The sequence below is a fragment of the Tannerella forsythia genome, assembly GCF_003860135.1.
In the GTDB taxonomy this organism is placed as follows: Bacteria; Bacteroidota; Bacteroidia; order Bacteroidales; family Tannerellaceae; genus Tannerella; species Tannerella forsythia_A.
On the sequence record NZ_RQYN01000021.1, the window covers coordinates 1 to 56,124 of the forward strand.

65 protein-coding genes (1 of these 65 only partly in view) are annotated in these 56,124 nt (G+C 48.3%); 51 read left to right on the forward strand and 14 right to left on the reverse strand.

Annotation, left to right across the window (positions count from 1 at the left end; genetic code table 11):
- Nucleotides 1-610: 610 nt before the first annotated feature.
- From EII41_RS06730 to EII41_RS06750, 5 genes are read right to left on the reverse strand one after another with little or no spacing between them, the layout of a single operon-like run.
- Nucleotides 611-1,909 (reverse strand): APC family permease, encoded by a 1,299-nt coding sequence (locus EII41_RS06730; protein WP_124789953.1) that lies wholly within the window; start codon nt 1,907-1,909, stop codon nt 611-613.
- 9 nt (nt 1,910-1,918) lie between these two features.
- Entirely contained in the window at nt 1,919-2,791 is an 873-nt protein-coding gene (locus tag EII41_RS06735) for a hypothetical protein (RefSeq protein WP_260425509.1), read from the reverse strand.
- Nucleotides 2,792-2,825: 34 nt separating this feature from the next.
- The gene (locus EII41_RS06740) at nt 2,826-4,382 is read right to left on the reverse strand and encodes a DUF6850 family outer membrane beta-barrel protein (RefSeq protein WP_124789954.1); all 1,557 of its coding nucleotides are present in this window, start codon (nt 4,380-4,382) and stop codon (nt 2,826-2,828) included.
- A 28-nt stretch (nt 4,383-4,410) separates the two neighbouring features.
- The gene (locus EII41_RS06745) at nt 4,411-5,646 is read right to left on the reverse strand and encodes a DUF4876 domain-containing protein (protein ID WP_124789955.1); all 1,236 of its coding nucleotides are present in this window, start codon (nt 5,644-5,646) and stop codon (nt 4,411-4,413) included.
- 13 nt (nt 5,647-5,659) lie between these two features.
- Entirely contained in the window at nt 5,660-8,446 is a 2,787-nt protein-coding gene (locus EII41_RS06750) for a TonB-dependent receptor (RefSeq protein WP_260425510.1), read from the reverse strand.
- Nucleotides 8,447-8,791: 345 nt separating this feature from the next.
- On the opposite strand from EII41_RS06750, the gene EII41_RS06755 reads away from it, so the two are divergent.
- The 4 genes from EII41_RS06755 (at nt 8,792) to EII41_RS06770 (ending at nt 12,954) form a co-directional block, all read left to right on the forward strand.
- A complete protein-coding gene (locus EII41_RS06755; RefSeq protein WP_411292588.1) occupies nt 8,792-9,628 on the forward strand; it encodes a patatin-like phospholipase family protein in 837 nt (278 codons plus the stop codon).
- 9 nt (nt 9,629-9,637) lie between these two features.
- Complete coding sequence (locus EII41_RS06760; RefSeq protein WP_124789956.1) at nt 9,638-11,341, forward strand: alpha-amylase family glycosyl hydrolase; 1,704 nt, start codon at nt 9,638-9,640, stop codon at nt 11,339-11,341.
- Nucleotides 11,342-11,442: 101 nt separating this feature from the next.
- Entirely contained in the window at nt 11,443-12,387 is a 945-nt protein-coding gene (locus tag EII41_RS06765) for a ribose-phosphate pyrophosphokinase (protein ID WP_124789957.1), read from the forward strand.
- A 225-nt stretch (nt 12,388-12,612) separates the two neighbouring features.
- Nucleotides 12,613-12,954, forward strand: coding sequence for a cupin domain-containing protein (locus EII41_RS06770; protein ID WP_124789958.1), 342 nt, complete (start codon nt 12,613-12,615; stop codon nt 12,952-12,954).
- Between the two features lie 20 nt (nt 12,955-12,974).
- Here the strand turns inward: EII41_RS06770 and mnmA are convergent, their stop codons facing one another.
- The gene (mnmA, locus tag EII41_RS06775) at nt 12,975-14,039 is read right to left on the reverse strand and encodes a tRNA 2-thiouridine(34) synthase MnmA (protein ID WP_124789959.1); all 1,065 of its coding nucleotides are present in this window, start codon (nt 14,037-14,039) and stop codon (nt 12,975-12,977) included.
- A 143-nt stretch (nt 14,040-14,182) separates the two neighbouring features.
- Between mnmA and EII41_RS06780 the strand changes: the two genes are divergently transcribed.
- The 3 genes from EII41_RS06780 to EII41_RS06790 all read left to right on the forward strand — a co-directional run bounded on the left by EII41_RS06780 (nt 14,183) and on the right by EII41_RS06790 (nt 17,390).
- On the forward strand, nt 14,183-15,136 hold the full coding sequence (locus EII41_RS06780; RefSeq protein WP_124789960.1) for a ketopantoate reductase family protein: 954 nt from the start codon (nt 14,183-14,185) through the stop codon (nt 15,134-15,136).
- Between the two features lie 231 nt (nt 15,137-15,367).
- The gene (locus EII41_RS06785; protein WP_124789961.1) at nt 15,368-16,888 is read left to right on the forward strand and encodes a DUF4419 domain-containing protein; all 1,521 of its coding nucleotides are present in this window, start codon (nt 15,368-15,370) and stop codon (nt 16,886-16,888) included.
- Between the two features lie 250 nt (nt 16,889-17,138).
- A complete protein-coding gene (locus EII41_RS06790; RefSeq protein ID WP_124789962.1) occupies nt 17,139-17,390 on the forward strand; it encodes a hypothetical protein in 252 nt (83 codons plus the stop codon).
- Nucleotides 17,391-18,156: 766 nt separating this feature from the next.
- Here EII41_RS06790 and EII41_RS06795 read toward each other — a convergent pair.
- Entirely contained in the window at nt 18,157-18,882 is a 726-nt protein-coding gene (locus EII41_RS06795) for a helix-turn-helix transcriptional regulator (RefSeq protein ID WP_124789963.1), read from the reverse strand.
- Nucleotides 18,883-18,988: 106 nt separating this feature from the next.
- Between EII41_RS06795 and EII41_RS06800 the strand changes: the two genes are divergently transcribed.
- The 25 genes from EII41_RS06800 (at nt 18,989) to EII41_RS06925 (ending at nt 32,763) form a co-directional block, all read left to right on the forward strand.
- Nucleotides 18,989-19,180 (forward strand): hypothetical protein, encoded by a 192-nt coding sequence (locus EII41_RS06800; RefSeq protein ID WP_124789964.1) that lies wholly within the window; start codon nt 18,989-18,991, stop codon nt 19,178-19,180.
- 7 nt (nt 19,181-19,187) lie between these two features.
- Nucleotides 19,188-19,370, forward strand: a complete 183-nt coding sequence (locus EII41_RS06805; RefSeq protein ID WP_124789965.1) for a hypothetical protein — start codon at nt 19,188-19,190, stop codon at nt 19,368-19,370.
- Nucleotides 19,367-19,600, forward strand: coding sequence for a hypothetical protein (locus tag EII41_RS06810; protein WP_124789966.1), 234 nt, complete (start codon nt 19,367-19,369; stop codon nt 19,598-19,600). The genes EII41_RS06805 and EII41_RS06810 overlap by 4 nt, the downstream gene beginning before the upstream one ends.
- Nucleotides 19,597-19,821, forward strand: coding sequence for a hypothetical protein (locus EII41_RS06815; RefSeq protein WP_124789967.1), 225 nt, complete (start codon nt 19,597-19,599; stop codon nt 19,819-19,821). The genes EII41_RS06810 and EII41_RS06815 overlap by 4 nt, the downstream gene beginning before the upstream one ends.
- Nucleotides 19,822-19,838: 17 nt before the next feature.
- Nucleotides 19,839-20,399, forward strand: a complete 561-nt coding sequence (locus tag EII41_RS06820; RefSeq protein WP_124789968.1) for a hypothetical protein — start codon at nt 19,839-19,841, stop codon at nt 20,397-20,399.
- Nucleotides 20,400-20,464: 65 nt separating this feature from the next.
- Nucleotides 20,465-22,450, forward strand: coding sequence for a kinase (locus EII41_RS06825; RefSeq protein ID WP_124789969.1), 1,986 nt, complete (start codon nt 20,465-20,467; stop codon nt 22,448-22,450).
- 20 nt (nt 22,451-22,470) lie between these two features.
- On the forward strand, nt 22,471-22,929 hold the full coding sequence (locus tag EII41_RS06830; protein WP_124789970.1) for a hypothetical protein: 459 nt from the start codon (nt 22,471-22,473) through the stop codon (nt 22,927-22,929).
- Between the two features lie 42 nt (nt 22,930-22,971).
- Nucleotides 22,972-23,832, forward strand: a complete 861-nt coding sequence (locus tag EII41_RS06835) for an ATP-binding protein (RefSeq protein ID WP_260425511.1) — start codon at nt 22,972-22,974, stop codon at nt 23,830-23,832.
- Nucleotides 23,829-24,443: an ATP-binding protein gene (locus tag EII41_RS06840; RefSeq protein ID WP_124789971.1), complete on the forward strand. Its 615-nt coding sequence runs from the start codon at nt 23,829-23,831 to the stop codon at nt 24,441-24,443. Before EII41_RS06835 ends, EII41_RS06840 begins: the two co-directional genes overlap by 4 nt.
- 24 nt (nt 24,444-24,467) lie before the next feature.
- On the forward strand, nt 24,468-24,932 hold the full coding sequence (locus EII41_RS06845) for a hypothetical protein (RefSeq protein WP_124789972.1): 465 nt from the start codon (nt 24,468-24,470) through the stop codon (nt 24,930-24,932).
- A 10-nt stretch (nt 24,933-24,942) separates the two neighbouring features.
- Nucleotides 24,943-25,146 carry a hypothetical protein gene (locus tag EII41_RS06850; RefSeq protein ID WP_124789973.1) on the forward strand — a complete coding sequence of 68 codons (204 nt, stop codon included), beginning with the start codon at nt 24,943-24,945 and terminating at the stop codon, nt 25,144-25,146.
- A 402-nt stretch (nt 25,147-25,548) separates the two neighbouring features.
- Nucleotides 25,549-26,196 carry a DUF3164 family protein gene (locus EII41_RS06860; RefSeq protein ID WP_124789975.1) on the forward strand — a complete coding sequence of 216 codons (648 nt, stop codon included), beginning with the start codon at nt 25,549-25,551 and terminating at the stop codon, nt 26,194-26,196.
- 25 nt (nt 26,197-26,221) lie between these two features.
- Nucleotides 26,222-26,629, forward strand: coding sequence for a DUF4494 family protein (locus EII41_RS06865; protein ID WP_124789976.1), 408 nt, complete (start codon nt 26,222-26,224; stop codon nt 26,627-26,629).
- A complete protein-coding gene (locus EII41_RS06870) occupies nt 26,626-26,940 on the forward strand; it encodes a helix-turn-helix domain-containing protein (RefSeq protein WP_124789977.1) in 315 nt (104 codons plus the stop codon). Before EII41_RS06865 ends, EII41_RS06870 begins: the two co-directional genes overlap by 4 nt.
- Nucleotides 26,941-26,966: 26 nt before the next feature.
- On the forward strand, nt 26,967-27,170 hold the full coding sequence (locus EII41_RS06875) for a hypothetical protein (protein ID WP_124789978.1): 204 nt from the start codon (nt 26,967-26,969) through the stop codon (nt 27,168-27,170).
- An 11-nt stretch (nt 27,171-27,181) separates the two neighbouring features.
- Nucleotides 27,182-27,631 (forward strand): hypothetical protein, encoded by a 450-nt coding sequence (locus tag EII41_RS06880; protein ID WP_124789979.1) that lies wholly within the window; start codon nt 27,182-27,184, stop codon nt 27,629-27,631.
- Nucleotides 27,628-28,005 carry an HAD hydrolase family protein gene (locus EII41_RS06885; RefSeq protein ID WP_260425512.1) on the forward strand — a complete coding sequence of 126 codons (378 nt, stop codon included), beginning with the start codon at nt 27,628-27,630 and terminating at the stop codon, nt 28,003-28,005. The genes EII41_RS06880 and EII41_RS06885 overlap by 4 nt, the downstream gene beginning before the upstream one ends.
- A gap of 10 nt (nt 28,006-28,015) precedes the next feature.
- Nucleotides 28,016-28,888: a phosphoadenosine phosphosulfate reductase family protein gene (locus EII41_RS06890; protein WP_124789980.1), complete on the forward strand. Its 873-nt coding sequence runs from the start codon at nt 28,016-28,018 to the stop codon at nt 28,886-28,888.
- A 9-nt stretch (nt 28,889-28,897) separates the two neighbouring features.
- A complete protein-coding gene (locus EII41_RS06895; protein WP_124789981.1) occupies nt 28,898-29,113 on the forward strand; it encodes a hypothetical protein in 216 nt (71 codons plus the stop codon).
- Nucleotides 29,110-29,739, forward strand: a complete 630-nt coding sequence (locus tag EII41_RS06900; RefSeq protein WP_124789982.1) for a DNA cytosine methyltransferase — start codon at nt 29,110-29,112, stop codon at nt 29,737-29,739. The genes EII41_RS06895 and EII41_RS06900 overlap by 4 nt, the downstream gene beginning before the upstream one ends.
- Nucleotides 29,740-29,846: 107 nt before the next feature.
- The gene (locus EII41_RS06905) at nt 29,847-30,155 is read left to right on the forward strand and encodes a hypothetical protein (protein WP_124789983.1); all 309 of its coding nucleotides are present in this window, start codon (nt 29,847-29,849) and stop codon (nt 30,153-30,155) included.
- A 501-nt stretch (nt 30,156-30,656) separates the two neighbouring features.
- Complete coding sequence (locus EII41_RS06910; protein WP_124789984.1) at nt 30,657-31,367, forward strand: BRO family protein; 711 nt, start codon at nt 30,657-30,659, stop codon at nt 31,365-31,367.
- Nucleotides 31,364-31,993, forward strand: coding sequence for a KilA-N domain-containing protein (locus EII41_RS06915; protein WP_124789985.1), 630 nt, complete (start codon nt 31,364-31,366; stop codon nt 31,991-31,993). The genes EII41_RS06910 and EII41_RS06915 overlap by 4 nt, the downstream gene beginning before the upstream one ends.
- Entirely contained in the window at nt 31,990-32,331 is a 342-nt protein-coding gene (locus EII41_RS06920; protein ID WP_124789986.1) for a hypothetical protein, read from the forward strand. The genes EII41_RS06915 and EII41_RS06920 overlap by 4 nt, the downstream gene beginning before the upstream one ends.
- 159 nt (nt 32,332-32,490) lie before the next feature.
- The gene (locus tag EII41_RS06925; protein WP_221620703.1) at nt 32,491-32,763 is read left to right on the forward strand and encodes a hypothetical protein; all 273 of its coding nucleotides are present in this window, start codon (nt 32,491-32,493) and stop codon (nt 32,761-32,763) included.
- A 37-nt stretch (nt 32,764-32,800) separates the two neighbouring features.
- Here EII41_RS06925 and EII41_RS06930 read toward each other — a convergent pair whose 3' ends face one another.
- The 7 genes from EII41_RS06930 to EII41_RS06960 form a co-directional block, all read right to left on the reverse strand.
- Nucleotides 32,801-33,256 (reverse strand): phage virion morphogenesis protein, encoded by a 456-nt coding sequence (locus tag EII41_RS06930; protein ID WP_124789988.1) that lies wholly within the window; start codon nt 33,254-33,256, stop codon nt 32,801-32,803.
- A gap of 105 nt (nt 33,257-33,361) precedes the next feature.
- Nucleotides 33,362-34,612: a hypothetical protein gene (locus tag EII41_RS06935; RefSeq protein WP_124789989.1), complete on the reverse strand. Its 1,251-nt coding sequence runs from the start codon at nt 34,610-34,612 to the stop codon at nt 33,362-33,364.
- Nucleotides 34,613-34,695: 83 nt separating this feature from the next.
- The gene (locus tag EII41_RS06940; RefSeq protein ID WP_124789990.1) at nt 34,696-36,045 is read right to left on the reverse strand and encodes a DUF935 family protein; all 1,350 of its coding nucleotides are present in this window, start codon (nt 36,043-36,045) and stop codon (nt 34,696-34,698) included.
- A gap of 15 nt (nt 36,046-36,060) precedes the next feature.
- A complete protein-coding gene (locus EII41_RS06945) occupies nt 36,061-36,480 on the reverse strand; it encodes a phage protein Gp36 family protein (RefSeq protein ID WP_124789991.1) in 420 nt (139 codons plus the stop codon).
- A 1-nt stretch (nt 36,481) separates the two neighbouring features.
- A complete protein-coding gene (locus EII41_RS06950; protein WP_124789992.1) occupies nt 36,482-36,721 on the reverse strand; it encodes a hypothetical protein in 240 nt (79 codons plus the stop codon).
- 82 nt (nt 36,722-36,803) lie between these two features.
- On the reverse strand, nt 36,804-38,366 hold the full coding sequence (locus EII41_RS06955) for a hypothetical protein (RefSeq protein WP_124789993.1): 1,563 nt from the start codon (nt 38,364-38,366) through the stop codon (nt 36,804-36,806).
- Between the two features lies 1 nt (nt 38,367).
- On the reverse strand, nt 38,368-38,835 hold the full coding sequence (locus EII41_RS06960) for a terminase gpP N-terminus-related DNA-binding protein (RefSeq protein ID WP_124789994.1): 468 nt from the start codon (nt 38,833-38,835) through the stop codon (nt 38,368-38,370).
- Nucleotides 38,836-38,999: 164 nt separating this feature from the next.
- On the opposite strand from EII41_RS06960, the gene EII41_RS06965 reads away from it, so the two are divergent.
- From EII41_RS06965 to EII41_RS07050, 19 genes are all read left to right on the forward strand, one after another.
- On the forward strand, nt 39,000-39,962 hold the full coding sequence (locus EII41_RS06965) for an HK97 family phage prohead protease (protein ID WP_124789995.1): 963 nt from the start codon (nt 39,000-39,002) through the stop codon (nt 39,960-39,962).
- Nucleotides 39,963-40,009: 47 nt separating this feature from the next.
- Nucleotides 40,010-41,059, forward strand: coding sequence for a hypothetical protein (locus tag EII41_RS06970; RefSeq protein ID WP_260425513.1), 1,050 nt, complete (start codon nt 40,010-40,012; stop codon nt 41,057-41,059).
- Nucleotides 41,060-41,135: 76 nt separating this feature from the next.
- Nucleotides 41,136-41,429 (forward strand): hypothetical protein, encoded by a 294-nt coding sequence (locus tag EII41_RS06975; protein WP_124789996.1) that lies wholly within the window; start codon nt 41,136-41,138, stop codon nt 41,427-41,429.
- The gene (locus EII41_RS06980; protein ID WP_260425514.1) at nt 41,392-41,826 is read left to right on the forward strand and encodes a structural protein P5; all 435 of its coding nucleotides are present in this window, start codon (nt 41,392-41,394) and stop codon (nt 41,824-41,826) included. Before EII41_RS06975 ends, EII41_RS06980 begins: the two co-directional genes overlap by 38 nt.
- A gap of 29 nt (nt 41,827-41,855) precedes the next feature.
- On the forward strand, nt 41,856-42,227 hold the full coding sequence (locus EII41_RS06985; RefSeq protein WP_124789998.1) for a hypothetical protein: 372 nt from the start codon (nt 41,856-41,858) through the stop codon (nt 42,225-42,227).
- Nucleotides 42,184-42,564: a hypothetical protein gene (locus EII41_RS06990; protein WP_124789999.1), complete on the forward strand. Its 381-nt coding sequence runs from the start codon at nt 42,184-42,186 to the stop codon at nt 42,562-42,564. Before EII41_RS06985 ends, EII41_RS06990 begins: the two co-directional genes overlap by 44 nt.
- Nucleotides 42,565-42,597: 33 nt before the next feature.
- Complete coding sequence (locus EII41_RS06995; RefSeq protein ID WP_124790000.1) at nt 42,598-43,035, forward strand: phage tail tube protein; 438 nt, start codon at nt 42,598-42,600, stop codon at nt 43,033-43,035.
- 34 nt (nt 43,036-43,069) lie between these two features.
- Nucleotides 43,070-43,366 carry a hypothetical protein gene (locus tag EII41_RS07000; protein WP_124790001.1) on the forward strand — a complete coding sequence of 99 codons (297 nt, stop codon included), beginning with the start codon at nt 43,070-43,072 and terminating at the stop codon, nt 43,364-43,366.
- A complete protein-coding gene (locus EII41_RS07005) occupies nt 43,363-43,692 on the forward strand; it encodes a hypothetical protein (protein ID WP_124790002.1) in 330 nt (109 codons plus the stop codon). Before EII41_RS07000 ends, EII41_RS07005 begins: the two co-directional genes overlap by 4 nt.
- A 157-nt stretch (nt 43,693-43,849) precedes the next feature.
- Nucleotides 43,850-46,120, forward strand: coding sequence for a hypothetical protein (locus EII41_RS07010; protein WP_124790003.1), 2,271 nt, complete (start codon nt 43,850-43,852; stop codon nt 46,118-46,120).
- A 30-nt stretch (nt 46,121-46,150) separates the two neighbouring features.
- The gene (locus tag EII41_RS07015; RefSeq protein ID WP_124790004.1) at nt 46,151-48,277 is read left to right on the forward strand and encodes a hypothetical protein; all 2,127 of its coding nucleotides are present in this window, start codon (nt 46,151-46,153) and stop codon (nt 48,275-48,277) included.
- A 2-nt stretch (nt 48,278-48,279) separates the two neighbouring features.
- Entirely contained in the window at nt 48,280-50,799 is a 2,520-nt protein-coding gene (locus EII41_RS07020; protein ID WP_124790005.1) for a hypothetical protein, read from the forward strand.
- A gap of 32 nt (nt 50,800-50,831) precedes the next feature.
- Complete coding sequence (locus EII41_RS07025) at nt 50,832-51,107, forward strand: hypothetical protein (RefSeq protein WP_124790006.1); 276 nt, start codon at nt 50,832-50,834, stop codon at nt 51,105-51,107.
- A 35-nt stretch (nt 51,108-51,142) separates the two neighbouring features.
- Nucleotides 51,143-51,478 carry a hypothetical protein gene (locus tag EII41_RS07030; RefSeq protein ID WP_124790007.1) on the forward strand — a complete coding sequence of 112 codons (336 nt, stop codon included), beginning with the start codon at nt 51,143-51,145 and terminating at the stop codon, nt 51,476-51,478.
- Nucleotides 51,479-51,490: 12 nt separating this feature from the next.
- Complete coding sequence (locus tag EII41_RS07035) at nt 51,491-52,684, forward strand: hypothetical protein (protein ID WP_124790008.1); 1,194 nt, start codon at nt 51,491-51,493, stop codon at nt 52,682-52,684.
- 192 nt (nt 52,685-52,876) lie between these two features.
- Entirely contained in the window at nt 52,877-53,701 is an 825-nt protein-coding gene (locus tag EII41_RS07040) for a DNA adenine methylase (protein WP_124790009.1), read from the forward strand.
- A gap of 89 nt (nt 53,702-53,790) precedes the next feature.
- Complete coding sequence (locus EII41_RS14130) at nt 53,791-53,949, forward strand: hypothetical protein (protein ID WP_185711857.1); 159 nt, start codon at nt 53,791-53,793, stop codon at nt 53,947-53,949.
- 90 nt (nt 53,950-54,039) lie between these two features.
- Complete coding sequence (locus EII41_RS07045; RefSeq protein ID WP_185711858.1) at nt 54,040-55,338, forward strand: serine hydrolase domain-containing protein; 1,299 nt, start codon at nt 54,040-54,042, stop codon at nt 55,336-55,338.
- Nucleotides 55,339-55,628: 290 nt separating this feature from the next.
- On the forward strand, nt 55,629-56,124 hold the 5' portion of the coding sequence (locus EII41_RS07050) for a TetR/AcrR family transcriptional regulator (RefSeq protein ID WP_124790010.1). The gene runs 122 nt beyond the window's last position; the window shows 496 of its 618 coding nt (coding positions 1-496); it begins with the start codon at nt 55,629-55,631; its stop codon lies beyond the right edge, outside the window.

A 56,124-nucleotide genomic window follows, 5' to 3' on the forward strand; every position in this document is an offset into this window, starting at 1 on the left:
CTTTTTTCTCTATCGCTACGCGTTAGAAATTGTAAAATGCAAAGATAAGATTTTTTCTATCGCGGAATCTGGGTTGAAGGGATGACATCCCCCTTCGCTCCGCTCTTCCCTCCTTTGAAGGGGGGGAAGGGGGGATGTTCACCGGCCAACAACTCAACACCCGAAGAGCATACAAGGGCTGAAGGCCTGAATGAAATTCATGCTTGTTTGTTCTATTGCGGAATCTGGGATAAACCTGATGAGACGAAAAGAGGAATTGGGTAAACATGTACTTTCGCAAGAAAAAAGAACGAAAACGTAGGGAGTGGACGTACACTTTCATCGTGAATATCTCGTACAGACAGAGGAAAGTATGAAGTATACCAGTTGTCGATTACCGGAAGGATTCGGAAAAGAAGGCCGTAGAACGTCCGTTGCGAACTGGTCGGATACGATTCACTTCACTGGGAAAGCGCCTTTCCTGCTATTGGGAAAGCACCTTTCCTAATACTGGGAAAGTACCCTTCCTGCTACTGGGAAGGCATCTTTCCCGCCACTGGGAAAGCCCCCCCTTCCTAATACTGGGAAAACACCCTTCCCAATACCGGGAAAGCACCTTTCCCAATAGGCCTTAATCGTAACTTGTCATTCGTAATTGTTTAATGTATGTCAGGTAGCCGATCAGCAAGTTAATCAGCCCGAGCATGCATTCTTTCGTATGATTGACAAAAGCGAAGGTGATCATCCATAACGAAGCGGCGATAAAGATGATCTGGAAAAGAGGAAAAGCGGGACTTCTGAAACTTTCTACGTTGTCAGGGTGCTCTTTCTTCCTGTATCGGACGAGGATGACACCGATCACGACGAGCAGGGTAGAGATGCTTAACAACACTCCGCAGTAGATCATGATTTGTTCGAAGGTACCGCTCAGCAGCAGGACGGTACTGATCGCGAACTGTAGCCATAAGGCTCTCCGCGGCACATCATGGTCACGTGCCTTGAAAAAACGCCAAAGCGGATATTCACGGGCGATGCTTGCCGTTACCCTCGGGCCGATCCAAATCATGGCGCTGATGCCTGAGACGAGCAGCGCCGAGAATCCCCATCCGAAAAGCGCGGCCGCTCGTTCGCCGAGCATCGAACGAATACCGGGTGTGGCAATGTTTAATTGCCCGACCAGTTCGTGCAAAGGAGTATGTTTCAGAAAGACGTATTGCAGCAGCGTATACAGTGCGGTTACGATGCATGTTCCGTAGATCAGCGATCGGGGAATCGCCTTCCTCGGATGCTTAAACTCTTCCGTGATATAGGTTGCCGCGTTCCATCCCGAGTAGGAATAGCTGACGTAGATCAAACTGACGGCAAAGGCCGATGAACCACATTCCCATAGATAGTTGCTGTCGAAAAGAAGGGCATTGTCATTATTGGCAGGGAGGAAAAGGCCGACAATAATGATCGCCAATATCAAAAGCACTTTAAAGAGGGTGCTGATGTTTTGGAAACGCGCGCTGTAACGCAAGTCGAATGTGTGAATCAACGTAATCAGCAGAGTGATGGCAATGGCTGTCCATACAGGAGATGCCGGTCTTACGGGCAGATAATCGGCGAAAGCGAAAGCTGAGAGTGCGATCGGGGCAGCGAATCCGACGGTCAGCGAAATCCAGCCGGATAAGTATCCTACGACCGGATGATAGATGCGGGAGAGGAATGTAAATTCTCCGCCCGACTTTTTGATGAGCGTGCCGATCTCCGCATAACTGAAGGCGCCGCTTAACGCGATAAGCCCCCCACATAACCATAAAGTCAGGATTGTAGCGGTGTTATGTAGCGAAACGAGCTGAAAGCCCAAGCTGGTAAACACACCGGCCCCGATCATGTTGGCCACCACAATCGATGTGCCGGTAAGTGTGTTGATCTTGCTTTTCGACACCGGAGCGGTCTATTTTAGATGTTCTTCTGCTGCCACAGCATCGAGCAACAGTCGGTATGCCCGTACCGTGCTGTCGGCATTCAGGTAACGGTCTCTTAATTTTTCATACCTTTCCAGCACCTGCATCGAGCGATGATACAGCAAGGAATCGACTTCGCGCGAAGGCTCGTAGTCTTTGGGATACGCATAGACGAAATAACCTTCTTTAGACTGATGTGTGGGGATGTTGAAAAAGTTACGGGGCGTCGGCTTCTGTATGTCACGACGCGTGTGACTGGCCTCAACGAAAAAGTCGACGGCATAATCCGGATAACCGAACAGATACCCATACCCTCGGTATCGTTCGTAGATTCCTGCGTTCTCTATGGTCGATACCACGGTAGCCGGGTCGGCACCGGGTACAAGACCGTATTGTCCGAAAAAGCTCTCCTTTGCTTTGAGCAGGCTGTCTAAAAGGCTGACACGTACTACGCTCAACTGTATCGTGCGGTTACTGTCCTGATGTGCCCGGTAAGGAATAAAGACAAACGCCAGATCGGGCAGGCGGATTGCGTTGATGGCTTTCTGCACATGCGACAGGCGGTCTAAGTATCGGCCTTTTTTGGCTCTGTCGACAATCTCGGGGCTGCTCCGTTTGGCAGAATCGGTATTGGCCAGAGGCATCCTGTAAAGCTTCAGAGAACTCATCGGCTTGATACGTCCCAAAAGGGTGTAGACTGCCTCGCGGTCTAACCCCGTCTGTAAGATGGAATCGATTAATAAGGCGCTTTCGTCGGGTGCGGCTTGTTCCGTCACTGTTCTTGGCAGAGTGTGCCGGCTGCTTCTGCAACCGAGCAGTAAAAAAACGACCAGGAACATACTCCAGCAATGTTTCATTACCATATTGTTTCTTCTTTTTTGTGTTTTGATTTCGTCGTTAGAAATTGCAACCTACGCTGATTGATAACATGTTTCTATTGCCGAAACGCTTATTTTGTGCTTTGGCATAAGAAGCATCCGCGCGAACGTACACGTTCACGTCTGCGGCATGGTTTATTTTCTGCGAATAAACGCCTGAAAGATGCGCGCCAAAGAAGCCCGATGTATCGTATTCATTGTCTTTCTTCTCTAACTGCGAATGTATCGGGTACTCTTTATAAGCCCCTCCGTACAGATAGCTTCCGTCGATATTTTTTCCGTACATCAGCCGGGTGCCCACCAGCAGCTTCTTCGACAACTTGTCCGACAAGGTGAAATTGCGCTTCCCGAAAGCTTCGAACACAATGTTTCTGGCGTGCTTCCTACTTTTGGGCAGGAGATATTCGTCATTCAGATCCGTATAATTTATTTTACCTCCAAGCAGGTATTTGTACTCGTCACCCTGATTCTTCGTCCATGAATATCCGACACTCAGGTATTTGCTCGCATAAATTGAACGGATGCTCTTATACAGTGTGACGTATCCTTTGAATGTCTCCGTATCGTCGAATTTCGTAACATACTCGATGCCCTTCACCATGCGCTGCATATATTCGAGATCAAGATAATGCGTATGATCTTCTCCTTTCGTTTTGAGCGATGCTTTCTGATGCCACACACGATCGATGACCGTACCTTCTTTTCTCGGGTTCGTAAACGAAACCTCGGCATCTTCTACACTCGTGAGATAATTACCCGTCAGCATCAGATCGATACTCCCCGAGTAATGATACTGCAAGCCTGCTCCAAGGCTTTTACGGATATAGTTCGTCGTTCTTCCGCTGCCGATACCGATGATGGCATTTCCCAAACCGCGCAATTCGTAAAACGGCTGATCGATATAGACGTTGACGTTTGACATATTCGACTCCTCCTTGAAAACCCCGTATTCGAGATTCAAACCGAGGCGATTGTGGCTATTGACGGAGTAAACGACTCCGGGACGGACGGAGAGCTTCATCGCATAATTCTCCGTGCGGATATCGCGTTGCTTGGCCGCCAGATAAGCATAGTATTCTCCTCCGACACCGAATAACCATTTCTCTCCGATAGCAGGGAAATTGATCTTGTATTCCAGTTCGTAATACTGATTGTTCCAGTCGCTCGAGAGCGTGTCGGCCACGAAGTAAGGCATGCCGCGATAAGGGGTGATCAGCGAAGCGTTAAACCTCGCATCCTTGACCGCGTTCCGTGCGTAATCAAATCTTCCCCAGAAATAGAAGTCGCGAATATTTACGCCTCCTTCGGTATTTAGCGTAAGATTTTTGTTCTTGTCTCCTTCCATCACCCGATGATACTTGCCGTTTTGCAGCGTATATCCTCCGGAGAGCGTCGCGTAGTTCTTTGATTGATCGAGCTTCAGACCGGCCGCGTTCGACGATTGATTCCAAACCCACGTCATTTTCATTTTTTCGGCTGCTACCGGTGAGAGGCCGGCTTCCTGTGCTGACGTGACGGCGACCGACGAAAGGAAAAGCCACAAGAGAAATTGCTTCTTATATGTTGTTCGTTGCATAGCGTTTCTTTTTACTTCAAAATGATACTTATTTTAGGGTATGATTCCAACTCGGCATTTTAGCGTTGTAGCGTCTGAACATGGGAACGACCCCTCTTTCAAAATCTTCCGTACTGTTGTTCGTATCTTGCAAAAAAGGAGTTCCATCAGGGTTCTCTCCGATCTTTTTACGGGCTACACCGAGTGAATTATAGGTCGCACCGACGGTCGTGATTCCGGCATCCAGTACGCCCGGCATCCGCTTGGCATTGACCTTCGTCTCGTCGTCTACGGCTTCTACACCGTCTAACACATACTCAATCGGAATCTTTGCATAGAGCATCTTGGATGAACTGCTCTGGTCTTTTGTCTGTAATGCCGGATTATTGACCGGATCATACGTCTCTCCTTCGGGCACTTTGAAAATAACGTAGGCGCCACCGAAAACAGAAGTTAAATATTGGGGTGCCCTTCCTTTATCGGCCTTTCCATTGAAATAGACATGTTCCATATCGAGGGCCGGTTGATCCGGGAACTTCGGATTGTTCATATTAAATTCGAACTCCGAGCTGAAACAGTCGACAGGTGAATTCGGATTGTAAATGTCGAGCTTATGATTGGCAGCGAACTGTGAAATCACGCAACTCTCACCGGGCTTCAAAGGGTAAGTCGTTCCATTGCCGGGAAACTTCCATATCCTCTCGGTGTAGACATATTTGTCGCCGTCCTCCTGAGGCCATACGGGAAGGGTTGACGTCGACTTGGTCGGATACAGCACGGCAAAATAAATACCGTCCAAATAGTGAAGCTCTTCCGAGTTGTTATATATTTCGTAAAACTGATTCCGGAAATAGAAATTCGCGGTTCCCGAATAGAAGATTTCTTTGAATATAAGCGGACTGATTTTCTGACCGGAAATAGGCAAATCGATCGTCGCACGATTATTCAATATGGGATGGTTCACTAAACTGCCATTTAAATAATACGATACGCCCTCCTTGTTCTTCAATTTTCCCGAGATGACGATGCTGTACATTCCGGGAATCAGATTGCCAATCTCTATGGTCGAGGAAGTGAGTTCTTTTTCCACGCGGATTCCTTCGACATAATTATTCAAAATAAGTTTCAGTCCGTTCGTGTTATCAAAGCCGGACAATGTGATTTTGGACCGAATGGTAATGGAGATCGGCGTTATTTCTTTCGTTTCGAGGGCATCGGAAAACGACTCGCATGATACCAGCAAAGACGCTAACCCGATGAGTGCAAAATATATTTTTTTATTCATAGTCAAACGTGTATTAATGGATTAATAAATTGACTTCTAATCCGAAGAAGAAATCTTTGACAGGGAGGAATCCTCTGCTTCCTTGATGGAATGATCCGGGGCTGCGCTTCGATTCCACCACCGGATAATATCTGAACATGTTGTTCGCGAAGAAGGAGACACGCATAAAATTACGTATTTCTTTCGTGATATTGATATTGAAGTTGAATAACGGCGGGATGGATTCAACGATGTACAAGGCATCGTTGCGTCGACGAAGAATGGATTTAAACTCTGGCTCATCCTTCTTCGAGGGATCGAAGTCATATTGCTTTCCGTCGTTTTTGGAGATGTAAGCTACGGGGATGGTGTCGTTGCCGAAAGTATAACGGTCTCGCTGGCTCCAGACGGTCTCCATCGTGAGGGTAACGACAAATCCTATTTCGGGGATGTTATGCGTAGCTCGTAAGGCGGTCGAGAAGCGGTCGGTTTTATGTTTGGACATCGCCGGGCCATACAGTCCGACGTGGGTGCGCGAAGCGCCTCCTTCACCGCTGTTGTGATAATACGAATAGGTGTCCTGATAATTCTCGTTCTGCATGTAAGCGCCTGAGAAAGAAAAGGCGGTACGAATGGCGTCGATCCGGTTGAGGCGTAAATCGAACTCAACGCCTTGGCTGTTCATGACCAAATGGTTCGAGGGAACATAATATTCCGCCAATACAGGATGAGCAGCCGATAATTGATAAACCGGTTGATTATTCTTGCCTTCCACGCGTTTATATTGTTTAAAAGTAACCGGATTGAATCTGGGCGACATGGAATAGCCATTCTTCAGGTGCTCTTTAAAGGCTGTGAGATAAAGCTGGAAATCATCGAATAAAAGGTCAACTCCGACCTCTGCTTTCGTGTTGGTTGCCGCTTTCAAGTCGTGATTCTTGGTGTCGAAGATTCGTGTTGTCGTCATAAAGATACGTTGATCTTTGGGAATCCGATCGTTCGGTATCTCATTGATGTTGATGTATTCGAAGTATGCTTTCTCCGGATACAAATAAACCAGGGTCGGCATCTTTGCCGTCACGCCGTATCCGGCTTTCAGGAAAACCTTTTGAGGAATCACTTCGAGTGACGCATTGATACGGGGTGACAAGACGTTCTCTACGTCTTTCATCATGTCGTATCGTAATCCTGCCTGAATACGTAATTTGTTGTTCGGGGTAAGGTGTGCGGTCAAGTTCTCTTCCACAAAGAACGAACCGTGCCGGATAAATGGAATGTCTTTGTAGGCACGCGGTCTGAATGTGGCGTTGAGCGCTTGTAAATTGCGGTAAGGCGGAGCCATCCGGTCGAAGACCTTCCCTTGCCCGACATTTCCCTCCAAGCGATATTCTCCTCCGAGCAATATCCGATGATCCGTTTTACCCCATCGTTTAAACAAGGTGGCCGATAATTTGGCAAACGCATGAATCTCTTTTCCGTAAATGTCATATTTCCCTTTGTAGGTGGAAGGCAGAAATACGGCCTGATCCGAAGGATTTACGTGCGTATAGTCGGTAATCTTCTTCCCATCCGCATCATATAAATCGAGGCCGGGTTTGTTGGTGATGATAGCACCGTCGACCGTCGTCATGGAGTAGGGAGCGTTCGCCGCGGTATATAATTCTTCATAATGACTTTTTTTGTCCGTATAGCTTCCAGATAATGCATATTTGATATTTTTCAACCAGCTCTTATCTTTAAAATAAATGGTTCCGTTTGTGTTTAAAGACAATTTGGCATCTTTACCGCTTGACACGGTTTCCGTGATTTTATCGTCCGGATTACGGTCTCGTTTAGCTTGTCCGTACATGAAATCTACGATGGTATTGCTTTTCCATCGATTGTTTAAAAATACATTCGAGTAGATGGCTTTGGACGAGAAGCGCCGATAATATCGATATGATTGAACCGGCGTATTTACATTATATGTATAGTCGGCGCTCAGGTTTAAATCGCCGCGGTTCTTCCCCAAGTTGGCGCCCTTCTGTGCAAAGAAATGGTAAATATTCGGGTTTGTCCGCGCCTTGATGTTTAACGGAGTCTTACCGGCTTTCGATTTGACTAAGACGGCACCCGATGTTAAATCGCCATATTCCGCCGAGGGGATTCCCCGTATCACTTCGACCGATTCGATAGTCTCGAGCGAGATGTTTCTCGTGTCAACTCCTCCCTCCGGCGAAGCCGTTCCTCCTAACGCATTTAAATTTCCTACTACGGCAGGATGCATGGCCTGCAGATTCGCATTGTTCGAGAGCGGTGATCCGTCTTGTATAATGGTCGCGCCAAGCGCATTCATCGCTGACTCTCCCCAACCATTTGAATTTCCGACGGTGCGGATATTGATCTGAGAAGCGTAGTTTAGATTGGGATTGGCAGTGATTCCTCCCGGCAGTAAGGCTAATACGTTATTTAAACTTACCGATTGGAGGTGTTCGATCGCTTTATGAGAGATGGTGGAGGAAGTCGATTGTCCGCTTCGTCCCGGCTCCACGGTTACAACAACTTCTTTCAATCGGAAATTATCTTCCTTTAACAAGAAATCAACGTTCGTATCGGCATGCAACTTCAAAAGCGTATCTACCGTTACTTTCCCGATAAAAGACACTTTAAGTCTCACGTCTCCTTCAAGGATGTGAGTGAGTGTGTACTCGCCATTCGCATCACTTGTCGTTCCGAAACCGGCTGCTTCGATCGTCAGCGACGCTCCGGGAAGAGGTTGTTTTTGATGTCCTGCGGTCTCCTCATACACGGTTCCCCGTACAGCGTATTTCTTTTGACTCAAAAGAGGAATTGCGTTAAAAGACATACAGATTATTCCGCAGAGGATAAAAAGGATTTTTCGTTCTATTCTTATCATAGTCATTGCATAAATTTATCAGACAGTCGTCTTGTCCTATTCTACTAAACAATCTTTTGTTAATTTATTTTTAAGGTGCAAAGATAAGGCATCATGTCGTTCATCCCAATCCCTATTTTAGGGGATTTTTGAGAGGAGAAAAGAACGTCGGTATGCTTCAGAAGTGCGATGAGAAGACCAAAGTCGACTCAGTGTATGCGATAAAAAACAGATACTGTTTCGGTTGTACGTTCAAAAAAAAGCTATACCTTTGCCTGACGAAGTTTGAGGGTGATGAAAAAAGGCACAAAAAAACGATATAGACTGGGATTAGCACTAAGTGGAGGCGGAGCAAGGGGCTTCGCGCATATTGGCGTATTCAAACTGTTGGAAGAGTGCGGCATTCGGCCCGATATCATTGTTGGAACGAGTGCCGGAGCGTTGATGGGTACTTTATTTGCCAGTGGACATACGGCCGGCGAAATCAAACAAATGTTTACCGGTCGCGAGTTTTCGGAATTTGCGCAACTGCAAATCCCGAAAGCCGGATTGTTTGACAGTAGCCGTTTTAGCCAGTTTGTTGAACGTCATCTGCGGGTAAAAACATTCGAGGAGCTTCAAACGCCAATGATTGTTGTCGCCACGGATCTCGATCACGGGTGTAGCCATAATTTCTCGTCCGGCCCTATTGCCGAGCCGATTCGGGCCTCATGCAGTATTCCGATTATTTTCAACCCCGTGACCATTGACGGAGTCCATTATGTAGACGGGGGACTCTTTCATAACTTTCCCGTATCGGTGATTCGTGATCTATGCGATGTGGTGATCGGTGTGAATGTGAACCCTTACACGTCGCCGAAATACAGTCAAAATATTTACAGCATCGCTGAACGGTCGTTTCATTACCTCTTTGAAGCGAATACAGCTGAGGATCGAGCGAAATGCGATTTGCTGATTGAAACTCCGGAATTTGGAAAATATAAAATGTTCGACTTGAAGAATGTCGACCTCATTGTTCATGTCGGATATCATACAGCCCTCAAGGCATTCCACAAATTTGTGAAAGTATCTGACAAAAAAGAGATACTGGCTCATGCCTTTTTAGAAAGAAATGCAATCAGCACTTAACAGAATATTATGGAAAGAGACGAAAAAGTATTTATTTATCAAGCTTTCCCGAGAATTTTCGGAAATATGACGCACCCATGTGTAAAGCATGGGAGTTTGCGGCAAAACGGATCGGGAAAATTCAACGACTTTACCCCGGTCGCCTTAAAGGCGATCAAGCATTTCGGTATCACGCATATATGGTATACCGGTATCATTGAGCATGCCACGCAGACAGACTACACCGCTTTCGGCATCCACAAAGACCATGATGCCGTGGTAAAAGGCAAAGCCGGTTCACCTTATGCCGTCAAAGATTACTACGATGTAGACCCCGATCTTGCCTGTCGTATTCCTGACCGTATGGCCGAGTTCGAAGCGCTCGTCGAGCGTACGCATGAGGCCGGACTGAAAGTCATCATCGACTTCGTTCCCAATCACGTTGCCCGACAATACCATTCCGATGCTAAAAATCCGCTTGTGCACGATTTGGGAGAAGACGACAACCGAAATATCGCTTTCGATCCCAACAATAATTTTTACTACTTGCCGGGACAAACGCTGGAGCTGCACTTTGGTGCCCAACAGGAAGACTTCGAATACAGTGAATTCCCGGCCAAAGTAACCGGAAACGATTGCTTTTCGGCATGTCCGGGGCAAAACGACTGGTACGAAACGGTTAAACTGAATTACGGTGTTGATTTCGACCATGGAAAACTCGGACATTTCTATCCTGTGCCTGACACTTGGAAAAAGATGCTGGAGATCCTGAGGTTCTGGATTGGAAAAGGAGTAGACGGTTTCCGTTGCGACATGGCCGAGATGGTGCCCGTGGAGTTTTGGGAATGGGTCATACCTCGCGTACGCAGCTGGAAACGTGTGATCTTCATCGCCGAAGTATATAATCCGTCGCTTTACCGCGATTTCCTGAAACGCGGTCAATTCGATTATCTGTATGACAAGGTCGGCCTATACGATACGCTGCGGGAGGTGATGTGCGGGCGTGCTCCGGCCAGCCGACTGACCAAATGTTGGCAGGCCGTGGACGATATCCGCCCGCACATGCTGGCTTTTCTCGAAAATCACGACGAACAGCGGATTGCTTCCGACTTCTTTGCCGGTGAAGCGCAAGTCGGAATACCCGCATTCCTTACGGTTGCTACGATGGGCACCAATCCGGTAATGATCTATTGCGGACAGGAATTGGGCGAACGGGGGATGGACGAAGAGGGCTTCAGCGGACGTGACGGACGCACAACCATCTTCGACTACTGGAGCCTCGAATGTCTCCGTAACTGGAACAACGGCGGACAGTTCGACGAAGCACTGTTGACCGACGAGCAGAAAGCTTTGCGTAGGCAATATGCCGCCATCCTCCATCTCGCCGCGACGGAAAAGGCCGTTCGTCAAGGGAAATTCTTCGACCTGATGTACGTCAACCTCCATAATCCGTATTTCGATCCGCACCGGCAGTACGCATTCTTGCGCAAATCAGGCGGTGAAGTTTTGTTGGTGGTCGCGAATTTTGACCGGAAAGCACACACGGTACGCGTTAACATCCCCGACGAAGCTTTCCGAAGCCTGTCGATTCCGGATAATCAACCTGCCGAACTGACCGACTTGCTTTCAGGAACGAAGAGTATCGGTACGCTGACGTCTACTTGTCCGTACGAGGTCCTTCTGCCGGCATGTTCGGGAAAAGTATTAAAATTCGACTATGTTGCTCGGAGTTGAATATTTTTTCGGTCGGACGAGAGTTTTTCGATAAACAGAGAGGTGGTTTCGGAAGAAGTTTCTATTTTTGTACCACAATTCTTAAATTAAAATTCGATCTGATGAGTGCACATACTCCTTTTGCTGTCTTTTCGGGAACAAACTCCCGTTACCTTGCAGAAAAAATCTGTAATAGTCTGGGCTGTTCGATGGGACAGATGAACATTGAACACTTCTCCGACGGCGAGTTTTCCGTTTCGTACGAAGAAAGTATACGCGGGAAAGACGTATTTTTAGTACAATCTACGTTCCCCAATGCCGACAACCTGATGGAACTCCTGCTGATGATGGATGCCGCCAAACGTGCTTCGGCACATTCGGTCATTGCCGTGATTCCGTATTTCGGGTGGGCGCGTCAAGACCGAAAAGATAAGCCGCGCGTTTCCATCGGGGCGAAAATGATTGCCGATCTGTTGAGTGTGTCCGGTTTGAACCGGCTCATCACGATGGACCTGCATGCGGATCAGATTCAGGGTTTTTTCGATGTGCCGGTCGACCATCTGTATGCTTCGTCGGTATTCCTCGATTATATCAAAACGCAGCTCCCGCTCGACAATCTCGTGATGGCGACCCCCGATGTGGGTGGTACAAAACGTGCCAGCAGTTATTCGAAATTCCTCGAGATACCGATGGTTATTTGTTATAAAAAACGTCTTAAAGCCAACGAGATTGCGGATATGAGGATTATCGGTGACGTGGAAGGGAAAGACGTGTTGTTGGTTGATGACATTGTCGATACGGCCGGAACGATTACGAAGGCAGCCGACCTGATGATGCAGAATGGTGCCAAATCCGTACGGGCAATGGCAAGTCATGCCGTGATGTCCGACCCGGCTACGATGCGCATCGACCAGTCGTCGTTAAAAGAAATGATTTTCACCGATTCAATTCCCTATACGAAGAAAAGCGAAAAGATCACGGTACTGTCGGTGGCCGAAATGTTTGCCGAAGCCATCCGGCGTGTGTGCCGTGACGAATCGATCAGTTCGCTCTATGCGATCAAGTAACGGAGGCTGTTTGTTAAATGGTTGATTACGAATTGTAAATCGCGAATGACGATCTGCTGACGATTGAAAACTTGATTACTGATTGCTGTGAAAAGCCCTGCGGGCGTTTGATTGTTGGTTTGATTGTTTCTGAGCCCAACTGACTGCCAAACAAAAAACATCGAAACAACTAAACGCCCGAAGGACTGGATACAGACAGTCGAATAACAATTATCAAACAATGCCATGATTTTGGATTTTCCGAACATTAAAGAAGAACGGTTGCCGCGCTTTAAAGGCGGCGAAAAGGAGTATATCGCACGTATGTTTGTTGATGAGCATAACCGCATCATGTACGGCCGGCTTGAACCCGGTGCGTCCATCGGTATGCATCTGCACGATACGAGCAGCGAAGCCATTTATATTTTGCAAGGGAACGGTAAGGTGCTGATCGACGAAGGGGAAGAGAGAGTGAGCGCAGGGCAGTGTCATTACTGCCCGAAAGGCCATGCACACAGCCTCGTCAACGACAGTGATGCCGACCTGATCTTTTTTGCCGTCATCCCGCAACATGAAAGCGTAGGATAAGCCTCTTGCTGCGCTTTTTATCAGATAATCATTCCGCTCCCGATGCAGAGATGATGGTCTTTGTCGTATACGACAGCAAATTGTCCGGGCGCGATACCCTGCATCTTGTCGTCGCTACGGATCGTATATAAGTCACCGAAACGACGGATATAGCCATGCGTGAACTCGGGAGTGTGACGGATCTTGAACGTGATTTCTTTCTCATCCTCGAACGTGCCCCAGATATCTTCGGTAATAAAATGAAAGCCCTCCATGCGGATCGTTTTGCCGTATTGCGTTTCCGGATCGTAACCGTTCGAGACGTAGATAATATTCTCATCCACGTCTTTCCGGATCACAAACCACGGCCCTCCACTCAAACCTAATCCCTTACGCTGACCGATGGTGTGAAACCAGTAGCCCTGATGCTTTCCAATTACCCTTCCGGTCTCCAGTTCGATGATTTTCCCTTCACGACGACCAAGATAACGTTCGATAAAATCGTTGTAATCGATCTTGCCGAGAAAGCAGATGCCCTGACTGTCTCTGCGCTGTGCGCTCGGCAGGTTTTGTGCCGAGGCGATGGCACGTACCTCGCTCTTCATCAGGTGTCCGATCGGAAACATCAGTTTGGAAATTTGCAGATTCGTGATCTGACCGAGGAAGTCCGTCTGATCTTTCACGGGGTCTTTTGCTGTCGACAGCCATGTCCGACCGTTGATCTCCGTTGTTGTCGCGTAATGTCCCGTAGCGATTTTATCGAAATCTTTTCCCCATCGGTCTTCAAAGCATCCGAATTTGATGTAGCGATTGCACATCATATCGGGGTTGGGAGTCAGGCCGCGTTTTACGGACTCGATCGTATAGCTGACCACCTTGTCCCAATATTCGTCGTGCAGCGAGACAACCTCCATCCGGCAGCCATATTTCTTTGCTATATATGTAGTCATTTCGATATCTTCTTCCGCCGGACAGTCGATGTATCCGTCCTTGTCCTCCATCCCGATACGGATATAAAAAATGGTCGGCTCGTAGCCTGCCTCTTTCAGCAGATGTACTACGACCGAGCTGTCTACGCCTCCGGAAACCAATGCGACTATTTCCATACTCTTACCGATAACTTTTCCGCAAAAGTACAAAAAAGACATCTTTCGAGCAACGGAACCGCTTCGCTCCTGCCGATTGGCATAGAGAATCCCCTCTTTTGGGGATTGCGGCATCTCTCCTTTCGTCGTACCTTTGGAGTCGGATGAACAAGCGCATATTGATATTCGGTTCAGGAGTGATCGGCTCGGTCTACGGTGGACTGCTGGCAAAGGCGGGCTATGACGTGAGCCTGCTTGCTCGTGGTAAGCGTCTGAAGGATTTGCAGGAGAAAGGGCTGCTTTTGCGACGGGCGATGCGCCCGCAGGCCGAGACTGAAACTGTCGGTGTACGTGTCGTCCCCGAGCTATGCCCCGACGATGCTTACGATTACGTCTTTGTTACCCTGCGTGCCGAGCAGGTCGAAGAGGCACTTCCCGTATTGGCTACCAACACTTCGAGTTGTTTCGTTTTTATGGTGAATCATGCCGATGGCTACGACTGTTGGGAGTCAACCATAGGTAAGGATCGAGTGATCGCAGCCTTTCCCGGGGCGGGCGGAAGGGTTGACGAAGAGGGTAAGGTTTTTTACAGCCTCACTAGCCGCCCCATTCAACCCACCACCTTGGGCGAACCCGACGGAAGTCTTACACCCCGTATCCGCGAATTGCGCCGGATGTTGCGCAAGGCCGGCTTCCCGACTGTCATAAGCCGCAACATGGACGCGTGGCAAAAAACGCACCTTGCTCTGGTTTGTCCCTTAGCCTGTGCCATCTATTTCGATGGCGGAAACAGCCGCACGCTGGCAAACAACAGGCATGTCCTCACCCAACTTTGCAAAGCCTTAAGAGAAACCTTTGCCTTTATACAACATTCGGGGATAGGTATCACTCCCGGCAAGTATCGTTTTATGCGTGTTGTTCCGCTGCCTCTTATGCGCTTTGTGCTGTCTCACATCTACGCTTCGTCGTGGGCGGAAACCTTTATCGACGACCATACCCGTCATGCCCGTGGCGAGATGATGCACCTTACCGAAGCCCTTATTGCTTTGGCTGCCCGCCACGGATGCGAACTGATCGAACTCGGAAGGCTCTTAACCGGTAGAATCGATTCAAAATAGACTTTCGGGAACAAATGGACGTTTCTTTATCCCTGATACATTTTACGCGCTCTTGCTTATTTACATAATAGAAGAGATTTAGCGTTTTCGATAAAAAATATATCTTTGTAGTTGCTTCTTGTCATGTAGTATTTTTTACAGCAAATGGAATGCAATAAAGAATTCTTTTTAACTTTACAAGTTAGACATAACAAACAGCCATCCAAATAGAACCATCTGAAAAATAACATCATGAAGAAGAATGTATTGATCGTTTTGCTCTTGCTTCCATTTCTCTCTTTCGGACAAGAAATGACTTTTGAGATTGAAAAGCTCTCCAAGCCCGAAAAATTGCTTCCTCTACAATCATACGATGATATTTACCAAGGGATGATACTGACGGATGCGCATGTATCGAAATGGGATATCGAAAAGAAAGGGATTGATTTTAAATACCATCTCTTGGCCAAAAGCAAAGCCCCCGACAGTCTGGTCAATTACGGTTATCATTCTTTTTTTTACGGGATGTACCAAGCTTATGCGGAGCATCGGCCTTTTGTACTCTCTCCCGACATGATCTGGCTCTTAATAAGTCAGGGATTTGCCAGACACGTACAGGCCAACCCTGAAAAACTCCGGAAATATTTCGTCGATTTTTCGGGAAAACTCAGCTTAACCGTAGTTGCCGGAAATGATTTGCTAAAAGATTCCGAGCAGTGGGAAGAGCTTTTTCCCCAGTTCACAGCCCAGATTGCCGGGCATACCGGTGAGGAATTGATAAACACCTTGACCGCTGATTTTTCCACAACAACGGCTGTCGAAAAAGTGGCTTCCGAAATTACCATAATGGAAGCCATGGAGCCTTACTTTGAGTTTGTTGTAATCTATATGGTTTGTGGTATACCGCAAATCACACTAAAAGGGACAACCGAAGATTGGGAGAAAATTCTTGAAAAGACGAGAAAACTGGGAAAATACGATTTGCGATGGTGGACGAAAGAGTTAGAGCCTATTTTAAAAGAATTTATACGTGCGTCGAAAGGACAAATCAATAAAAGGTTCTGGCGAAACATGTTTAAGTATCACTCTAAAAAGAGATACGGAGCTCCTAAAATCATTGACGGTTGGATTGTTAAATTCTTTCCTTACGATAAAGACGGGCGACGCAATAATCTGAACCGACTTGTTGGTACTCAGAGTTTGCCCGAAGAGATCGTTAAAGTGGACCTGAAATATCTAAAAACGGATGGAGCCCATACCGAAGAGACCATGCTCGAACTCTGGGCCGGCTTTATTGGCCTTGAGCAAAATACGGAAACCTATGCGCTGACACCACAAATAAGTTGGATGATTAAAAAGAAAGACATCAATCGGGAGGCCTTATATCAAAGTCTGGAAAGAGATAACGTGCCTTATACTGGATTAGGCTCAGGGATTGACCTGAAAATAATTGAAGTGCCGGAGGTATTAAAGAAATTTGACACGATATATGCACTTGGACTTCGTTTCAAGAAAAAGATCTTCCTCCCCGACTGGATGAAGACGAAAAGAATCGGCAAGCTGTTTATCGACGGAACAATATCGGATAAGGAGAAACAAAAGATTTTAGATTGGTTTCCCAATACGGAAATCGAGTTAAACGGTAAAAAATACCACGAGGGGAAAAATACTTGGATCCGGTTTTGGGGTAAGGAAATCCCTAAGGAGGTCTTGGAGTTGAAACATATCTGGATTTTAGAAATATGGAATATGTACGGGCATAAAAACGAATAATACAAAAGAGAAAACCACAAAACTCTAAGGAATAAAGAAATACACAAAACACGATTACAAACGAAACGTACATTTGCTTTACAAACGCTTTACACTTAAAAGGCCCACGCGGGCTTTTTTTTGCACGGACGCGACAAACGATTGCGAAACCTTTACACAGTGCGGTTTTGAGGCTGAATGCGGGCTGATGTGGGCGCGGGTGTACGTGTTTGTTTAAACGGCAGTTGTGGGGCTTTTATAAGGCGTTTTAATGGTGTGGGAGGATGTGTGTGCCGGGGCAACTGCTTGCGGCGGGTTCTTTATTGCGTGTTTTTGTTTGTGTTTCAATATGTTAAATCTCAAAAAAGGCGATGAAACGGGTATAAATGGCTATTTGGCAAAAGGGACGCGAAGTGGCGATAAAAAGTTACAGAAAACGGCGTTTTTGCAAAACTGGGGTCAAACTGGGGTCAAAACTGGGGTCGTTTTCTTGTTAATTGACCGCGAAGCGAAGTTAAAATAGGGTGTTTTGGTGTTAAAATTGTGTTAAGCTCAGCGTTTTTTTTGCTTGATTTACTGTTATTTTTGAGTACTTTTACTCCTGATTTTTAGCATGTTGTGTTTTTAAACTTCTTACTTTGGGCTTAAAATCGGGGATTTTACAAATGGATAGTTTTTTTTGCATGCTCGAATGTGGGATGAATGAGGTAGTATTTGTTCTTTATGTGTTGGATATTGTATGCTTGTCTGATATGTTGCATAAGAGTCGGTCGATAAACTGATGGTATTCTACTCTGTCGTATTTCGAGAGTTCTTCTTTGTATAAAATAGAGGTGTTTGCGAGTTTTTCTATTCGTCTGTGTTTCGCCGAGTTCGTTTTTAAGTTGTTTATCTGCTCTACGACGTCTTGGCAGATTCTCGAGAAGCTTGCTACGACGATTTTAGCGTACAGGTCGGTGTCGAATACTTTATTCGGGTATAGAATAAAGGAAGACTGAAAATCGCTTATGATTCGGTCGTAATATAATGAATAATACTTCTGAACGCCTTCTTCTATCTGACTTTTATAGTTTTTATTATTGACTGACTTTGAGAGATGTGCGGCGAGTTGTCTTCCGAATACATATCTGGCGGACAGCGTGTCTATTCTTTTGGTGTGCTCGAATATGTAGGCGGTTTCGAGCATTTGTTTTATTCTCGTGGGGGTTGGATCGTATCTTTGGGGTTTGGGCTTGGAATACGACAATGCAATTAATATGATAATAATGATTGCGGCGAGGATCATTGTATTATATGTTTGTGTTGTAGCGGATGGATATTTTGATGATCGCGATAGATTTGATATTTTCTATGAGTACATCTTGCGGCTGATGGTGTTGGTTGTAGCTTACAAGCGTGACATACCTATCTCCTTTCTCGGATTTCTGCAAGTATTTGGTGGCGAACATTTCGTCGCCGTCTGCATTTATATATATACCATGTATTTCGCCCCACAGTGCATTTTCTATATTGATTGATTTATAGCATACTATATCTCCCGCTTTGAGGATCGGATACATCGAGTCTCCGCGCACAGGTATAGCGCCATCACATTTGGGGGCGTTGGGTATGATTATGTTACCGATCGGGACCTGATTGGTCTGGTCGCTAAATAGTGAGGTGAGGCCTGCTGATATTTCGGTCTCGTAGAGTGGAATGGTCTGTAATTCATAGCGTCGGTCTGTCGGGCGTCCGTAGAGGGTGATTGGGGAGCTCTCGTTTACGATCGGTTTTTCTATAGAGGTTATTTTATATTGGTTTTTGAACATTTCTCCCTGTCCGGTGAGAAGCCACTCGGGAGAAACATCGGGATAATTTTCAACCAATTTTTCTATCCATTTGCTCTGAATGTCGGTTTTTTTAAGTATGGCACGGGACAAAACACCCTTACTGGCACCTATTGACCGTTCTAATGCGCCTATTGTAATTCTTTTTCTTTCAGCTATTTGTGAAATTCTGTCTAAAATTATCCCCATAAAGTCGAAAATTATCGCGTAAATATTTGCAGGGGTTGAAAATTATCCCCTACTTTGCACTGTCATTTATTGATTGAACGGCTTCAAAAATACAGAAAAAATGGGATTGGACAAAAAAAGAATTTTGATTGTGGGCCTTGAGCGTGGAACGAATTTGAAAATCGCACGGACGCTCGGTGTGACAAAGGAAATGGTGTCGATGGCGGTCTGTGGGCGTAAGAATACCCCGCTGGCGCGGAAAATTCGGCATGTGGCTGTAAAACAGTATGGCGGAAAAGAGGTAGAATTGGAAAATTGACGACAGTATGGACGCAAAAGAATTGGTGAAAGGTAGGCTGTACGAGTATGTGCAGCGAGATGGACGTCGGCATAAGGTAAGGTATGAGTATTCGGGCGTAAATAGCTACGTATTCTCCTTTGTGGCCGGAAACGGCTTGTTGTCGCTATTGTACAGTGTTGTTGGTGAGAAAATAGTAGAAGTGGCATGAAAGCACGGGTGAAAATAAAAGATATGCTCTTAATCTCTTTAGGGGTGATTGTTTTGGTTTTGGTATGTCTGTTTTTTGTGGGATTTGTTGTTTTTATCGCTATAAAGCAGCCTCTTGCTTTTATGGGGGTTCTAATTTGCGGTGCCGGCTTCTTTATGATGCTGGGAGATATTATAGAAAGGTTTTATGAGATGTATAAAGAACGAAACAAAAAAGATGAAAAGGAATGAAAGCGCTGAAATTATTACTCGGTTTTTTGCCGGGTGTGACGTTGGGAATGTGGCTGCGGGCAATGTGGTTTTGCGTTTCGCTGGCGATATGCAACCCCACAGACAACTGCTCTTTGTGGGTTGTCTGTGGCCTGCTGGTTAATCTGGTCGTTTCGGGGCTGATGGTGGTTCGGGACCGGGAGAAGTGGCGAAAGGTTTGTGAGAAGATAAATAGTATATAAGTGTTAATATTATGTGTATGAAAACAGAAGAGGTACAGAAAGAGGGAGTTATAATAGCTCTCGACGTGGAAAGTGACGGGCTTCAAGGGAGAATATTTGCAATTGGGGCTGTGGTTTATAACCAAAAAGGAATCGAGATCGGTCGTTATTCTCGAAGGACATCCAGTCTGCTCTTGCTGGATGGCTGGACATGTGAAAATGTGCTTCCTGCGGTGGAAGAGATAAGGTCGGTGGACGGATGGGAAGCTTTGATGTTTAATTTCGGACGCTTCTACAAGTATATGTGCGACTTATACGATGTTCGTGTGCTATGGCATCGAGGCTATCTCTTAGAAGGCTTCTTGTTTAGACAATTAGTCGCGATCGATGCAATAGACGTATCTTATATTCCTTATCTTCCCATAGAGGTTGCTTCTTATTTGGAAATAGCCGGATACCCGGGTGACAAGCTTGATAATTATCTCGAATTTAAAGGGATAAAGATTGAGGGTGAAGGGGTAAGGCATCATCCCGTTTACGATAGCATTGCTGCTTACAGGGCGTATGAGTCTCTGAAAGAAGAATTAAAGCCTTTTTGATTGGGCACTGGCAACGGTTTTCGAGGGGGTTCGATTCCCCCTGCCGGACAAAAAGATATATTGTTATGTATCAAGTAGTGGATGGAAATTTGTGTTTGAGTGTGGCGGATTGGATTGGCGCGGGGCTGACTCGGGATCAATTCAAAAACGACTCGAAGCGCGGGGATTTAAAGATATTCCGGCGCAGCAAGCACGATAATACATTAATCGACATGTGGTCGATCCGTCGTCCGGAACGGCTGGCGGTGATTGAACGCGCGTTCGGTCTTCGGGGCGAGCGGAATAACAACGCGAAGCACACGGGGCTGACGAGGGATGCGGAGGCGTTCGACTATTTCAGAAATTATACCTACGGCGAGGAGGAGACGCATCTCTCGCCGGAAACGATCGATAAATATACGAACAATGCTACGATCGTACGGGCACTGTTGAAGCGGCTGGAGGTGATCCGGGCCCATCGGCGCATCGCGATGGGCGAGTTCTGGGCGGATTCGACGGCATTCGCTATCGAACAGCAGACGAAAGGGTTCCCGAACTCCTTGCCCGAGAGCGAGCGGGGTTTTGAACGACTGGTTAAACGGTATTTAAAAGAGGGTTTATCGGCGTTTATCTCGAAAAATTACGGCAATGAGGCTGCTATTCGTCTCGAAGAAGAAGCAAAAGAGTGGCTTATCGCACGATATGCGACCCCGATTAACAAGGTAACGATGAAGCAGCTATGGCGTGAATATAACGCCGTGGCGCCCGGTTACGGCTGGAAAACGGTCAAGGCGGAAAACACGGTTCGGCGCTTTTTGAATCGTCCGGAGGTTCGCCCGCTATGGTACGCGATGCGGCACGGCGAATTGAAAGCTAAAGAGTTATTTACACGGCAAAATAAAACGATACTGCCGCAGATGCGCGACGCTCTTTGGTACGGTGACGGTACGAAGCTGAACTATTACTACTTAAATGACGAGGGCAAGATGGATACTTGCTGCGTGTATGAGGTGATGGACGTGTATAGCGAGGTGCTTCTGGGTTATTATATAAGTAAAAAAGAGGACTTCGAGTCGCAATATTTCGCTTATAAGATGGCGATGAAGTTTTCGGGGCATAAGCCTTACGAGATCAGGTTTGATAATCAGGGCGGTCACGGGAAATTGAAAAACGGCAGTTTTTTCAAAGAAATGGCGCGGCTGGCGATATCGACACAGCCCTATAACGGTAAATCGAAGACGATTGAGAGCGCTTTCGGTCGTTTTCAAGCGGATTTCCTGCATAGGGACTGGTTCTTTACGGGTATGAACGTAAAGACGAAAAAGGAGGAGAGCCGTGCAAACATGGAATTTATCCTTGCTAATCAAAAGAATTTGAAGACACTCGCCGAAATCAAAGCGATTTATGAGGCTCGTCGGCGCGAGTGGAACGAGTCGGAACACCCGAACACGGGCCGTCGGAGGATCGATATGTATCGGGAAAGCGTGAACGAGGAGTCGAAGAAGATCACCGCACAGGACATGTTTAGCTTGTTCGGAATCCTTGACGATAAAGATTCATGCAAGTTTACGGCGGGTGGCCTGAAAAAGACAATCAAAGGACAAAAATACACGTGGGAGGTGCTTACGGCTGATGGACAGCCGGATTTGGACTTCTTGCGCAAAAATGTCGGCAGGGATTTCTTCGTAGAATATGATCCCACTGACATGAGCATCGTTGCGCTCTATACCAAAGACGCTTCGGGCGAGCTGCGATTCGTTACGCTGGCGAAGAAATACATCGAGATACATCGGGCGAAACAAGAGCAGGATGAGCTGGACAGCAAGTTCCTTAAGCGTATGGAATTGCAAAACAAGGAGCAGCGCGTCGAGATGTTCGAAGAAACGGAGCGGCTGCTCGAGAAGTTCGGTATGCACCCTTCACAGCACGGACTTAATATGCCGAAACTTAAGGGCGTGGAGCGGGATGTCCGCGAACGCAGGAAGAAGGTCGACATTGGCACGGTGCTGAAAGACGAAAGCAATATGCTGCAGTCGATTGACGGGGATTATGATTTATTAGATAACTATTAATAACTATAAAACAACGAGTAATGAAAAGAAAGACAAAAAAAGAAATGATCGAAGAACGCTGTTTGAGCGCACTTCGTTTCGCAGCTGACGAAATGAAAGAAAATTTGACGACACTGCATTCTATGGGTTACATGGAAGTTCAGGAGGATGAAGGGGATGAACGGTTTCTATATCAAACTTGGCAATGGATGCTTTTTCTCGGCTTAAATCGTCTATCTCCCGGCGCAAGCGAGAGAGAAGACTCGGAATTTCTGTTGAGCGATCTGTTGAGATACTCAATAGAAACGTCAATTCCATCGGTGAATCTTCAGGGTTGTTCCATCCATCGGACGGATAATGGATTGAACTTCTGTATTTCAGGTGAAGTTCGCGACGAAGATAGGCTGAGAAGGTTGCACAAAAATCTTGTAGAAAGTCTAAATCGTACGACGAAACATAAACAGCGCAAAAAGTCGAATCATTCGTGTCGGACATATTGATTGAATGTTAGTTCGCAAACATACATAAAAAACTTCAAACAGATGATTACACAGGAAGAAAAACAAGTGATTTGCACGAGGCTCGCGGAATATTGCGAGATGATGGGCAGTCAGAACAAAGCGGCGAACTCGCTGCAAGGTGTTAGCGGTGCGACGATTACGCAGATGCTAACGGAGAACTGGGAGCTTATAAGCGAGAAAATGTGGCGCAGTGTGGCGGCACAGATAGGTGTGAAATATACAAAGTGGAATATCGTGGAAACAAGGAATTATAAGGCGCTTACGAGCATCTTCGAGGATGCACAGGAGAACGCGCTGGTGCTTGCCGTGTGCGGCGAGGCGGGCACGGGCAAGACGCTAACGGGCAAGGCATACAGCGAAACGCATAAGAATGTCTATCTGCTTGGATGCTCTGAATATTGGAACCGCAAAATCTTCTTGCAGGAGCTTCTGCGGGTAATGGGAAAGAACCCCGCCGGGGACACGGTGGGCGATATGGTGCTCGACGTGGTGAATGAGTTGAAGCGCAAGGACGCACCTCTGATCATCCTCGACGAGGCGGATAAATTGAGCGATCAGGTGCTCTTCTTCTTTATTACATTCTACAATAAATTAGAGGATTACTGCGGCATCGTGATGATGGCGACGGACTACCTCGAGAAGAAGATCCGCCGGGGGCTGCGGCTTAATAAAAAAGGATACAAGGAAATTTACTCGCGGATCGGTAGGAAGTTTATCCCCATGCCGGGGGTGAGCGTGACGGATATCGCGGACGTATGCCGTGCAAACGGCGTGCAGGAGCAGCGGATGATCGACGCGGTGAAGACGGATTGCGAGGGCGATCTGCGGCGTGTGAAGCGCAAATGCCATGCTCTTAACAAGAAGAAGGAGCAGGCTCAATGAAGCGAGCGTACAGCGTTCAGGAGCTCGCTAAAATGCGGACGACGTCGAGCGTGAGCTTAGGCGAAGAACTCGATGACGCGATGGGCGAGGTAGAGCTGAGCGGGACGTGGTTCGTGTACGGGCCGCCCAAAAACGGCAAAACCTCGATGGCAATGACGCTCGCTAAGGCGTTGGCGGAGCATAAGAAAGTACTATACAACAGCGTGGAAGAAGGGATTCGGAAGACGGTGCGTATGGCTGTAGAGCGGCAGAATATGCACGAGGTCGGGCGGAACTTCTTCCTTCTCGATCGGGAGTTTTATGATGACTTGTATTTCAGACTTTCTCATAATCGGAAATATGGGGTTATTTTTATTGATTCCGTGCAGTTTATGGGGCTTTCTTACGCGGAGTACAAAAAAATGAAACTTGCTTTTCCGGACAAGCTGTTCGTTTTTATCAGTCACGTGAAAGGCAACGTGCCTGATGGGAAAGCGGCGCTTCGGATTATGCAGGACTCGGATGTGATCTTTAGCGTGCGCGGCTTTAAGGCGTTTGTTACAAGCCGCTTCGGGGGCAATGGCGAGTACCTGATTAGCGAGGAGATGGCGGAGAAGTTTTATGTAAAGTGAAAAACGAAAAGTAAAAAACGAAAAATGATGGAAACAACACTTGAGAAAAGAAAAAAGGGGCTGATTAAGCGGTTTCATACCCTGCTGGGGGCCGCGCGGCTCGACGACGACGGAAAGATGGAGATACTTGCGGCGTATGGGGTTACGACGTCGAAAGATTTATCTGTTAAACAGCTGACGGAAATCTGCAATAAGATGGACGATATGCTGAAGGGTGGGAAGCGCTCGGAGATGGATGCGCTTCGAAAAAGGGTTCTTGCGGCCGGGTGCGCGTTTATGCGCGCGAACGGTCAGGAGGCAAGCATCGACTATGTGAAAGCGTGGGTGTGTAGGCGTGCGAAGAAAAAGAGCTTCAACGCTGTGCCGGCTGATCGGCTTCGGGCCGCATATTTCGCATTTAATAATCAGCGCAAGGCGCTGGAAGATACCAAGGCGGTTGCTGCGGAGGTGGTGCGACGTGGAATGAGTCAGGAGTTTAATTTGAATTAAATTGATTGATATGGATATCGTGAAAATAAAAGAAAATGCAGGCGAGCGTGTTGTGCTTGCATTGGAACCCTCGGAAGCGGTGAAATTGGCTAATATTCTTGATTTTGCATGTTATAACAATGCGAAAATCTCGGATGATTCGAGGCGGTTTGTTAAAGAGGTCGTTCGTTCAGCCGCAAAGCTGGAAAAAGCGATTAAATCGGGGTGGTTATGAAAACGATTGATATTCAGCAAAAAAAACTAAAGCGCAGGGCGGGAATGCTTTACAGGCTACGCAAGAAAGGTGTGAGATGTCATACACGGACGCGGACGATCTTCCTTCCCGCCGGCGAGGACATCGAGAGCGCGTGTCAGATCGGGACGCTGCGGCGAGAATTTGGTTTTGTAGTACAATTTGAAATGATATGAAAGAAGGGGATTTAGTTGTGGTAAAATATTCGGTGTACGAGGTAAAGAAATCAGAAGATGGCTATTGTTGTTATTATTGCGCTGGTTTTCAGAAACCGAAGATTTGCAGCAGTTTGCCGATTTGTGCAAGGGGTATTTATTTTAAAAAGTTGACAGAACGGGAATTAAAGAAAAAAAGAAAAACGTAAATTTTTAAAGCAATAAGAGTATGGAAATGGTAGAAATGACGCTCGAGGAGCGCAAAGAGTTTGAGGCTTTTAGAGAAGCACAGAGAAAAAAGGAAGAAGCGGCGAGGCGTAAAGCTGATCGCGAAGCGTATGCTGCTATCGTCGACGAAACGCTGGCAACGGTGATGCCGGAATTGCAGGATATTAGCGCGAAAATCGCAGAACGCAAGGCGGCTGTGATGGAAGCGTTTAAGGGTGCGCTTGAGATGAAAGCAGAGCTGTTCGGAATTAAAGAAGAGCAGCGTACGCATACGTTTACGAATAGCGACTCGTCAATCCGGATCACGGTCGGGCATTATACGCTCGACGGGTATAGGGACACCGTGGAAGAGGGAATTGCGAAGGTGAAAAATTTTATCGAATCTCTCGCGAAGGACGAGGGAAGTCGGGCGCTCGTGAAGGCTGTTTTTCGCCTGCTGTCTCGCGATAATCAGGGCAATCTGAAAGCTTCGCGGGTGTTGCAGCTTCGCCGGATGGCTGAAGAGGACGGAAATGAAGACTTTCTTGAGGGCGTGCGGATTATTGAAGAGAGTTATCTTCCGACTTCTTCGAGCATGTTTATTAAGGCTGCGGTGAAGAACGCGAATGGGAAGTGGGAGTACGTGCCGCTCGGCATGACGGAAGCGTGATACAACATTTAAAAAAACAGAGAATATGGACAGATTAAGTTTAGTTGTCGTGCGTGTGCTGAGACCGAGTGAACAGGTTACAAAGAGTGAACAATATCTTGTAAAGCATACAGATGAAGAAAGAGCGGACGAAAAAGCGATCGAATATTTAAAACCTTTCTCTCGCGAACCCGTGATCGTTGTGCGCACAGAGCTTCTGAAAGGCTCTGTGGAGCTATTGGAGCATGAAGAGGCAGATTGCTTCTACAAGTGCATAACAGAGTGGATGGAGCTGCTTGAAACAGGTAGGGAGAAGAAGGTTACAAGACAGTGCTTTGTGCAGGCGAGTAATATTCATGAGGCTATGTCGCAGCTTCTTAAAGTATATATGCATCTCGACGCTGTAGACGTTAAATCGATTGCACGTTCGAAGATTGTTGATGTGATTAAATGAAAGAGTGGGCGTTGGTTAATCGGGCGTGTCGTGCTTGCGGCGTATCGAAGGAGGAGCTGCTTTCGAACAGTCGCAAGCGCGACGTTGTCGTCGCACGACAGATGCTGTGTTACGTCTTGCGAAAGAAAGGCTACGCGTGGCAGATGTGCGGGCGCGTAGTTGGCCGGGATCACGCTACTGCCATGCATGGAGCACGGGTATTCGCGGAGCAGCTGAGTCTCGGTGAAACGCTTACCGTGCACGTGTGGCAGGCTTTCGAGGGCGCGAACGCGCTTATAGCGAGTGCGGGTGATCGTACTTGCAGTTTCTAAAAGAAAAACAGGGAGATTACACAGTTATGAGCAAATACAATCCGCGGGGGCGGAGCTACGAAAAACGGGTGCGGGAGATTAATCGGATTTACGACGAACACAGTCGTTCGGGGCTCTCGAATCGCGAAATCTGGAGACGATATATTTATCCCGTCTTCGGGATTTCGGAGCGCACGTTCTACAAAGCACTCAAAGACTCGTCGAAGTTCCCGCCCGCTGTGGAACAATAAATTATAAGAATATGAGAAAAGAAATCTATGAATCGATCCGCGAGGCGCTGCTTCGGATCAACGCGCCTTATGCGATTGCGCATATCGACGTGTGGAATCAAAACACGCTGTTTCCGGAGGGGGAGGTGCCTTTCCCGCTTCCGGCCGTTTTTATCGAGTTTGTGCCCACGGACTGGACGCATCTTGATTTTGGGTTTTATAAAGCTAATCAACAGATTAGACTGCACATTGTAACCGAGTGGGCGGGGCCGGATGCTTACCCGGGCGTCTTCGACCTTATTAACGAGGTGTCGTGGGCGTTGCATAATTTGTGCGGCAAGAGCTTCAAGGCTCTGCAGCGCGTAGCGTCGGAGACGACGCATCAATTCGATCAACTGCTCGATATGGTGGAAACGTATCAGTGTGTGGGAGTTGATGAATTTGTGAAGAACAGGATGAAAGAGTTAGGAGGTCGGGGATGATTATTGCGATAGACTTTGATGGAACGATCCACGACGGCGTGTGGCCCGGGATCGGAGAGCCTCGCGAGGGGGCAAAGGAAGCGATAAATAACCTTCGGGCAGAGGGGCACTACATTATAATATGGACGTGTCGCGAGGGCGTACAGCAAACAGAGATGGTAAACTGGCTGCTGGCGCAGGGAATCGGTTTTGATCGCGTGAACGACCACAATCCTGCGCAGGTGGCGATGTATAAGAATAATTCGCGCAAGGTGTACGCTCATTGTTATATAGACGATAAGAATGTGGGCGGGCTGCCGAGCTGGGGCGAAATTGCGCTGCTGGTACGTAGGCAGGAAGCGGAATATCAAGGGAAAGTGAAAAGTGAAGAGTGAAAAGGGAAAAATGAAGATAATAGTTACATTTTCAGGAGGGAAAGATAGCCTTGCAGCTCTTTTGTGGGTAAGAAATAACATGTCGAAAAAAATCACAATCGTTTTTTGTGACACGGGGTGGGAGAGCGATTTGACGTACAAGTATATCGACGAAATAGACAAGAGATTAAACCTTAACATTGTAAGGTTGAAGTCAAAGAAGTATAGCAGCTTGGTAGACTTGGCGGAAAAGAAGACGAGATTTCCGTCGTCTCAACGACGGTTCTGTACAAGTGAATTAAAGAGCATTCCGATGATTGACTACATCCTCGACGAAGTGAATGATGATTTCATAGTCGTTCAGGGTATTCGAGGCGCAGAAAGCGCGTCAAGAGCGGCAATGAACTCGCAATGCAACTACTTCAAGTATTATATAAACCCATACAAAGTAGACAAAAACGGCAAGCCTAAATTTCACACTTACAGAAGAAAAGAGATATTAAAGTTCTGCGAAAAGCATGCAACGGACGTGCTTAGACCTGTCTTTAATTGGTCTGCACAGCAGGTGGTCAATTATATCCTTGACAATGGTTTAGAACCGAACCCTCTCTACCGCATGGGGATGAAGCGTGTTGGGTGTTTTCCTTGTGTTATGTGCGGGCTATCGGAAATTCACCAGATCGCGACTCGTTTTCCAGACAGGATAGCAGAAGTATCCGAACATGAAAAGAGAATTGGTAGCAGCTTCTTCGGCCCAGACAAGATACCGAGTAGATTTTACGACAGAGAATACCCGCTTGTAAACGATGTGGTGCGATATGCAAAGAATAAATATGATGCAGGACAATTGTTCGACGACTCGACTGAAACTACCTGCATGAGTTACTATGGATTATGTGAATAGAATAAAATAATGGATACTGGATATTTGGAAGAAGCGTTAAAAAGTCATGCGATTGTAGTTTCGCAGGCTGTTTCTGCATTGGCGGAAATAGAGGCGATGAAAGCTGCTAATGTCATGGCTGCTGATCTCGGTCATACAATCCCCTACGGGCCTGAGGCTTTCAAGGACGTTGTTGGCGAGTGTGGGCTTGATTATAATGCGGTGGTAGGGATGTTTATAAGATGAACGCAAACGGTAGAAGAATGCTGGTAGCATGTGAATTTTCAGGGCGAGTTCGGGACGCCTTCGCAGCGCAGGGATGGGACGCGTGGAGCTGCGATCTGCTTCCGACGGAGACGCCGGGACAGCATTATCAGTGCGATGTTAGGGAGGTGTTAAACGAAGGATGGGATTTGATGATTGCGCATCCGCCGTGCACGTATCTCGCTGTCTCCGGAAATCGGAGTATACCTTGTAATCCGGAGCGATGGGGCAAGCGATATGAGGCTCTGATGTTCGTGTGGGAGCTGTATTCCGCAGATATCAAACATATCGCGATTGAAAATCCGGTGTCGGTGCTTTCGACGTATCTGCGTAAGCCCGACCAGATCGTGCACCCGTTTTTCTTCGGTGATAAGGTTTCAAAATCAACGTGTTTGTGGTTGAAGGGATTGCCTGTACTGCATGCGACGGATATGGTTCAACCCGAATACGAGCTGTGCAGAAGCAAGAAAAACAAAAGCGGTTTCTCGAAGTATTCCAGAACCGCGATGTTAGGTTCCGGGAAGGGGCACCAGCGTAGCATTACTTTTCCCGGATTTGCCCGCGCGATGGCGGAGCAATGGACGAAGTATATTATATCGAATGAGTGATTGTTTTTCATGATTAAGGGCAACTGTTCGATAATGGCGAGGCAATAACTTGCATGAGTTATTACGGATTATGTGAATAGAATAATATTAAAAAAAATCAGCAAACTATGAAAGAGTGTGACTTAAAAAGCCTGATGTCAGAATATTTCGCCAATAAAGACGAAATAAAAAGGATGAAGCGTGCAAGGCGTGATTTGATGATTAAGAGCAACTTCTTCAGTATAGAAGAATGTAAAGAGTGTACATGGAAAATATCTGAAGATGGGGATGACAGGGTGGTAGTATTGTGTGAAACATGTAAGACCATCGATGAATACTACGAGGCCATTAAAAAAATGGCTGAAAAGAATAGAGGTATAATTAATCGTGTTAGAGGTATTTGTAGAAAAAATATTAAAAGCGACAGGGTCGGATAAAAGAGATCGATTTGTTATTTTTATATAGTTGTTTGTTTTAGTTGATTTTTGGGCTGCCTGTTCGGGAGAATCGGCAGCTTGTTTAAAAAGATTATCGAGGACGAGCCTTGCCTCGAAAAATAAACAAGGTGCGTTCGCTACGCTTAAACACTTACTGGGTCGCTCCCGTGTCTGACGAACGAACTTGTATTAAGTTGCATAAACGGCTCTGCGAGATGGCAGCTTCCAGCTCAACCGTTTTTTATAAAAAACAACTTGCGTGATTGGAATTAGAAAAATTGTTTGTATGTTTGCAACGCTAAAGTTTATTAAGTGTAGGCAGTTAGACTGCCCAAACATTGCGTTGAGGGCATTTTTTATGTCCGGCAACATGCTTGCAATATGCGGCGCACCAACCCCGTGCATACGTTGTAATGGCGTATGCAAGCCTACACTAATAGACTTTAGCAGCGGGAAGTGGAGCGCCGTTTTCTGTTCCACATGCTATAAATATTAGTGATTATGAACAAAAAAGAAAGCCCAGCTCAGGCGGTAAACGAGCAAACCGAAGTGATTACTTTCCAGTTCTCGGAAAGTAAAAAGGAAATCAGAAATGTGTTTATCGGTGAAATACCGCATTTTGTAGGTGTAGACGTCGCGAATGCACTGGGATACAGTAATACTCGTGATGCCCTTAGACAACATTGTAGGTACGTCGTAAAATGCGACGTACCCCATCCGCAGAACCCCCAAAAGCAGCTCGAGGTGTCCGTTATCCCCGAAAGCGATGTATATCGGCTGATAATGAAAAGCACGTTGCCAAGCGCACAGGCGTTTGAACGGTGGGTAATGGAAGAAGTGCTTCCATCGTTGCGCCGTCGGGGTTTTTACGGCATCCAGCGTTCGGCTGACAGCGATTTTATCGATGCCCGCGATATGCCTTACGACGAATATCCTGTAAATGGCTTCAATGTCCGAAGCATCACCATCGACGGCACGGTTTGGGCATCGGTAAATGACATTAATAAGGCCATACACGCCAGCACAGGCAGCTATCAAGTAGTAAAGAAGTTGAATGCCAAGCAAACGCTTGCCGTTAAAATCTGGCTTTACGGAAACACGCATCCGGCGTGGTTTACCAACGAACTTGGGTTGAAACTGATCCTTTCAGGAAGCCGCAAGCTGAGAAATGCTAACCAGTTGGTTTTACCGATGGAAGGAGGTGCGCAATGATGATGGCGGTAAACGAGCTACGTGTAGTGATGATCAACGATCGTCGCTTTGCCGTAGAAGAGAGAAACGGCAATATCAGTTTTAACCTGACCATGATGGCCAAGCCGTTCGGAAAAGTGCCCAAAGATTGGCGCAAAACCGATGAAGCGCAACGCTATTTGGAGGCTTTGACCAAAGGGAGAAAAATCCCTTTGGCTGATTTATTGGAAGTTAGAAAGGGAGGGGTGCCCCATCTTGCAGGAACGTGGGCTACGGATTACCGTATTGCGATGCGTTTTGCCCAATGGCTTGATCCGGATTTTGCGATTGCTGTAGACGAGTTGGTGTTTAATGTGCTCACGAGACAGGCTGCTGTGGCTCACGCCCCGCTAAAATATGGCGTTTCGGCTGTTATACACGACGGCATGCCACTTTATCCTTACGCAGATATTGTACGAGCCTTGGGAGGCAGCGCACGCGGCGGTACACAATGGCGGCGGGCGAAGTTCCCGCATCACTTTGTAAAACTCTTCGGACGCAATTTTATCACTCCACAGTACGCTGATCTGTTAGCGAGTTATTACAGTTATCGGCAGGCGCAGTTGTCTCTGGATTTTGGTTTGTCGGAGAAAGGGGGTGCGCGATGATGCTTGAATTGAAAAATGTGAAGCGTTACGTTGCTCTGAGCGATACGCATCTGCAGGTCTTTATGGATGGCGAGGATTTCTTTATCAAAAGCCCTTGGGTAAAGTTGTTCCGCATTTGTGTGAAAAAACTGGTTCTGCGGGTTGAAGGGCGTCGCTGTGTTGGGACTGTTCCTGTGCCGGCGCATATTGCTGCCATGCCGGTTCCGGGGCGCGAAACACGCGCCAACCGGCTTACGCCAAACCGCATGATTCACCTGCTTACACTGGCGCATCAGATTAAGGACGAAAAGTTGCGCCTCGAACTCGTTCGGGAGCTGACGGAAGGAGGTGCGCAATGATGCTCGAACTGAAAAATGTGAAGCGTTGTGATGTGCTGAGCGATACACATTTCCTTATATTTGTGGACTGTGAGGATTTCTTCGATATGCTTGATCAGCGTTCGCCGAATTTGTTGATTCAGTACCTGAACAGCCGACACGGAATGACTATACAGCCGATTGACGGTAGGAAGAAAGGAGGCGTATATGGTTGTGTTTTATAAAGATGGTTTTTCCATACATATTAAAACGGGAAACGCCCCATACGAGGATTGGATACGGCTGCACGATGAGTTAATGTGGTTGATGTCGTGTGTCAATGAGGATAATGTTCTGATAGGCGGAATGTCTGCCGTATGCGGACTGATTGGCGATCTTATGCCGCGTTATAAGGATGCCCAAAGCCTTCCGGCTGTTACCGGTACATGTCCGGTCGATGAAGATTTGCCATAGATGAAAGCCCCGACCGATTGGTCGGGGCTTTTCTTCTTTAAGCCTTTTTAAACAGCTTTTCGATGTCTTTTAAAATCATGCCCTCGATTTTCTTGTCGAGAGTTTCCGAGTCGCCGATGAACTGCCGCTTCGGGATCACGGATCGCAGTCCCCGGCCGGCTCGTCCGCCTTCGTTGTGGATAGCGGCGTAAGGCGTATCATTCCAGATTGTAACCTCGCCGTTCCGCACTTCGCTTTTGTTCGATGACATTAAATGCTGCCGCTTGCTCTTCAGGGGTAAGTATTTCGATGCGGTCGTGGGCGGCTTCCGATCCTGTCTCTTTGTGCGTACCCACTTCGTCCTGTTTTTGTCGAGAAACCCGCCTTTTCGGAAGTTTTCGTTAAACATATTTAGAGCAAATGTTTCTGCTTTTATGGGCCAAGCTCTTGCCTGCATCTTTTCAATATTTTTCATTACGATGTTCATGCGTCGTAAAAATTCTTTTTCTGTCATTTTTTTTCGCGTTTTGCTTTGTGTTATAAAAAACTTTTGTATCTTTGTGGTGGCTGGGGGTGTGAATAAGATTCCCCCCGGCCCCCCTTGGGGCTGATCGCAAGATTAGTCCCATTGTATTTTAAAGTCTTCTGAAAGAATCTCTTCCCGCGTATATAGCCTGTCAAACTCTCCCTTTATAATCCATATCGATTTTACGTTAGAGGATCGTTTAACCCGTTTTTTTATTGCGTTTGAAAGAGCTCCTTCCGGGATGTCAGAGCGAATATCAAGAACAATATCGTCTGCTTGGTCTTTGCCGTAGCGGATTGCGGTGTCGATCGAATTTGCCGTGCCTGCAACATTTCGTTTAAATTCTTGTTTGCATTGCAATGTGTGATTGTATGCGTCCGCATTTTTGTTTTCATCGCTCTTCGCAAGCAGATCGATTTCGTGCTTATGTTTGTTTGCGAGGTGCGACGCAATTTCAACATTCTCTTGCATTTCGTTCTTTCCGTGCAATGAGCTTACACGCACGCGCCCCGCTTTCGTTTCGATCGTGTTCCACGTCTCCGGACGCTTTGCTTTCTCTATCACTTGTTTCGCTGCAGGACAATTATAACAGTCCTTTTTTCTCGCTGCCGTAAGGTCTGTTTCCTTCGCAGCTTGCAACATGCTCGCGAACGGGCACGACGCGCAGGACGAAGGGAAAAACGGCCCTTTGTCGGAAAACAGGCGCTTCGTTTTTGCAGGGTTTTCTTCCAGCCCCGGCGACGGATCTCCGCCCTTCCCGCCAGCACTCACGGGTATATTCGTCTCTTCGTCCGTCTGCTCCAGCCCGCATTTACACCCCCAGCGGTCGCCGGGACGGTGGGCATCCCAGAACGGGTCATTGACGGGCGCGATGGTGTTCCGAAAATCAAAATGTTCTTTGTCTTTTTGCACTGCCCATGATTCGATCCATCGCAGATTGGGAAAAATGTCGAGATCGTCTTCGTACGTCTTCCACTTCTCCGCCAAATGTGCCCGCCGAACAGCTGTATTATATTCGGTTTCAAGCCACTGTTTTACGTGATGGTCGGCGATGGGTTTTACATCCTCGCGAAACTTCGTAAACGACTTCAATTTCCCGTCTTCGTCGAGCATCTTTGCCGCCATATCGCGCCCCATGCGATGCGATCGAAAGGCGGAATACACTTCGTTGTTTGTGCGCAGCTCGTGCGCGAATCCTCCGTGCTTTTTGCTGTTAACAGACACATCCACAGCCTTATTGAAATTTTGCAAGATACCATCGAAGAGCGCCGGATCGGCCTCGCGTTTCGGGTCTACATGCTTGCGATACAGGCTGCGAATCGCTTTTTTAACATACCTGTCCATGTCGACCGGAAGCCTTGCTTCGCCTTTCTTCGCGGCTGCGCATTGCGGGCACGCGTGCGCGGTGTCGTAATACTGTTTATCGACTAAAAGTCGAAAAGAAGCGGATCGCCCCCTGTCGTGGGGGCTTGCGCGAAAAAACCGCGCAGCATCTTATACATTTTCTCCTCGTCCTTTTCTTCATCGCCTCCGGAGGGCGGAACCGGAGCAGGCGCCGGAGTGCGTCTGCCGAGGATTTTTATGCCGTATTTCTCCTCGAAGTAATTTCCTTCCACCTCGAAATTATTCAGCAGCATCGTCTCGATCGCGGTCATTTGATCAGCCGAGTAATCTTCCGCGTAATCCCACTCGAATGTGCATCCTTTTAAGGGAAACCCATGTGCAATCATGCGCGGGATAAGCTGTACATTGACCATATCCCGCAGCCCGTCTGCAATGTCTTCGATCAGGTTCTTCAGCACTTTTAGATGTACTTCCGACTGCGACAAACTGCTTCCGTTGTCGATCGTCATCGTCTGATATAACATGATCTTCGACAGCTCCGAATTGGCACGCTCGATGCGTTTGTCGTAGATATTGAAGGCGTCTGTGCGCTGGTTCTCCTTCAAATCGATTTCTGTCCCCTCCGGAAAGATACCCCAGAATTTCGCGCCCATATTCTGCATCATCTGTTCTATTTTGCGGCGGGCGGCCGGGTCGCGGGACGTGGTTTTCGCAATCCGCATCGGCATGCTGAACACTTCGCCGAACGTGTCCCAGTACGCTAACATATTCTTCTTCGGGATCGTGTGCGGAGAGGCTTTAAGATACAAGCCAAGATCATGCGTGCCGCCGATTTCGATTAACCACTTCGAAAATTTCGGGTCTCGGTAGTTGATGCCTTTGCGCCAGTCGTCGCCGAGCTCACCAACCACACGCCCGTACTCGGAAACGACGTGTTTACGCGGGATTAACAGTACATTATCGTAGGCCGGCACGCCCTCGGCTGTCGTAATCACGTCGCCGAGCTGCACGAGCGAGTGTCCCCAGTACCGTGCTTCGAAATAAAATCCCATCAGGGTTTTAAACCAGATGCTGTCGAAAATTTTCTTCAGCTCCTCGTCCTCTTTCTCGCCTTTCATAATCTTGAAGCTGCGAGCCTTGACAAAGCCGTTAATCTGCCCGATCGCGCCCGACAGGTGCCCGTCGATGGCCGTATCGCGATAAACGTCATAAAGCCGCACGCGCGTGGGATTTTCCACATCAAGCGCCTGCTGCCAGCCCATGCGCCAATTGTTAATTTCCTGTCGCGTGAGCGACTCGGTTTGCCGCTGCACGCTAATGGCGATCGTACGCAGTTTCTTTACGTCACTTTCTTTCGCGAGATCGAAGCGTCCGTGCGGCGTCTGCACAACCGTGATATCGCTCTTTTTCCCAAATAAATCCAAAAGTCCCATATTGTAATTGCTTTATTACCACATATAATTATTTCTCTTTTCGCCTCCGTATCGGATTTCGGAAGCTCCTGTTTCGCCGTCTTCGTCGACCGCGAGATCGAGATCGGGCACGATCTTTCCCTTCTGCACGCCCTCTAACCACTCGATTGCGCGCTTGTATCTGATTTCCCGTATTTCATAGCCCATCTTACTCGGCAGCCACGACACGAGGTGGTACAGCGCCATGTCGCATAAGGTCATGACGAGGTGCATATTTCGCTCCTCGCCTCTCTTTGCGAAGATTTTATGGATGTTGTATTTCGGGCGCAGGTATCCCGCCATTTCTTCCATCGCCATCTCCTCGGCCTTGAGCCTGTTAGCTTCTTCGCTTTGTTGGATCAGGTCGAACGCCCGCTCGCCGATGGTTACCTTATAATCGAGACTGTCTAAGAACATGTTATTTCGATTTAGGAAGTGCCACATGAAGCGCCTTGCGCTCGATATCGCCCGCCGTCACGCCGGGGCGGAAATATTTTTGTCGCACCAGCTCGGTAAGCCGCTTTTTCGCGATCACCACGAGTTTGCCTCGCCTGTTAATAACCACATACTTGCGTCTGTATCGCTTCGCGAGCTTGTTTGCTTTATTCACCGCGTAATTAAACCGAATCCCATAGATGATTTTTCGTATCTGTTTCATATCTCTTGTTTTTTAAATGCTCTTTAGTTTTCATCCGCTAACCGCCACTTTTCACTCTTCACTTTTCACTTTTCACTCTTCACTACCAACTCCCCTTCGGGGCGGGTCGGTCTCCGAATACGGGCTCGAATCGCTCTTCGCGCGAGCCTTTTTGCAGCTTGTAAATCGCTCCTTCGTCCGCGTCCGGAGCGTCGTCGTGCGCCCGGCTGCCGCGGGCAAGGGAAAGCGTCTGATCTATTCCGGTTTCCATATCCGTGTCGTTTCGCAGCGCTTCGTTGTAGAAGACGTATCCACGCTCCCACAGCGGCGAGACCGCCTCGATACGCTGTATTTTATCGGGCTTCTTACGCTTATCCGGCATAACCGGAAGCTGATACCCCCGGATGTCGCCCTCGGCCTCGAACTCGTCGAGGATCGTATCCTGCATAAAGTTGGCTTCCATGTAGTAGCTTACAGCCACGTCCTCCGGTAGCGACTCGTCGAAATTGTAGAGCCAGCGCACCATCCCGCTGACTGTATCTTGCCGCACATAACAGGCGATGAGATGTAGTTCCCGCCCTATCTTACCCCATACGCGCGCGGCTTTGTAGTCGTTTGCCGTCGTGGATTTGAAGGACGGATCGATGTAGCAAATGATTTGGTCGTACTTCCGGAGCGGTAATATCTTTTTGTAGCGAATCCACTGCCATTTAAAAATGCCCCCTTCGGAGATCGGGTTGTGCATCATCTCGCTTTGCCAAGCCGAGTAGCCCACAAAATCGGCATAAGCTTCCGCCTCTTCCTTCGTCCATTTCTCTGCCCATGTGGGATTGCCGTTTTTGTCGACCGCGTAAACAACCGAGAGCTTGACGTTCTTGATCGCCGCGATGTTTCGCAGTACCATGTTCTTTGCGAAGCCGTTTCCGACCATCAAAAAGCGCCCGCGGCCCACATCCAACGCCCCGAAAAGCGCCTGTTTTACCCATTTGGTGCATTCCCGTATGCGCTCTTCATTTCGCGACATTTCGTCGTCGTCGAGGTCGTCAATAACGATATAATCAGGCCGTTGTGCCTGTTTTTTTAATCCACGCGGAGACTGCCCGCGACCGACGGCAAACCACTTCGTGCCCCGCGTCGTCGAGAACTCGCCTCTCTGCCAATCGCCTGCGTTCTTTTGCGTCCCGAAATCGGCAATCAGGCGTTGGTTGTATTCGAGCTCCGCTTGCAAGTCGCCGAGTAAGGTCTTCGCGCCGTCTTCGGATTTATTTACGACGATCCCGCAGCGGATTTCCTGCACCTCGCGCATCATGAGGTTGACCGGAATAAATATGCCGAGGTGGGTAGATTTCGCATGACCGCGCGGCCACATAAATACGGCCTTCAACGTTTTGTTTTTTAAGATGTCGCGATGCGCCTCGTTGTGAAATTTAGCATTGCCTACCAAGCCCTTGTCTTCGCCTGTTTCGGGGTCTACTTTGCGCATATAATGCGGGAAGTAGTATTCGCAGAAACGTGGGTAATCGGCAAGCAGCTTCTTAATCCGCTTTTCTTTTTCGATTTTTGTTTCGCGCTGTGCCGTTACCGACAGCGCAGTAAGAGCCTGCACACGTTTACAATGCTCTTCCCATATTCGCCTCGCTTCTTTTTCTTCCCGTGTCTGTGCCATCTTAGTCTTTTTTGTCTACTCGTTCGAGTAAGTAAGCGTTTTGTAGCCTGTTCAGCGTCTTGACAAATTGAAGGGATACTTCGTGGTCGAATTGCGACTGATATTCAACCCATTTTGAGAATGCCATGAACACGTCCACCGCTTGCACGACGTTGGCTTTCTTATCTAATTTCTCGATAACGACCGAAAGTTTCGACAGCTTATCTGCCAGCCCGCCGACGGCGGCCGGATCGTCGCTCTCGTTCACATTCTCGATTAAGTTGTTGATTGCGAGGAGCAATTTGTTTACAAGCTCCGGGCGCGTAATGTTATGCGCTGCGCGTAGCTGCTTCCATCCCCCCTTGCTGATCCATGCCGATACGGATTGCCGAGACACTGCCACTTTGTCGGCAATCTCCGTCGCATCTGAACCGTTCATGTACAGCATCCTCGCCAGTTCGCGCTTATTCTCCAATTCCTTTTTACTCATCCGATTTTCTTGATTTAGTGCTGCAAAGATGCCCCTTTTACCCCCTGAAATGAAAATATCTGCGCAACACTCTCGCAAATGTATGCGGCTAATTCATAGTTATTTGGATGTCGTACCGGGGTGCCTCTATATTTGCCGCAGTTTTTTGAAGTAAAAGAGACGAAATGGCAGAAAAAACGAAAAGGGTTCGGCTTACGAACAGCGGAATAAATGCGTACGGCACGCGTATTTTGACAGAGGGCATGGAGCTTAAACAGTATGCCCGCAATCCGGTGCTGCTGTATATGCACAATCGCGGCGAGGTGATCGGATTGGTGAAGGATGTCGTGGTCGATGGCGAAGAGATTACAGCAGAGCTTGTCTTCGACGAAGCTTCGGAGCTCAGTAAACGCTGTAAGAAGCAATTCGAGTTCGGCAGCTTGCGCATGGTAAGCGTGGGCATTGATATTTTGGAGCTGAGCTCGGACAAAAAGCACTTGCTGCAAGGGCAGACGCGCCCCACGATCTCAAAATCGAAACTCGTCGAGGTTTCGCTTGTCGATGTCGGTGCGAATGACGATGCGATTGTCCTCTATCGAGGTGGAAAACAGTTAAATTTTGCCAGCGGCGCGGACGCTGCATTGCTTCCTGAATTATTAAATCATAAAGAAAATCAAGAAATTATGAACGAAGAGTTAAAGAAAGAAGTGGCGCTGCTGCTCGGATTGCCCGACACGGCGAGCGTGGACGCGGTGCTTGCAAAGATGAAAGAAGTGTTTGCTGCGAAAGACGCGGAAATTACGCGTTTGAAGGGAGAGGTTGACACGGCGAAGTTGGCAGCTGTGACGGACTTGGTTGCGGCAGCTGTAACGGCGAAAAAGATCGCTCCGGAGAAGAAGGATTTCTTCGTTGAGATGGGTAAAAAAATCGGCAGCGAAGAGCTGGCGAAGGTCTTTGATTCGATGCACGCGGAGACGAAAATCACGGATGTAGTCGACTTCAAGGGTGGAAACTCCGCTACAGGAAAAGCAGAGTATAAGAAACTATCGGAAGTGCCTGCGAATGAAATTCTGGAGCTGCGGACAAACAACCCGCAGAGGTACGCAGAACTGTACAAGGCTGAGTACGGAATTGAGTGTCCGGTCTGATCAAAGAAGAAGAATTATTCATGTTTTAAATAGTAATTAAACGAATTATGGGAAGATTTTTAAAAGTTGTTATGGCGTTACTGATTAACGCCACTTTGGGCTTCGCTACGGCGTTGGCCGTCGGGGCTCCTCCCGTTGTCGGCGCCATGGGCGCGTGTGCGTTAGGCACGCTTACAGGCGGCGGTTCCGGGTCCCTGAACGCGGGGGTGCTGGTGGAAGTGTGGACGGGCGAGTTGATTAAAAAGTTGCAGGAAGATGAGCGAGGGACGTGGCTGGAGGGTATTCCGGATTATTCCCGTTTTGCGGAGAATGACGTCATTCACATGGTCGACGTGGGTGGCGATCCGGATGTGCTAATCGACAATACGTCTTATCCAATCGACGTTCAAGCGCTGACCGATACAGATGTTGTCTTTAAGTTAGCGAAGTTTCAGACGAAAGCGACCCCGATTACGGACGATGAGCTGTACGCTCTTTCGTACGATAAAATGGCGTCTGTCAAGGAAAGACATGGCGATGCGATTACGGAAACGAAGTTTAAAAAAGGGGTTCACGCCCTTGCCCCTGATTCGCACACGGCTAAGACGCCTGTGCTGAAGACAACGGGCGATATCGAAGATGGCAGCGGATCCGGACGCAAACGCTTCACGAGGCACGACATTATCGAAATGAAAAAGGCTTTTGACAAAATGGGAGTGCCACAGAAGGGCCGTCGTCTCGTGTTGTGCCCGGATCACGTGGCTGACCTGCTCGAGAATGATCAGAAGTTTGCCGGACAGTATTATAACTATACGACCGGAAGGATATCAAATCTCTATAGCTTTGATATTTATGAAGAGACGGACTGCCCGACGTACAACCAGGCAGGCGCGAAACAAGCGCTCGGCACGGCTTCCGTCGGCGGCTCGATCTATCAGGCTTCGGTAGCATTCTATACGAAGCGCGTGTTCAAGGCAACCGGATCGACGAAATTCTACTATTCGGAAGCAGCGAAAGACCCGCTCTATCAGCGTTCGTTAGTGAACTATCGGCATCGGTTTATTGCCCTGCCGAAGAAGAAGGAAGCAATCGGAGCTATTTATTCCGCATACGTGTAATCTCTGTTTTCATGGAGCCGGGGAGCAGGCGTAGCCTGCCTCCCTGACTCTTCAAAACGCAAAAGATGAAAAAGATATGGCTAAGAAAGCAAAGACAGCAAAAGTAAATGCCGCCGCGCCCCCCGAGCAGGTCGAGATGGCAAACAAAATTTTGGATCAAAATCCGGAGATGCAGGCGGTTTATATCGTCGATGGCCTGTACTACGCAAGTGAGAAGATGGCGAAAGAAGCAGCTGCGCAGATTGGATTTGAGATTGTAACGATTAAGCGCGGGCAGAAAGAGCAGCCCAAGCCCGAAGACGAGGGCGAAACTCTCGAAAGCGAGCTGGACAATGATGCGGAAGGAGCGCAGGATGAAGACGAAGAGTAACCTCGCGCGCGGGCTGCGCAACAACAACCCCGGGAATATTCGGCTGAGCAAACAGCCGTGGCGGGGTGAGGTGCGTCCGGGTCGGGATCAGTCTTTCTGTACGTTTCAGACCATCGAGTACGGATATCGCGCATTGCTTAAGCTGCTGCGCAATTATCGCTTGAAGCATAGTTGTAGGACTGTGCGGCAGATGATTGAGCGCTGGGCGCCGCCTTCGGAAAACAACACTGAGGCGTATATCCGCACGGTTTGTAAGCGCACTGGGATGCTTGAAACGTACGCGGTTAATATCGACAGCAAGCGCGAAATGTGTAAACTGGCCGAGGCGATTAGCTATCAGGAGAATGGCGTTGCGGGCCATATGCCCGACATCGAGGCCGGGTGGGAATTACTGTAACTGTTAAGGTTGCAAAAAAATGAGTGTTCATGATCGAAATACTAAGTGTTGTTTTGAATGCCGTTCTCGGCGGCGGGCTGATAGTGTCGCTTGTGACACTTCGGTCCGTCCGCCGCAAGGCGGCGGCGGAGTCGAAGAAGGCGGAACTCGAGAATGCGGAGCAGGCAGCCCGCATCGTGATGGAATCCATCGCCGAGCCGATCAGAAAGGAGTTGAAGCATGTCAGCAGTGAATTGTCAAGATTTAGGCGGGCAGTCGAAAAGGGCTATACTTGTAAGTATCATGTTAATTGCCCTATTCTTGCAGAGTTGCAGCGCGAAGAGGCTGGCAACTACAGAGGTTACGACGAAGGTCGAGGTGTTAGAGATTACCCGCGACACGATCGTGACAGTTCTTCCTGATTCCGCGCTGATTCGAGCGTACCTCGAATGCCAGCAGGGCCGCGTCGCGCTGTCCCGGCTGATCTCGTTGCCGGGCGCTCGGATTGTTCCGGATTTGACGCTTACGCAGGTAAATGAAAGCGAATCGCTTTTGACATTTCGTTGTCGCGAAGACAGTCTGCGCATCGAGCTGCAACTGCGCGATAAGCTGATCCGCGAACTTCACGAAAACAAAGCAACAGAAACCGTTATCGAGGTCAGGGACACGCCTCTGAAATGGTGGCAAAAAGGGCTGATGGCCTGCGGGGCATGCTTTATTGTGCTTTGCCTCGTCGGGATCATCAGAGTATTAAAGTGAGTTATATAGAATTAATTTTCAAATTATTACATTATGGCAGAAGGATATATTCACGGCAGTAATTTGCTGGTTTTTATCGGGGGTAAGGCGATCGGGCATTGTACGTCGTGTACGATTACGCACAACACCGAGTCGAAAGAGCGCGCCGTAAAGCCGGCTTCGAGCGTGGCAGGCGGAAATACGGGTAAGTGGACGGAGAAGTCGGTCACGAAGCTGAGCGAATCGATCAGCGGTGAGGGTTTTTGTTTCTACAACGAAGCCGAGTGTGGCTACACTCAGCTCCTCGATTTGTGGCAGAAAGCACAGCCCGTCGACGTGAAGTATGCGCACCGCGGCGAAGACGCGACGAAGTACCGGGCTGGGAAATTTGTGATTACGAACTTGGAGCAAACGCGCCCCGCTGACGATGATGCGTCGTACAGTATCTCGTTAGAATCGACCGGAGAAGTAAAAGACCATCCGGGGGGATAAGGTAAGTATGTTTAACACTTAGAAAATAAAGAACATGAACAAAATCAGAATCGGCGGCAAGGAGTACCCTTGCCAAATGACGATGGGAGCCCTGATTCGCTTTAAAAAAGAGACAGGGCGCGAGGTGACGGAAGTGAGAAGCGACGGAGTGTCGGACATGATCACGCTGCTGTGGTGCTGCGTCGCGTCCGCGTGCAACCGTCTCAATCATCCTTTCGATATGTCGCTGATGGATATGGCTGACAGCATGGATCAGGACGATTTTGCAGAGTGGCAAAAGACGTCGTTCGAAGCTGTTCCGGCACCGAAGTCGGACAAAAAAAAAGCGTGAGCATCGAAACCCTGCTGGGGATCGCCCTCGGCAGGGTCGGGCTGCGCCTCGCGGACTTCGAAGCGCTCACGCCGGATGAGCTGGACGAGGTGCTAAAGCAATATGCCGAACAGGAAGAAGCGAGACAACGGAATGGATGGGAACAAGCGCGGATGATTGCTTTTTCGGCCGTGGCGCCGCATTCAAAACGCATCCGCAGGCCGACAGACTTGCTGAAATTCGACTGGGACGGCAAGCCGATTCGGAAGGAAGAAGACGAAAAAATGACGCTCGAGGAGCGTCGCAGGCTCATGGATGAGCTAACGGAAAAATGGAAAGAAGATTAGTCTCTTTCGCCCTTTTCCTCTCTCCGCATCGCGGCGTATAAGCCTCCGAAGACAACGGCAACAATCGCCGCAGCAGTAATCATAACAAGCAGTGCCATTTGTTCAATTTTTAAAAACGCTTCAAAGATAATTTAAACGCTTGAAATAAACAAGAAAAATGTCGGGAAAAACGGTCATATATCAGATTAAGCTGAAAAATGTCAGTGGAGATGCGACGGGCAAGCTGAAAAAGCAGCTCGAAGGGCTCGGCGCGACCGTAGAAGTCGTAAGCAAACAAGTTGAAGATTTAAATACAAGATTCTTGAATTTCAATCAGTTTGTTTCTTCGATACAGCATATTTCCGACGCTATCACGCAGGTTTCAAGCACAATGAACACGCTCACGGGTTTCTACGCTTCGCAGGTGGAAGTAGAAAACAAGCTGCAAACCGTGATGCGCAACACCATGAACGCGACCGACGAGGAGGTGCAGGCAATCAAAGAGCTGTGCGCCGCACAGCAGGAATTAGGCGTCATTGGTGACGAGGTGCAGCTCGCCGGGGCGCAAGAGCTTGCGACGTATATGTCGAAAAAAGAGTCGCTCGCCGAGCTGATCCCTGTAATGAACGACATTATCGCCCAGCAGTACGGCTTTAACGCTACGCAGGAATCGGCCGTAAATATCGCCACGATGATGGGTAAAGTGTTTGCTGGTCAGGTGTCTGCGTTAAGCCGCTACGGGTATACCTTCGATGAAGTACAAGAAAAAATCTTGAAATTCGGCACGGAGGAGCAGAAGGCAGCCACACTCGCCGAAGTGGTGCGGCAGAGTGTGGGTAACGTGAATGCCGAATTAGCCAAGACCGATGCCGGGCGGATGGTGCAATTAAACAACACCATCGGCGATATGAAAGAGCAAATCGGACAGATGCTTATGCCCTTTCAGGCTGTTATCACGCAAGCGGCCGAGCTGGGTGTCGCCGCGAGCGGATTGATCCAGCTTACGAAAGCCATCCAAACGGTCGGGGTTGCGACAAAAGTGTGGACGGCAGCGCAATGGTTGCTCAACGCGGCCCTCGAAGCAAACCCCATCGGGCTGCTTATCACCGCGCTGGCGGCTATCGTGGCGGGTTTGATTTACGCTTATAACCATTCCGAAAGTTTCCGGCGCGTCGTCGACGAGGCGTGGGCAGCCGTGAAGGTGCTCGCCGAGGTGTTGTGGAAAATCCTCGGCAAGGCAATCGAGTGGCTTATCAAGAGCTTTAAGGATGTGGTTGCATGGCTGAAAGAGTTCGCGAAATGGTTTTCGAACACGAAGCTTGCGGGCGGCATTATGAAATTTCATAATCTTATCAAAGAGAATGTCTTGAAAGTCTTTGATAAGATTGTAGCTGGGGTTCGAAAGGTGGCCGAATGGCTTGGGAAAGTCTTCGATATTCAGATCGGCGGTGGCGCGATGGACGCATACGAAGAAGCCCTCGATCTAACGAATCAGCTTATACAAAAAACGAAGGAAGCTGCAAAAGAAAAAGAAAACCTGTTCGGTGGGGGCTTTTCCGGAGGCGGCGATGGCAAAGACAAGAAAAAACAGGAAGAAGAAGTCTTTAACCCCGACACGATCGGTTATTTTCAGCAAAAAATCTCTGAGCTGCAGAAGCAGCAGCGGGCGGCTGACACAGAGCACGCGATTGAACTGCAACGGCAGATAAACTTGCTGCAAAAGCAGTTAAAACTGAAAGAATTGTACATTAATATGGTTGCCAGCGACGTGGGTAAAGAGCCTTTAAAGGCCTCTCCGCTGCCTGCAAAAAACAAATTCGCGGGGAAAACAGGGCCCGTCAATTTGCCTGTACGTTTCGACAAAAATACACTAAAGCGCTCGGCGAAAGAGCTCAAAGATCGCTTTAAAAAAATAATCCCCAAGGAGGCTTATTTTAAGGGAGCAGCCGAGGGTATTGAAGGGGTCGCTGACGTGATGGGGCGTCTAAGCCGCGTCGTTGGCGAGGCGGCGGGAGCTTGGCTTGAGTGGGGACAAAGCCTCTTGCAAGCTATCTCTGCAGCGATCCCAAAAATCGCGGCGTTGACAATGGCCGAAGAAGAACGAGGCAACGCGAACATGTATTCCGCCGGAACGGGTGCGGCTTCGGCCGTTTCTTCGATTCCGTTCGTCGGCCCCATTCTCGCGATTGCGGCCGTGGCGTCGGTTCTTGCGGCGATTGCGTCGATTCCGCGTTACGCAGAAGGGGGTATCGCGTACGGCAAAACAATCGGTATGTTCGGAGAGTATGCAAACGCTTCGACGAACCCCGAAGTCGTCGCGCCGCTTTCGAAGCTGCGCGATCTCATCGAACCCTCCGGAGGTGTCGGGCAGGTGGTTTTCCGCATCTCCGGACGCGATTTGGAGGGGGTATTAAATAAACGTTCGCAAGTAAACAGAAGAACGAGATAATCGATTACGAATTACGAAATACGAGTTACGATGGCAAAAGGAAAAAGATATGAGGGCGAATTTATTAGCGTAGCGGGAGTGCGCTATCGGGTCGAAATTTGGCAAGAGGGCTACTCCGGCAACGTAGGAGAACTGTCCTTCCCTTACGACACGCCGCTCACAATCGAGTGGAGCGAGGTGAATAAAATCGAACCTGTCATGTCGTCTGCCGCGACGCTGACCGTTATCTCCGATAGCGATCGTCGCTTCGTCGATCTCTATACCACCGTCGCGGGCAGCATCCGCTTAGACGTCTATCGCGAAAATAAAAAGTATTGGAGCGGAACGCTCGATCCGGAAATCTACGAAGAGCCGTTTGCGCAGCAAGACGGCTACGATGTGACGCTTACATTTAGCGATTTCGCCATCCTCGACCGGATTAAATTCGAGAAAACGACGCGGCGCTTTTGGTCGCTGCAGTCGCTTATCGATTTGTGTATCGAAAAAAGCGGTATCGAGCTTGAAGGCGTACAGGAATATATCTCGACGACAACGGATAAAGGCGCGTTGCTGCTCGCAAACACGTGCCTGATAGACGAGAACTTCTTCGACGAAGACAACGAGCCCATGACCTTGCGCGAAATCTTAGACGAGATGCTGCGTCCCTTCGCGCTGCGCATGCAGCAAAAGGACGGTAAGGCGCATGTGTATGATATTCACGCGCTCCACTCCCTGCAAACGAAGCCTGTGCGCTGGTGCCTCGACGACTCCACTCTCGGCGTCGATCAGACATTTAATAACTGTGAACTAACGTTCTCGCCGTACATGAAGAACAAACTCATTGAGGCCGAGAACGACCCTGCGTGGATCAAAGATTCGGAATGCACGTCGCACCGCGTCAACGTCGATTATTCGGATAACAACTTTCCCGGATTCGATATGCTGCTTAAACCGCACAATTTCGCGAAGAGTAAGTTCCGCATCTACGACGTGCTTAATCTCACGAAGTATTTTAAAATCAAACCGCAGCTGTCCGGCGATTCCGAGTCGGGCGTCGCGTTTGTTTTTCATACCCGCCGCGGCCATCAGGATTATGTGCCCCAATGCGGGCATGTATCTAACACTAACGTCGGGGCGTGGGTTGAAATGAAAGAAAAACCTTTCGTTTTCTACGATTACGACAAAGAAAAAGATTACTTGATTAATCTCAAGATCGAGGCGCTCGTCGATGTTCGCTATAACCCCTTCGAGGACGCGGGCGACGACAACGAGCGAGGCTGGTGGAAAGAGTTTAATCATCAATGCAATTACTCGTATATCCCATTTCGATTAATTCTGCGCGACGAAAACGGACAGGCGCTGTTTCACTACGATAACTCCGAAGTTTTAAATACGTGGCTGAATGTCAATACGTATGAGACAGGGCGTCGGTGGGAACCGGGCGAGGGCAACTGGGAGTCGGCACATGCGGCGTATTACGAAAAAGACGTTGATGGGCGCAAGAAAAAAACAGGCTGGGGCGGTTGGAAAACGAATCAGCCCATTATCGGCTACTATCGTTGGGAGTTGCCTTCCATCTTCGATAAAATGTTCGAAGGGGAGTATATCCCCATGCCGCCCGTCTCGGGATGGCTGGAGGTGCAGGTGGGCGGCGCGCTGAAAATGAAGGATTACGGGTTCGAACAAACGTTCGATCATCAAAAAATTCATTGGTTCTTAATTAAAAACGTGAGTATGAACCTCGTCGGCGCATACGGGCAGGAACTGAGCGAAGGCGATATCGTCGTGCGGGCATGGGTCGATAAGGCTGCAAAGGAGGGCATGGAAATCGACACCGTCTGCGGCACAATGCCCGACGGCGCGCACCCGACGGCACGGGGGCAATTCTTTCTGTCGTCGCGGGAGGTTATCTCAAATTTCACGCGTGCGGGCGTGACGGATAAGGTTGAACGCCTCTTGCTCGGCACGGTTTATTCGCAGTATTACGGCCGCAAAAAGAAGCTGTCCGGAACGGCCGATATCGTCAGCGAGCTAAGTCCGATGACCGACGAGCACGAAGCGGGTAAATTTATGATTGTGTCCGAGATACAGGATTTAATCAAAGACGAAAGCAACCTCGCGATGGTGGAGATCGCGCAGGATAATTTCACGGGAGTACCTTTTGAGGAGGAGGATTAAGCATGAGCAATTATTCATATCGCATATTAACAAAGCCGGCGCGTTTGCGTATCGAAGCCGGTACTGACAAAGCGGGCGGCCAGGCCCGCGAAATCGGGGGCAGTGGCAGCGGATCGGGCTCGACGGGTTCCGGATCGGCTCCGGGCGCGTCTGCGAACTCGTTTGTGGCAGGCGATCGCATACAAATCGACGCGAATAAAAGCGTTATAAAAATATCGCACGAAGAAGCAAAAGAAGAGAATAAAGATTCGCAGACGCTCAACGAAAAAGGATATTTTGTTAAATGTCTGCACTTAGACAAGCAAGGTCATATCGTTAAAGTCGAGACAGAAGAAATCGCGGGCACGTTCGACGATCGTTATCTGCGCAAAGACAAGCCCGATGAGACGAATTTTAAAATAACGTTTCTACAGGGGGCTGATTTCGGACATTTTGTCGAGGGTTTTTTGGGCAGTGGCGGCCGAATTGACGAAAATGGGAACTGCTGGTTCGGAGGGATGCGGCTGCGGGATTTTCTCGAAGTGCCGGAGCTGCGTTTTAATCGTATCGACGTGGTTAGCGGCGAGTTGTGGAACTCGATCGCGTTCGGACTTATCGAAGATGTCGACACGGCAAACAGGATCGTGACGCTCAAGCTCGAAGAAGGCGAGCGCTCCGGATTGCATGTAAACGATTTCTGCCGCGGGCTATTTCACAACCTGACCGGAAACGAGACGACGGCAGGCGTCGACGCTTGCGGCTTTGATAAGCTGCCCGGGTTCTCGACGTCGTATTTTATGCCCGTGCAAATTCTCGATAATAAGCGGTTTAAGTACAATCTTAAACCGGGTACGACGGTACATCCGTGCAAGGCGATGAAATTCGCCGTGTACGGTAATGCAACCGACAAAGCACGACAATCGTCCGCATACCATACGCGTAATTATGTACGTTATCTGTGCGACGTCGACACGTGGGAGATTAAACCCCAGCACATTGGCGTGCAGATGGGAGACCTTTCGGGGCTGGTTATCGATGGCGAAAATCTCGGGAGAAAGTCGATCTATCTCGACAACGTGTATTTCGGCAAGAATATTTTACAAACGCCCGGACTCAAAGAATCATTGAAGGGAAAAGACGCCTATACCGTCGGCCTCGATCGCTATTCGCAGGCGTACAATTCCGCAAATGGAGGTGTAAATCAAATCACCTTCACCGCTTTTGCCTCGAAGGGCGGGCAGCCGCTCGCGTTTTCGACCGTGTCCGGAGAGGGTAAATTTACCCTTTCTGTCAAATCCGTGTCGGGTTGCACAGTCGCGCAGGCTGGTGCATCCGTGCGCTTTACGTCGTTCTCAAGTACGAGCACCGGAACCGTCGTTGTAACTGTAAATTGCGAGGGGCTTGTCTCTTATCAGCTGTCTTTCGTTGCTACGAGGGTGGCCGATGGGAGTCCCGGCGATCCGGGCAAAAAAGGGGATGTCGTTCGCAGTGTTTATCGTCGCTCCGCATCCCAGCCCGGATATCCGCAAGGGAATCCGCCATTTGGGTGGCAATTCGACCCGTTTGCTGGCACGAATCCGCTGTGGATGTCGCAGGCGACGTTCAATGCTGCGGGCGAGGTGGTTACAAGCTGGTCTTATCCTGTGCGTATCACGGGCGACGCCGGATTGCCGGGCACGAATGGAACACCCGGCCCGATGCCGAGCATGCGCGGCACGTGGGATAGTAACAAAACCTATAACGGCTCGTCGTTCTTTGTCGATGTCGTTATGTATAATAATCGATACTACAGAGCGAAGCCAAACGCGGGCGTGTTCAGCGGCGTGCATCCGTCGAATCCTAACAAATGGGAATTATTAAACTCGTTCGAAAACGTTGCGACCAAGCTGCTTATCGCAGAAGAAGCAAATATAGCGGGGTGGCTGTTTAATAAGAACTACATCCTAAGCCAGAACCGCAATGTCGGCATGGACGGTTCTGCAGATAATAAGCCGCGGTTCTGGGCCGGGTCAGGCTATGCAGGCAGGGATAACGCGCCGTTTCGAGTGTATGAAAACGGTACGATCGTGGCTAAAGAAGGGCAAATCGGAGGTTTTATGATACGAGAAGAAAGCCTTACGAATACGTCCGGACACAAGGTGAACGGCGCGTGGACGGGTCTTCAACTCTCACCGTGGGGATTTATTCACCTTTCAGACAGTAATAATAATCGCTCGGCGATGATGACGCATTACAGCTCGCCGGTTACTCAGAATGCGCTGCTTACACTCCGTGTCAGTCGCGAAGATGACGGGGTTCCAGCCGAATTTTTTAACTGTTTTTATTCTGCGTCCGGAAGCCTTCGGGGTTTTTGTGTAACCGCACAGAATCTCGGAGATGCGAGCTGGTATCGACGAATATGTATTACAGCAAGCCACATGCCGCATCGAAATCAAGCCGTAAGGTTGCCCAAATGGAGTAATTCTGATATAAACGATCCGGAATTTTACGAAGTGTTATGGGATAGACGTTCCGGAACGTTCGTGATTGGTAATATTCGGTAAAATAGCATTTTATAAGATTTGATATAAGAGATATGAAAGTTGATTTTTCAAAGTTAGAATTAGAAACGCGCATTGATCAGTTTGACAACCTCGATTTGCGCGAAGATGTTGGGAATATTGTATTTGCGACTGCGACGACAATCGCGGAGGATGAACTTGCGCGGCGTATCTACAAAAGCAAAGGCCCGGTCGAGTTGACCGAGCGCGAGTATGAAATGCTGATGCAGTCGTTGCGTACGAATCAGGTCGCATTCCGTCTTGTCAGCGCGATTGAAAGGCAGGTTAAACAGCCTTTAGAAAATGATTAAAAAGTGATAGACGCATTTTTTTGTTAGTTATGAATATGGAATTGTTACAAAAACGATCTGATGCGAAGTTTCGCATCAGCATCTCCGATTCGGACGGCCGCCCGGTCGATCCGAAAAAGTGTGATCTGCGCTTTGATTTTTACACGTCGAAAGCGCGGCGTGTAAGGGTAGAGCGAAAAGCCGAAGAACCGCTCCCGCCGGGTATGAGCTTTGATGGCAATCAAATTATTATTGCCCTCGATGCGCCAAACTTCGCCGAAGGGGCGCTGTATGTCCGTTTTCGAACGCGTGTACACGATCCCGCTTTCCCGGACAGGTTTTATGACATCTCGTCGAATGAGATAAAAACGAATATTGTTGTTGTAGATTAAATTTTAAAAGAAATGAAAGGTAAAGAATTTGAGGTAAATGTACAGCTTGAACAAACGCTCGGAATGAACGGGAAATCTGCCTACGAAATTTGGCTTGAAGCCGGGAATGAGGGCACGGTGGAAGACTTCCTGAACGCATTGAAGTGGAATCAAGGAAAGCATCGAATCACGATTGATTTGGTCCCGAATTGGCCCGCCGCACGTCGTTTCCTGCTTGGAGAAAATGTGCAGATTCAGGTTGAAGAGGAGGTTACAAACATCGCCTATCAAGGCAACCCCATCACGGTAAATGTGAAGCCCGGAAAGACTGTTCGCATCATTCCGCCCGTGGTCTCGCGATTCGCGGCGCCGAAAACGCACGAATTCGTAGCGCAAGCTAACGCGGAAGACACTATAAACATTGCATACGACACGACGCTCGTTCTGTGCACAGTTGCCCGTACTGTGCGACCGAGACGAACCGAACCAGACGACGCGGCTATTCCTGTTGTCGTAGAATGTGGAAGCATTACCGATCGCGTCGAATGTGGGGAGGCTCCAGCGATGATTTATCTCCCTCGTCATGCAGAAGCAATATTTACGCCCGAAGCGTCAGCAGGTTACACGGAAGGTGTTAAAACGTTGCAGACGTCTGACGATCTCGTTTTTGTTGCCTTGAAGCAAAAGGCGGCGTGGGTATATTTCAAACCTTGGACGGGGGGGATCAACGATGCTACCATGGAGCAAGTTTTTATAAAAATTACAAACGCAGACACCTCTGTTGTTATCCATGAACACCTCCCTCTTTCATCTGTAAATAGCGAAGAGCTGGCGATTCCTGTTCCTGCGGCTGTAAACCTGCGCATCGAATTCGAGGTGCCGTATGGTGTTCTACCCGTCGAAGCGCAAACAGTAGAGAGTCTTTCAGCAGGAAGCGCAAATGAAATAACCGTAAGCTTGACGGGAGGCTTGGTTGAAATCTTTGCGCCCGGATTAGACGGAGAGGCGGATTTTGACATTTTATACGCTGAAGGAGAAAAAGAAGGTCAGGTATTACGGTCTGGAACCTTGTCTGGATATAAAACAGCTTTTATGTTTGTTGATTTGGTGAACTTTAAAATTCGATTCAAGCCGTCTAAGAGCGGTTTAAATCCGAGTCCTGAAGAGGCGATCGCTAACAGGAAAACCGCGTACGAGTACTTCTCTGTATATATATCTTATTCGTAGTATTTTCGAGGCAGAGGGTGAGAAAAAGCCCCTGCCTTCGTAGAGAGTGTTTCTCAGGCGTCTCTCTACGACAAAGGTGCCACAACACCACGACAGGGGCGCAAGCCCTTGCGGTGTTGTGGCACCTTATTTTTTTTTACCTGAGAGACTGCAAAGATAGAATTTTTATAAACATTTTAAATAGTATTCAAGATGAAAAAGAATGTAATTCAAATAAAGCCGGCAATGAAGACCCCGGTAACCTACTACGGCGGGAAGCAACGAATGTTAAGCATCATCCTGCCCATGATTCCGCAACATCAAATCTATGTCGAGCCGTTTATGGGAGGCGGTGCCGTGTTTTTTGCCAAAGAACCCGCGAAAGTGGAGCTGATAAATGATAAGAACGGCGAAGTCGTCAACTTTTACAATGTTGTTAAAACCCGCTTCTCTGAGCTAAAAGCACTCGTCGATGCAACGCTTCACAGCGAGAAGCAGCAAAAAGAAGCTAAGCACATCTACTTCCATCCCGACGACTCCGACGAGGTGCGCCGGGCGTGGGCGTTGTGGGTGCTTTCGCATCAAAGTTTTTATAGCATATTAGGAAATACGTGGAAATGCAGCAAAGGCCGCAGCACAGCCGTTCAGTTGCTTGCGCGAAGAGATTCTTTCACAGATGTCTACTGCGCACGATTAGAGCATACATCCATCTTCTGTCGCGATGCGTTAGATGTTATCCGGAAAGCAGACCATGAAGACGCGTTTCACTATGTCGATCCTCCCTACTTCAACGCCGACATGGGCCACTACGCGGGCTACACGAGAGAGGACTTCCAAGCCCTGCTCGACACGCTTGTAAACGTGCGCGGGAAATTCATGCTGTCGTCGTATCCGTCCGACGTTCTGCGCGAGTACTCCCAAGCGAACGGCTGGCGAACGTACGAGTTTTTGCTGCCGAGGTCTGCGGGAGGTGGAAGTAAAGTAGAAGTGTTAACGCTCAACTACACGCCGCCCTCAGAACTCGTCGTCGCAGCGTGAAAAAAAACTCGGCACTGAGAAAAAAAAGTGTCGAGTTTTTTTGGACTTTTCGTTTTGCGTTTTTGGACTTTTCGTTTTTCTGATTGTATATGGCAGATGATCAAGAACTTGTTCTTCCGGATGAACTTGGAAAGATAAAGATTGAAATCCTCTCTTTAATGGAAGCTGTGTCCGATGAAAATCTGAAAAAAATAAAACGCTTGCTCCCCGATACGGATATTTATGTCGATGGGGAGAAACTTCCATAAAATAAGGTGGCTTACTATTCTCTCGTTCTGAGTATGTTAGAGGCTTCAAAAAGACATCATGACATATCGATCCTGAAAATAAAAAAGAATATGAAAACACTAATCGCACTCTCGCTATTGTTGAGTTTAAGCATGAGCTTGAAGGCTCAAGAGATTCTAACCGCAGCACAATCCGATCCCAATACAATGGGTTGGATGACTGGTTTCCCGCCCCCTAAAGAACGGGTGGTTTCCGCCATAGACGGAAGCTTTTTCCGCTTCCCGGCTTTGAGATACAGCGTTTGCCACATGCGCCAATTCATGCCGACCACCGAAGTCAAGGCTGCTTCAAGCAAACAATACAAGTTCAAGCTTAAAATCGACGGGAATATCGACGGGCTCACATTTATCCCTTGGGGTAGCACCGAAGCAATGACTTGGAAAGAGTCTCTTTCGAAGAACTATACGGACGGCATACTGATATTGCACCGGGGAAAGATTGTTTACGAGAATTATTTCGCTGCGCTGAAGCCGGATGGTGTCCATGCGGCCATGTCCGTCAGCAAAAGCTTTACGGGAACTCTCGGCGCACTGTTGCTTGCGCAAGGTCTCCTTGATGAGAATAAAACCGCAGCCGATTACGTTCCCGAATTGAAAAATTCGGCCTTTGGGGATGCAAGCATAAGACAAATCCTCGATATGACGACGGGCTTGAAATACAGCGAAGACTATTCGGATCCCAACGCCGAAATCTGGTCGTTTTCGGCAGCCGGTAATCCCTTCTCCAAACCGGCATCGCCCGAAGCCCCTGCAAATTACTACGACTATCTCGTTACGCTTCGGAAAGAAGGACAGCACGGTGCGGCCTTCGGCTACAAAACCGTCAATACCGATGTGATGGGCTGGATTATCTCCAGAGTAACGGGGAAAAGCATCCCCACTTTACTATCGGAGCTCATTTGGAAGCCCCTCGGGACACATGTGGACGGTTATTATCAGGTCGATGGATCCGGGATAGCCTTTGCCGGTGGAGGTTTTGGTGCCAATATGCGTGATATGGCCATGTTCGGAGAAATGATCCGCAATAAGGGGAAGTTCAACAAGCGGCAAATATTGCCCGCCGAAGTGGTGGAGGACATCATGAAAGGTGGCAACCGGGAGGCTTTCGCCAAGTCGGCACATGCCGCTACGCTCAAGAACTGGAGTTACCGGAATATGTGGTGGGTTTTGCACAACAGTCATGGAGCATTTATGGCACGGGGCGTACACGGACAAAGCATTTACATCGACCCTACGGCGGAGATGGTTATTGTGCGTTTTGCCTCGCACCCCGAAGCAAAGAACTCAAAAAACGACCCGACCTCACTGCCTGCTTATCAAGCCGTAGCCGAATATCTTATAAGCAAGTAAGGCCTGAGAAAATAACCTGACTTTCAGGTGGCTTGAGCGCGAGTTTGAACTCCTCGCTTCTTTTGTAGTATTGCTTCCTTCTTTTTTTACGAGACCCCAAAGGTGTGAATAAAGCTTTTGGGGCTTCTTCGTTTATACATCGATGTTCTTACTTGAGTGCCTTGAATCGAACTTCCCCCATCCCCAACAAAGGGGATGTGCGTCTTGAAAATCCCCTCTTTTAGGGATTGTGAACACTGTTCAGATATTCTAACTTTGCAGTCGTAATTTTGAATATATTTTTCGATAAAATGGCACAAGTACAGAAAGACAATATACGTCGTATCATTCTCGAATCGGCTCGCGGAGAGTTTTTGCAGAAGGGTTTCAAGAATACGTCGATGCGAACCATATCCCGACTTTCGGGCATAACGTTGAGCAACATATACAACTATTTCAGAGACAAAGATGAAATTTTCCGTGCAGTACTGACTCCATTACTCGATGCCTTCGAACTGCTGTTTACCGAACACAATAATGATGAGTATCTGAGTAAGGAATTTTTCTCGATGGACTCGCACCAGAAAAAAGTCATTGACGAATTTATGGTTATACCGACAAATTACAGGACGGAACTGAAGATATTGCTTTTCAATTCGGCGGGGTCGTCGCTCGAAAATTTCAGAGACACCTTTGCCGACCGCTACACGGAGGAGAGCCTGCGGTATCTGAAGGTGATGAAAGAACGATACCCGAATATCAAGACGGATTTTTCAGATTTCTTCCTGCACTTGATGTGTTCGCTAT

What these genes read in the sequence shown, in the direction of transcription:
- EII41_RS06950 (WP_124789992.1), bottom strand. Translation starts at nt 36,721, where the DNA reads ATGAAACAGATACGAAAAATCATCTATGGGATTCGGTTTAATTACGCG.
- EII41_RS06880 (WP_124789979.1), top strand. Translation starts at nt 27,182, where the DNA reads ATGAGAAAAGAAATCTATGAATCGATCCGCGAGGCGCTGCTTCGGATC.
- EII41_RS06885 (WP_260425512.1), top strand. Translation starts at nt 27,628, where the DNA reads ATGATTATTGCGATAGACTTTGATGGAACGATCCACGACGGCGTGTGG.
- EII41_RS07045 (WP_185711858.1), top strand. Translation starts at nt 54,040, where the DNA reads ATGAAAACACTAATCGCACTCTCGCTATTGTTGAGTTTAAGCATGAGC.
- EII41_RS06840 (WP_124789971.1), top strand. Translation starts at nt 23,829, where the DNA reads ATGAAGCGAGCGTACAGCGTTCAGGAGCTCGCTAAAATGCGGACGACG.
- EII41_RS07025 (WP_124790006.1), top strand. Translation starts at nt 50,832, where the DNA reads ATGAAAGTTGATTTTTCAAAGTTAGAATTAGAAACGCGCATTGATCAG.
- EII41_RS06815 (WP_124789967.1), top strand. Translation starts at nt 19,597, where the DNA reads ATGAAAGCGCTGAAATTATTACTCGGTTTTTTGCCGGGTGTGACGTTG.
- EII41_RS07000 (WP_124790001.1), top strand. Translation starts at nt 43,070, where the DNA reads ATGAACAAAATCAGAATCGGCGGCAAGGAGTACCCTTGCCAAATGACG.
- EII41_RS06780 (WP_124789960.1), top strand. Translation starts at nt 14,183, where the DNA reads ATGAACAAGCGCATATTGATATTCGGTTCAGGAGTGATCGGCTCGGTC.
- EII41_RS06875 (WP_124789978.1), top strand. Translation starts at nt 26,967, where the DNA reads ATGAGCAAATACAATCCGCGGGGGCGGAGCTACGAAAAACGGGTGCGG.
- mnmA (WP_124789959.1), bottom strand. Translation starts at nt 14,039, where the DNA reads ATGGAAATAGTCGCATTGGTTTCCGGAGGCGTAGACAGCTCGGTCGTA.
- EII41_RS06745 (WP_124789955.1), bottom strand. Translation starts at nt 5,646, where the DNA reads ATGAATAAAAAAATATATTTTGCACTCATCGGGTTAGCGTCTTTGCTG.
- EII41_RS06955 (WP_124789993.1), bottom strand. Translation starts at nt 38,366, where the DNA reads ATGGCACAGACACGGGAAGAAAAAGAAGCGAGGCGAATATGGGAAGAG.
- EII41_RS06735 (WP_260425509.1), bottom strand. Translation starts at nt 2,791, where the DNA reads ATGGTAATGAAACATTGCTGGAGTATGTTCCTGGTCGTTTTTTTACTG.
- EII41_RS06920 (WP_124789986.1), top strand. Translation starts at nt 31,990, where the DNA reads ATGATGCTTGAATTGAAAAATGTGAAGCGTTACGTTGCTCTGAGCGAT.
- EII41_RS06970 (WP_260425513.1), top strand. Translation starts at nt 40,010, where the DNA reads ATGGGAAGATTTTTAAAAGTTGTTATGGCGTTACTGATTAACGCCACT.
- EII41_RS06810 (WP_124789966.1), top strand. Translation starts at nt 19,367, where the DNA reads ATGAAAGCACGGGTGAAAATAAAAGATATGCTCTTAATCTCTTTAGGG.
- EII41_RS06860 (WP_124789975.1), top strand. Translation starts at nt 25,549, where the DNA reads ATGGAAATGGTAGAAATGACGCTCGAGGAGCGCAAAGAGTTTGAGGCT.
- EII41_RS06820 (WP_124789968.1), top strand. Translation starts at nt 19,839, where the DNA reads ATGAAAACAGAAGAGGTACAGAAAGAGGGAGTTATAATAGCTCTCGAC.
- EII41_RS06930 (WP_124789988.1), bottom strand. Translation starts at nt 33,256, where the DNA reads ATGACAGAAAAAGAATTTTTACGACGCATGAACATCGTAATGAAAAAT.
- EII41_RS06790 (WP_124789962.1), top strand. Translation starts at nt 17,139, where the DNA reads ATGGTGTGGGAGGATGTGTGTGCCGGGGCAACTGCTTGCGGCGGGTTC.
- EII41_RS06845 (WP_124789972.1), top strand. Translation starts at nt 24,468, where the DNA reads ATGATGGAAACAACACTTGAGAAAAGAAAAAAGGGGCTGATTAAGCGG.
- EII41_RS06900 (WP_124789982.1), top strand. Translation starts at nt 29,110, where the DNA reads ATGAACGCAAACGGTAGAAGAATGCTGGTAGCATGTGAATTTTCAGGG.
- EII41_RS06980 (WP_260425514.1), top strand. Translation starts at nt 41,392, where the DNA reads ATGATGCGGAAGGAGCGCAGGATGAAGACGAAGAGTAACCTCGCGCGC.
- EII41_RS06975 (WP_124789996.1), top strand. Translation starts at nt 41,136, where the DNA reads ATGGCTAAGAAAGCAAAGACAGCAAAAGTAAATGCCGCCGCGCCCCCC.
- EII41_RS06865 (WP_124789976.1), top strand. Translation starts at nt 26,222, where the DNA reads ATGGACAGATTAAGTTTAGTTGTCGTGCGTGTGCTGAGACCGAGTGAA.
- EII41_RS06830 (WP_124789970.1), top strand. Translation starts at nt 22,471, where the DNA reads ATGAAAAGAAAGACAAAAAAAGAAATGATCGAAGAACGCTGTTTGAGC.
- EII41_RS06995 (WP_124790000.1), top strand. Translation starts at nt 42,598, where the DNA reads ATGGCAGAAGGATATATTCACGGCAGTAATTTGCTGGTTTTTATCGGG.
- EII41_RS06760 (WP_124789956.1), top strand. Translation starts at nt 9,638, where the DNA reads ATGGAAAGAGACGAAAAAGTATTTATTTATCAAGCTTTCCCGAGAATT.
- EII41_RS06795 (WP_124789963.1), bottom strand. Translation starts at nt 18,882, where the DNA reads ATGGGGATAATTTTAGACAGAATTTCACAAATAGCTGAAAGAAAAAGA.
- EII41_RS06985 (WP_124789998.1), top strand. Translation starts at nt 41,856, where the DNA reads ATGATCGAAATACTAAGTGTTGTTTTGAATGCCGTTCTCGGCGGCGGG.
- EII41_RS06765 (WP_124789957.1), top strand. Translation starts at nt 11,443, where the DNA reads ATGAGTGCACATACTCCTTTTGCTGTCTTTTCGGGAACAAACTCCCGT.
- EII41_RS06890 (WP_124789980.1), top strand. Translation starts at nt 28,016, where the DNA reads ATGAAGATAATAGTTACATTTTCAGGAGGGAAAGATAGCCTTGCAGCT.
- EII41_RS06785 (WP_124789961.1), top strand. Translation starts at nt 15,368, where the DNA reads ATGAAGAAGAATGTATTGATCGTTTTGCTCTTGCTTCCATTTCTCTCT.
- EII41_RS06740 (WP_124789954.1), bottom strand. Translation starts at nt 4,382, where the DNA reads ATGCAACGAACAACATATAAGAAGCAATTTCTCTTGTGGCTTTTCCTT.
- EII41_RS06895 (WP_124789981.1), top strand. Translation starts at nt 28,898, where the DNA reads ATGGATACTGGATATTTGGAAGAAGCGTTAAAAAGTCATGCGATTGTA.
- EII41_RS06915 (WP_124789985.1), top strand. Translation starts at nt 31,364, where the DNA reads ATGATGATGGCGGTAAACGAGCTACGTGTAGTGATGATCAACGATCGT.
- EII41_RS14130 (WP_185711857.1), top strand. Translation starts at nt 53,791, where the DNA reads ATGGCAGATGATCAAGAACTTGTTCTTCCGGATGAACTTGGAAAGATA.
- EII41_RS06960 (WP_124789994.1), bottom strand. Translation starts at nt 38,835, where the DNA reads ATGAGTAAAAAGGAATTGGAGAATAAGCGCGAACTGGCGAGGATGCTG.
- EII41_RS06825 (WP_124789969.1), top strand. Translation starts at nt 20,465, where the DNA reads ATGTATCAAGTAGTGGATGGAAATTTGTGTTTGAGTGTGGCGGATTGG.
- EII41_RS06945 (WP_124789991.1), bottom strand. Translation starts at nt 36,480, where the DNA reads ATGTTCTTAGACAGTCTCGATTATAAGGTAACCATCGGCGAGCGGGCG.
- EII41_RS06850 (WP_124789973.1), top strand. Translation starts at nt 24,943, where the DNA reads ATGGATATCGTGAAAATAAAAGAAAATGCAGGCGAGCGTGTTGTGCTT.
- EII41_RS06835 (WP_260425511.1), top strand. Translation starts at nt 22,972, where the DNA reads ATGATTACACAGGAAGAAAAACAAGTGATTTGCACGAGGCTCGCGGAA.
- EII41_RS07020 (WP_124790005.1), top strand. Translation starts at nt 48,280, where the DNA reads ATGAGCAATTATTCATATCGCATATTAACAAAGCCGGCGCGTTTGCGT.
- EII41_RS07030 (WP_124790007.1), top strand. Translation starts at nt 51,143, where the DNA reads ATGGAATTGTTACAAAAACGATCTGATGCGAAGTTTCGCATCAGCATC.
- EII41_RS07040 (WP_124790009.1), top strand. Translation starts at nt 52,877, where the DNA reads ATGAAAAAGAATGTAATTCAAATAAAGCCGGCAATGAAGACCCCGGTA.
- EII41_RS06965 (WP_124789995.1), top strand. Translation starts at nt 39,000, where the DNA reads ATGGCAGAAAAAACGAAAAGGGTTCGGCTTACGAACAGCGGAATAAAT.
- EII41_RS07015 (WP_124790004.1), top strand. Translation starts at nt 46,151, where the DNA reads ATGGCAAAAGGAAAAAGATATGAGGGCGAATTTATTAGCGTAGCGGGA.
- EII41_RS06870 (WP_124789977.1), top strand. Translation starts at nt 26,626, where the DNA reads ATGAAAGAGTGGGCGTTGGTTAATCGGGCGTGTCGTGCTTGCGGCGTA.
- EII41_RS06935 (WP_124789989.1), bottom strand. Translation starts at nt 34,612, where the DNA reads ATGGACAGGTATGTTAAAAAAGCGATTCGCAGCCTGTATCGCAAGCAT.
- EII41_RS06805 (WP_124789965.1), top strand. Translation starts at nt 19,188, where the DNA reads ATGGACGCAAAAGAATTGGTGAAAGGTAGGCTGTACGAGTATGTGCAG.
- EII41_RS06770 (WP_124789958.1), top strand. Translation starts at nt 12,613, where the DNA reads ATGATTTTGGATTTTCCGAACATTAAAGAAGAACGGTTGCCGCGCTTT.
- EII41_RS07035 (WP_124790008.1), top strand. Translation starts at nt 51,491, where the DNA reads ATGAAAGGTAAAGAATTTGAGGTAAATGTACAGCTTGAACAAACGCTC.
- EII41_RS07010 (WP_124790003.1), top strand. Translation starts at nt 43,850, where the DNA reads ATGTCGGGAAAAACGGTCATATATCAGATTAAGCTGAAAAATGTCAGT.
- EII41_RS06910 (WP_124789984.1), top strand. Translation starts at nt 30,657, where the DNA reads ATGAACAAAAAAGAAAGCCCAGCTCAGGCGGTAAACGAGCAAACCGAA.
- EII41_RS06905 (WP_124789983.1), top strand. Translation starts at nt 29,847, where the DNA reads ATGAAAGAGTGTGACTTAAAAAGCCTGATGTCAGAATATTTCGCCAAT.
- EII41_RS06940 (WP_124789990.1), bottom strand. Translation starts at nt 36,045, where the DNA reads ATGGGACTTTTGGATTTATTTGGGAAAAAGAGCGATATCACGGTTGTG.